Below are 56748 nucleotides of genomic sequence, written 5' to 3'. Positions count from 1 at the left end.
GTGCCGGACATGACCGCTTGGGCGGCGAAGTGGACGGCCTGCTGCGACGAGCCGCACTGCCGGTCGATGGTCGTGCCGGGCACGTGCTGGGGAAGCCCCGCGGCCAGCCATGACGTACGGGCGATGTTCCCCGTCTGCGCCCCGATCTGGCTGACGCAGCCGAAGTAGACGTCATCGACGGCCCCGGGGTCGATCCCGGTGCGGGTGACGAGCGAACGCAGGACATGGGCGCCCAGGTCGGCGGGGTGGACCTGGCTGAGTGCTCCCTTGCGGCGGCCGACTGGGGTACGGACGGCATCGACGATGAAGGCTTCGGCCACAGTTTTCTCCGGTCATTCGGTGGGATGGGGGAAAGAGAACCGAGGAGGACGCTTGCCCAGGAAGGCGGCGACGCCTTCGACGCCCTCGGGGGACGCCGCCGTCTCGGCGAGAGAGCGGGCCTCACGATCCAGGTGCGGGTCGAGGTCGCCGGACAGGGCGGCGGAAACGAGCCGCCTGGTCGCGCCGAGGGCCCTCGTCGCACCCAGGGTGAGCGCGGTGGCCACGCGTCGCGCTTCCTCCGGCAACCGTTCGGCGGCCACCACGGACGTCACGAGCCCCATGTCGGCCGCTTCCCGTGCGGAGATCCGGCGATTGGTGAGCAGCAGTTCCAGGGCCCGCTTGGGGCCGACCAACCGGGGCAGCGACCAGGTCACCCCGGCATCGGGTGAGTATCCGATGCCCGTGTAGGCGAGCACGAACGTCGCGTCGTCCGCCGCGACGGTGAGGTCGGCCGCGGCGGCCAGGCCCACGCCGGCGCCGGCCACCGCTCCCTGGACCTGCGCGACGAGCGGTGCGTCCATCCGGGCGAAGATCCGCAGGGCTCCGTGCAGCGCGTCGGTCACCTCCATGAGATGGTCCTTGAGCACCGCACCCCGCAACGCGGAGAACTCGCGCAGGTCGCCGCCGGCGCAGAAGGATCGTCCCTCACCACGCAGCAGGACGGCCCGGACGTTCTCCTCCAGGCAGGCCCGGGCGGCGTCGCGCAGCCCGCGCGCCAGGTCCAGATCGATGGCGTTGCCGCGGGCGCCGCGGCACATGACGATGTCCGCCACTCCGTCCAGCACTTCTACCGTGACGGCGGGAAGCGCGCTCATCTCGCCGTCCAGCCGCCGTCGACGACCAGAACCTGTCCGGTGCAGTACGACGAGGCGTCCGAGGCGAGGAAGAGCAGAGCGCCGTCGAGCTCGGCGGGGTCCCCGCCACGGCGCAGCATCGTGTTCTTCTCGATCCACCGGCCGGCCTGGGCGTCGGCGAACAGCTCCTCGGTCATCTCGGATCGGAACCAGCCAGGTGCCAGCGCGTTGACCCGCACGCCGGCCGGACCCCACTGGCCGGCCAGCTCACGGGTCAGTCCCATCAGCCCCGCCTTGGAGGCCGCGTAGCTCGCACCGCCTATCGGGGCCGCCGACACCAGGCCCAGGATGGAGGCGACGTTCACGATGCTGCGGCCGGTGCCGGACACCGTGGCCATGAGGCGGGCCAGATGGAACGGAGCGACCAGGTTCACCGCGAGAACGTCCGCGAAGTCCTGTGAGCTCTCGTCCTCGGCGCGGGGTCCGCCCGCGACGCCGGCGTTGTTGATCAGGACGTCGAAACGGCCGGTCTCCGCCAAGGCGGTCGCGACCAACCGTTCGCGATCGTCCTCGCGGCTGACGTCACAGGCCACCGGATGGATACGGGAATCACCGGCCGCCAGCTCCGCCAGCCGGTCGGCCCGCCTGGCCGCCGCGAACACGGTCGCCCCGGAGGAGGCCAGGACCGCCGCGAAGCGGGCCCCGAGTCCGGAGGAGGCACCGGTGACCACGGCGGTCCGCCCGCTCAGGGAGAACAGGTGGTCGATCACTCGTCGACCCCGATCGGCAGGGCCAGCGCGCCGCCGTCGATGACGAGGACCTGGCCGGTGATCCAGGACGAGGCTTCCGAGGCCAGGAAGAGCGCCGCGCTTGCCACATCCTCGGGCGTGCCCAGCCGCCGCAGCGGCAGCTTCGCGGTGAGGATGGGCTCGCGCGCCTCCCAGACGGCCCGCGCCAGCTCGGTCTTGATCAGTCCCGGGGCGATGGCGTTGACGCGCGCCTTGGGGCCGAGCTCGTAGGCGAGCTGCCGGGTCATATGGATCATGGCGGCCTTGGTGGCGTTGTAGTAGCCGATGTGCGGGTCGACGATCAGCCCGCCCACCGACGCGATGTTGACGACGGCGCCTCCGTGCTCGGCCATCGAGGCATTCCAGGCGCAACGGGTCCAGGCGATCATCCCGTACTGGTTGACCCGCACCGTCTTCTCCGCGCGGGGCAGGTCGAGGTCGAGCAGGTCGCCGTGGTACGGGTTGGTGGCGGCGTTGTTGACCAGGACGTCCACCCGGCCGAAGCGCTCCATCGTCTCGTCGATACAGCGCTGCGCCTGCTCCGGCTCGCCGGCGTTGGCCACGACGGTGTGCACACCCCCGCTCGCCTCGGTGCGCAGCAACTCGGCACGTGCGCCGGCCAGTCCCTCCGCCTTGCGCGCGGCGATGACCACGTGCGCTCCCGCGGCCCGATAGGCGTGCGCGATCGCCAGCCCGATGCCGCGGGACCCACCGGTGATCACCGCTGTCCGGCCGTCGAGCACGTTCATGCTGCCCCCTTCTTCGTGTACTTGGCCAGCTCCTGGCGGGCGACGGTGCGCAGGTGGACCTCGTCGGGCCCGTCGGCGATGCGCAACGCCCTGGTGATCGCGAACAACCGGGCCAGGACGGTGTCGTCGCTGACCCCGGCCGCGCCGAATGCCTGGACGGCCCGATCGACCACCTTGTGGGCCACCTCGAGCGCCGCCACTTTGATCGCCGCCACCTCCATGCGGGCCGCGGAATTGCCGCTGGTGTCCATCAACCACGCCGACTTGAGCACCAGCAGCCGCAACTGCTCGATCTCGATCCGGCTGCGCGCGATCCATTCCCGCACCACGCCCTGGTCGGCCAGTGGCCCGCCGAACGCCTCGCGGTCGAGCACCCGCCGGCACATGAGCCCCAGAGCTCGTTCGGCGAACCCGACCGCGCGCATGGCGTAGTGCATCCGGCCGGGTCCGAGCCGTCCCTGGGCGAGCGCGAAGCCGTCGCCTTCGCCGCCGAGCAGGTTGGCGGCCGGCACGCGTACGTCCTCGAAGAGCACGTCACCGTGTCCGAGCCGGTCGGTGTAGCCGAACATGGGCAGGTCGCGCAGGACCGTGATGCCGGGGGTGTCCCGGGGGATGAGCAGCATGCTCTGCTGACGGTAGGTCGGCGCCTCCGGGTCGCTCACTCCCATGAGGATGATCAGCCGGCAATCCGGATCAAGGATGCCCGAGGTGTACCACTTATGGCCGTTGACGAGGTAGCTGTCGCCGTCGCGGGTGATCCTGGTGCGGAGGTTGCGCGGGTCGGAACTGGCCACGTCGGGCTCGGTCATGGCGAAGCACGACCGAATCTCGGCCTCCAGCAGCGGGCGCAACCACCGCTCCTGCTGCTCGGGGGTGCCGAACAGCGCGAGCAACTCCATGTTCCCGGTGTCCGGGGCGGAGCAGTTGAACACCTCGGGTCCGATGATGGAGCGGCCGGCGAGTTCGGCGAGCGGCGCGTACTCGAGGTTGGTCAGCCCCGCGCCCCAGTCGCCGTGGGACATGAACAGGTTCCACAGACCCTCGGCGCGGGCCTTCTCCTTGAGTTCGAGCATCACGGGAGGAAGGGCGTGCGGGTCGTCGGCGTGGGCGAGCTGCCGGTCGTACACGATTTCGCTGGGGTAGACGTACTGCTCCATGAACGACCGCATCCGGACCTGAAGCTCGGAAGCGTGGGGGGAGAATTCAAAGTCCACGATGTCCTCGATTTCATGAAAGAGGTGGTCAGCCGAGAAGGTCGCGGGCCATGCGGATCATGGCGGCGATCGTCGGCGGCAACCGTTCCTGATCCGGGTCGTGGATCCGGCCCTCGCGGTGACGGCGCAGGTTGTGGCCCATGATGGCGGCCATCTTCATCCGGCCGAGCGCGCGGAACCAGTCGAAGTCGGGCAGCGGCGGAGCGCCCGCGAGGTAGGCGTCCAGCAACTCCGCCTCGGTCGGCAGCCCGGCGAGCTCCTTGCCCAGCGCGGGGAAGTTGCGGTGGTCGGCGAACAGCAGGAACCAGCCGAGGTCCGTCCGCGGGTCACCGACGCTCCAGATCTCCCAGTCGACGACGGCAGCCGCCTCCTCCGCCCGGCACAGGACGTTGCCCAGCCGGAAGTCCCCGTGCACCAGGACCGGCGGCAGGTCGTCGGGCACCGCCTGGGCGAGCCGATGGAGCAGTTCCTCGCTCCCGGGGCGGAGCTCGGCGGGGACCGCGCGCATCGTGCGGCTCCACTGTTCGAGCTCGGCGGTCGCGTCGCGGGGCGGCGGCGCGTCCAGCGTGAGGGAGGCGACGTCGAGGTCGTGCAGGCGGCGCAGCACACCGGCGATCTCCACCATGCGGGCGCGGGCGAGCGCCGGGTCGAGATCGTGCTCGTCGAGCACCGGTTCCACGGCCTCGCCGGAGACGAACTCCATGGCGAACCAGGCCGGTTGCCGCTCGTCGACGGCCACGATCTCGGGGACGGGCACCGCCGTGCCGGCCAGCGCCTGGAGCACCCGCGCCTGGCGGAGCATGTCGTTACGGCCCACCGGACGTTCCGCATGCGGGACCGCCTTGACGACGTACCTGCGCTCTCCCACCGTGACCACGTAGGTGAGCCCGGAGTGGCCGCCGGCGAGTGTCTCCAGCGGGCCCACCCGCCGGCCTGGGAACGCGCTGACAACCCGGTCGGCCAGGTCCGGCGAAGCGACGTCGGCGGTCATCGTGACGGCTCCTTGGGCAGGCCGAGCACCCGCTCGGACAGGATGGTGCGCTGGATCTCGTCGGTGCCGCCGGCGATGCTGTAGCCGGGAGCGCCCAGCAGCTGCTCGGTCCAGGCGAAAGTGCCCCACTCTCCCGTGTCGGCGACCAGGCGCGGCCCGAGAAGCTGCAGGACCAGGTCACTGGTGCGGCGCATGGTCTCGGTGGCGTAGAGCTTGCCCACCGACGCCTCGGCGCCCGGTTCGCGGCCGGAGACCAGCGCCGCGGTCACGCGGAGCCCGATGACGCGCTGGACGAGAGTGCGTACGTACAGGTCCGCCGCGAGGTTCTGCTCATGGCCGGTGAGCGGTCGTGGCAGGTGCCGGGCCAGTTCGATGGCGCGGTCGGCGTTGTCCAGGCCGAGGGAGCCGGAGTCCAGCCGTTCGGCGGCCAGCACCGTCAGGGTGACCCGCCAGCCCTCGCCGACGGGGCCGAGCCGATCGGTGTCGGGTACCACGACACCGTCGAGGTAGACCTCGTTGAAGCTGGTCCCGCCGGTCATCTGCCGGATGGGGCGGATGGTGACGCCCGGGGCGTCCATCGGCACCATGAACACGGTGATGCCCGCGTGCTTGCGCACGTCCGGGTCGGTGCGGCACACGGCGACGCCCCAGGACGCGACCGTCGCCCCCGAGGTCCACACTTTGTGTCCGTCGAGCACCCAGTTGTCGCCGTCGCGAACCGCCCGGGTACGGACCGCGGCCAGGTCGGAACCGGCCTCGGTCTCGGAGAACAGCTGACAGGCCAGCTGGTCCGTGCGCAGCATGGGCCGGATCCAGCGCCCCTGCTGCTCGGGCGTGCCCCAGATCCGGATGGCCGGGGCCACCAGCTGCTGGGTGACCGGAAAGATCTCGGTGCGGCGCGGGACGTCGAAGGCCGCTTCCTCTTGCCGGTAGAGCTGCTCGTAGAACACGGGCAGACCACGTCCGCCGAACTCCTCCGGCCAGCTCAGCGCGCCCCAGCCCGCGTCGTACCGGGTCATCTCCCAAGCCCGGATCCGTTCGGTGTGCTCGCGCTCCTCCTCTTCCGACCAGTTCTCGAAGACCGCTACCGAGTCGTCTCCGGTGCCCCAGGCGCCGCTCGCCTGCCGCGGCCGGGCGGCCGACGCGAGCCAGTCGGCGGCCTCTGCCCTGAACTTCTCAGGTGCTGGAATGTCGCTCATCAGTTCCTCTATCGGGACAGCACCGTGCAGGCGCTCACGCCCGGGGCGCCGTACACGTGGGTGAATCCGACTCTGGGCCCGCCGGGCACCTGCCGGTCTCCGGCCTGTCCGCGCAGTTGCCGCACCACTTCGCAGACCTGGCGCAGACCCGACGCCCCGATGGGCTCACCGTTGGCGATGCAACCGCCGTCGGTGTTGACCGGCAACGAGCCGCCGATCTCGGTGGCGCGCGACGCGATCAGCTTCTCCTGCTCGCCGTCCTCGCAGAACCCGCACTCGGCCATGTGCATCACCTCCGCACCGCTCTCGGTGTCCTGCAGTTGGCACACGTCGACATCGCCGGGGGCGACACCGGCCGCCTCGAACGCCGCCGCCGCGGCGTCCCGGGTCACGCTGTTCAGCTCTCCGCCGGCGATCCACGGGCTGAAGACCTCGAACGAGCCGAAGCGGCGCGACCGCACGACCGCCGATCGCAGGGTCACCGGGACGCTCGTCGGATTCCTGACCGCCGAGGCGGCGCACAGCACCAGCGCGGCCGCTCCTTCTCCCGGGGAGCAGAACATGTAGCGGGTCAGCGGGTCGCTGACCATGCCCGACGCGAGGATCTCGTCGGCATCCATCGGGGTACGCCGCCACGCGTTCGGATTGAGGGCACCGTTGCGGTAGGCCTTCTCCGCCACCAGTCCGAGCGTCCGGGAGCTGATCCCGTGGTCGTGCATGTAACGCCGGATCTTCATGCCGAAGAACTGGGTGGTGACCATCAGCCCGTCACGCCCGTAGGCCTCGTCGAGCCCCCAGCCCGCGGGCAACGGGTCGAAGGCGCCCCGCGGATGTTTGTCGAACCCGACGGCCACCACCACTTCGGCCATGCCACCGCGAATGGCGTTCACCGCCGACACCAGAGCGCTGCCACCCGTCGCGCAACCGTTCTTGACGTTGACGAACGGCAGGCCGGTGAGGCCGAGCTGAGCCACCAAGGTGTCGGCCAGCCCCGCGGCATCGCTGCCACCGAACGCCGCGTCCACCCGTGGCCACGCGATCCCGGCGTCGGCCAGCGCGGCCCGCACCGCGTACACGGCGTGCTGGCGTCCGGTCGTGTGCTCGGTGCGGCCGAACGGCGACATGCCGGCGCCGGCGATCAGTACGTCGGTCATGAGGCCCCTTCGATCGCCATCGCGCGTGGTACTCCGGTGGTCGGCTCTATCCGCAGCGGCATGCCGATCCGGATCGAGCCGAGGTCGTCGATGTCGAGCACCGCCGCGACGCGGACGCCCTCCGGCAGCTCCACGTAACCCATTGCGAACGGCCGGAAGCCGTCCTTCGGCGGCACGAACGGGGGTGATTTCGGAGCGAACCGCTGGACCGTCCAGGTCCACAGCTCCCCGGCCGAGGACAGCGTCACCGGAGAGGCCGCCCGCCCGCAGCGCGGACAGGCGTCGTCAGCCGGGTAGACCGTCACCGCGCACGCCTCGCACCGGGAACCTCGCAGACCGGCGGCCTGATGCGCCGACACCGGTCAGCGACCCTTCCACTTCGGCTCGCGCTTCTCCAGGAACGCGGCCACGCCCTCGGCGGCGTCCTGGGAGTTGAGCGTCACCCCGACGGCCAGGTGCTCCATCACCATCAGCGACTGGATGTCGGCCTCCAGGCTGCGGTCGATGGTCATCTTCGTGATCCGCATCTGGAAGGGGCTCTTGTCGGTCAGGTGGCTGATGAACTCCTCGACCGTGGCATCGAGCTCCTCCGCGGGCGCCGACTTGTTGATCAGGTCGAAGTCGACCGCCTCGACACCGGACAGCAGCTTGCCGGTGAGCATCAGCTCCTTGGTCTTGCGGATGCCGATCATGCGAGGCACCCGGTAGATCGGCCCCGCCCCGCCGAACAGAGCCCGCCGGATGTGAAAGTCGCCGATCTTGGCGTCGTCCGCGGCGATCGCGAAGTCACAGGAGATCATCAGCTCGAAGCCGCCGGCCGTGACATGACCCTCCAGCACCGCCACGGAGGGGGTGCTCATCGAGTACAGCCGGTCGCAGACCTTCGCCGAGATGACCGCCACGTCCATGGCCGTGCTGCTGCCGATGTAGTCGGCCTGCAGCTCATCGAGATCGAAGCCCGAGCAGAACGTGCCACCCCGGCCGCGCAGCACCAGGACGCGCAGTTCGGGGTCGGCGTCGACCTCGGTGATGATCTCGTCGAGCCGCTTGAGAATCGGCAGGGTTACACAGTTCTTCTTCCACGGGCGGTTGAGCCACACTCGCGCGACGTTGCCATCGCGCTCGAACTGGATCTCGTCCTCTACCGTCACTGTTCCTCCTAAACTAAACTGAATTCAGTACAGTTTCCGGGGCCGGTGCGGCCCTGTCAAGGGTTGGTATCGGGCATGTCAGGCCACGTTCAAACCGAGCAGGCCGCCCAGGCGTGCCCGGTGGTCGTCGGCCGTGCCGAACAGAACCTCCGCCGCACGGGCGCGGCGCAGATAGAGGTGGGCGGGGTGCTCCCAGGTGAAGCCGATGCCTCCGTGCAGCTGCACGTATTCGGCGGTCGCCTGGCGGTACGCGCCGGAACAGACCACTTTCGCGGTACTTGCCGCCACCGGCAGGTGCTCGGCCGAGGCTGTGACACATGCCACCGCGTAGACGGCGGCCGAACGCGCCGCCTCGATCTCGACCAGCAGGTCGGCCAGCCGATGCTTGATCGCCTGGAACGAACCGATCTGCCGGTCGAACTGACGGCGTTGCAGCACGTACGACATGGTCGCGTCGAGCGCGTGCGCGCTCCCGCCGACCTGCTCGGCGGCCAGCGCGGCCCGCCCGATGTCGAGCACCCGCCCGGTGATCGCGGCGGCGTTCCCCGGCTGCCCGATCTGTACGAACGGGGTGTCCGCGAAGGTGACCAGGGCCTGGGGACGGGTACCGTCCAGAACGGTCCGGGCCGTCCGGGTGAGGCCTTCCGCGTCACGCTCGCACGCGAAGAGACCGGCTCCGTCGGCGGTCCGCGCCGCGACGAGGATCAGGTCGGCTCCACACCCGTCGAGCACGAAGTCGGCCGCCCCGCTGCCGACCCACCCGCCCTTCCCCGGCGTGGCTCGTAGCCCGCCGCCGCCGTCGTCGAAGCCCGCGACCGTCGCGGTGAGGGTGCCCTCGGCGATGCCGGGAAGGTAACGGGCGCAGGCTTCGCGATCTCCGCTGAGCAACAGGGTGTAGGTCGCGAGCACGGTGGTGGAGAGCAGGGGGGCGCACAGCAGCGCCCGCCCGGCCTCCTCGAAGACCACCGCGAGCTCCGCGAACGAGAAGCCCGACCCGCCGTACTCCTCCGGTATCACCAGCCCCTGGACGCCTAGTTCCGTGGCCATCCGCGCCCACAGCGCCGGGTCGTGTCCGCGGCCGGTCGTCAGGTGTTCGCTCACGTCCCGCGACGCGGCGGCCTCGGTGAAGAAGTCGCGCAGGACCTCCCGTAGCTGCTTGCGTTCATCGGTGTCGCCGAGCAGCGCCGGATCGACGTCGAGCATCAGGCCTCCAGTTCGTTCACGTCGCGTAGTTTGAGCATGGTCGCGGCCTCCCCACCGAAGTAGGCCAGCTCCGCGGTCTCGGCGAACAAGGGGTCCGACGTGTCCCCGCGGGCGGCCACCCGGCCCTCGTGCAGCACCACCACCTCATGGCAGGAGGTGAGCGCCCGGCTGAGCAACTGCTCCAGGAGCACGATCGTCATCCCGTCGCGGGCGAGCTGGTTGATCCGGGCGTAGACCTCGTCGACCAAGGCCGGCGCCAGCCCCAGCGCGGGTTCGTCGAGGATCAGCACATCCGGCCGGGCCATCAGGGCCCGTGCGACGGCCAGGATCTGCTGCTCGCCTCCGCTCAGCCCGGCCGCGGCCACCGAGAGGCGGGCGCGCAACCGCTCCGGCAGCCATTCGGCGGTCTCGTCGAGGCGGGTGCGCAGGGCCGATCCCTGGACGCCTACGGCGTAACCGGCCACTTCGAGGTTCTCCCGCAACGACAGGGTCTTGAAGAGGGCACGACCTTCGGGGACCAGGCTGCTGCGGATCGGGCGCGCACCGGGCTCGCCGATCCGCACCTGTCCCGACGACGGGCGCAGCGAGCCGTGAATGATCTTGCCGAGTGTGCTCTTGCCCGCGCCGTTCGCTCCGACGACACCGATGACCGCGCCCTTGCCGATGTCCAGGTGGACGTCGTGCAGGGCGGCGACACCACCGTAGTGGTGGCTGACGTCGCGCAGGGCGATGACGGCGGTCTCGTCCGCGCGAGCCGGCAACTCGGCGCGCGTGGCGATCAGGCCGAGGTATGACGACCGCACGTGCGGGTCCTTCAGAATGGTGCCCGGCTCGCCGGAGCCGATCGGCTTGCCGAAGTCGAAGGCGACCACCCGGTCGGCGACGGCGAAGAGGTCGTCCAGAACGTGATCGATGATCACGACGGCGGCGCCCTGCGCACGCAGGCGGACGATCTGCTGGGCGGCCAGTTGACGCTCTGTGGCGTCCAGGCCGCCGAACGGTTCGTCCAGGATCAGCAGCTTCGGCTCCTCGGCGATCGCCCGAGCGAGGTCCAGGCGCTTCTGCAGCCCGAACGGCAGTTCGGCCGGGTAGCGGTCGGCCACGTCGGCCAGTCCGGTGAGAGCGAGCAGCTCATCGGCCCGGGTGCGGTCCGCCGTGCCGACCCAGCGCTTCGTGCACAGCACGTTCTCCGCGACCGTGAGCTCCGAGAAGGTCTCCGCGTGCTGGAAGGTGCGGGCGATTCCCAGCCTGCGCCGTGCGGTGGCCCTCGTCCTCATCAGCTTCACACCCGCGTAGTCGACCGCGCCGCTGATCCGCGCGCCGCCGATGAGCCCGGAGACGGCGTTGAGCAGTGTGGTCTTGCCGGCGCCGTTCGGGCCGATGATGGCGAGCACTTCGCCTGGCCGTACGTCGAGCGATGCGCTCTCAAGGGCGTTCAGACCGCCGAATCGTACGGACAGGCCATCGACGACCAGCAACGGTGCCGCGTCATCCGCGACCGGCCGGCCCCTCGCCGGGGTGGCGGGAGCGCCGTTCCCGCTGTCGGCGGCCACCGCGCTGACGTGATGCTCGCCGTCGAGCAGGCCGGGACCTCGCCTGCCCAGCGCCCTGCGTACCAGCGAGCCCAGGAACGGGACCACTCCACCGGGGAGGAAGATCAGCGCGGCGATCAGCAGGACGCCCTGTACCACCGGCTGCGGGACCGACACGGCGTCGGCCACCGTCGGAGCCCACGCCAGGTAGACGCCGCCCACCACGGCGCCGAACACCGAGCCGACGCCACCGAGCACGCAGGCCGCGATGATGGTGACACCGAAGTTCAGCGAGAACGTATCGGGGCTGACGAAGCCGGTGATCAGGCCAAGCAGCACGCCGGCCAGGCCGGTGAACGCCGCGCTGACCGCGAACGACAAAGCGGTCTGCGCCTCGGGCACGATGCCCACGGAACGGGCGACCAGCGGGTGTGCCTTCGCGGCGACCAGCCGCATGCGCAGCGCGGTCGACTTGGCGAAGACCGCGATCGCGAACACCACGCCCGCCACGAGGACCGCGAGATACTGGGCCTCGCTACCGCCGCTCGGGACCGCGCCCAAGCCGAGCGCACTGTCCAAGGGGGACACCGCCACGCCCTGGTCGCCGCCGGTCACACCGGTCCACCGGTTGATCACCTCAAGGGACACCAGGCTGAACGCCAACGTCAGCAGGGCGATGTAGAGCACCGAGAACCTGGCGCCGGCGTATCCGAGGAACGCGCCCATCAGCGCGCACGACGTGATCGCCCCCACGATCACCCACTCCAGCGGCCACTGATGCGCACCGCCGTACGCCGCGAAGTAGGCACCCACGGCGACGAACGCGGGGTGGCCCACGGACCAGACCCCCGACCAGCCGGCCAGGAGGCCGACCGCGAGGACCACGATCGCGTAGACCGCGGCGAGCGCGACCGAATAGGCCTGGTAGGCCGGGATGGCCCCGGAATGCATCAGCGCGATGAGCGCCAGCCCGACGACCGGGCCGAGCGCGGCCCACGCGAGATTCGAGCGGGTGAATACCATGTGCTGCTCCTCAGACCCGCTGGAAGGTGCGTGTGCCGAACAGGCCCTGCGGGCGGATCAACAACACGAGGATGGTGAAAGAGAACACGAAGGTGTCGCGGAAGCTGGCCGAGACGTAGCTGGCCGCGATGTTCTCCAGCACCCCGACGGTCAGCCCGCCGATGACGGCTCCGTACATGCTCGTGAGACCACCGAGGAAGATCCCGGCGAACGCCCGGAAGAGTGGCGCGGCCAGCACGGTGGGCACCAGCCCCGATCTGGGCGCGTAGAGGCAGGCGGCCAAAGCGGCCAGAGCGAGGCCGAGTGCCCACGCGATTCGTGCCACGCGTTGCGCGCTGATGCCGATGAGCTGTGCGGTGTCCGCGGACTCGGCGACGGCCCGCATCGCCGACCCCAGTGTGGTACGCCCGAACAGGAAGGCGACGGCGGCCATCGCCGCCGCCGCGATGCCGATGGTCACCAGGCTCTGCGCCGGCAGCGCCGCGTCACCCCATCGGACGGTGCCGTCCACCAGGCTGGGAAAGGTCTTCGGCTGGGTGCCCCAGGTCGAGTCCACCACGCTCTCGACGATGAGCGAGACACCCATCGTCACCACGAGCGCGGAGAACAACTGCCCCTGACCGAGCGGCCGGATCACCACCTCCCGCACGATCACCCCGACCACCGCGGTCACCGCTATCGCGGCGAACACCCCCAGCAGCATCGCCACACCGCCGTCACGGAACGTGATCGCCACATACAGTCCCAGGGTGGCCAGGCTGGCGAGGGCGAAATTCACCACGTCCGTCGCGCGGTAAATGATCACTAGGCCCAGGCCCATCAAGCCGTAGATCGCGCCACTGGCGATACCGCTCACCAGGACAAGCAGGAACTGATCCACTCCGACCGCCACCTTCTCGGCGGGGTGGCTCACTTGGCAGACGTCCCCCCGCACCAAAATTGAACTCAGTTCGAGAACTGTAGATGAGGAATGGTCGCCCAGCAATAGGTGACCGGTCGGGCTCCTGCCGACGGCGGCATGCTGTTCCCGGTCTATTGGATGATCGATGAGGCCCGCCTTCGACGGCGCGCGGCCCATCCGGGGCACTGCGACCTCGTGGGCGCCTTCGCGCTCAACACCGATCTCGAGGTGACCGGCGACGTCGTTCTCTTCGGCAGCGACGACGGCGCCGTGTACGCCTTGGACGCCTCCTCGGGCGAACAGCGCTGGCGTTTCCCGGCCGGCGGCTGGCGTCCGCGGGCCACTGAAGACCCTGTGGCCAGCGAGCGGCCGTCGATCAAGGCAGAATGCTACGCATGACCAAGACAGTGGACTTGCCTGGTGGTACTGCGTTGCCGTTGATCGGTTTTGGGACCTGGCAGCTCTCGCCCAAGACCGCGTACGAGTCGGTGCGTGCGGCGCTTGAGATCGGTTATCGACATGTCGACACCGCGACCTTGTACCAGAACGAGTCGGACGTCGGCAGGGCCGTGAAAGACAGTGGCCTGGACCGGGAGCAGGTCTTCGTCACCACCAAGCTCCGCCCGCAGGACGCGCGGCATGCCCGTCGTACTCTGGAGTCGAGTCTTCGGCTGCTCGACACCGGCTACGTGGATCTCTGGCTGATCCACTGGCCGACGAGCCAGGGCGAGCTCGTCTCGACGTGGCAGGAACTGTTGTCCGCCAAGGACGCCGGATTGGTCCGTAACGTCGGGGTCAGCAACTACAGCCCGGCACAGATCGACCTGCTGACCAAGGCGACCGGACAGCAGCCGGCGGTCAACCAGATTCCGTGGAGCCCGGCGCAGCACGACCCGGCCCTGCTGGAGGAGCACCGCCGGCGAGGTGTGGTCGTCGAGGGCTACAGCGGTCTTAAGAACACCGACCTGCACAACCCAGTTCTCACCGAGATCGCCCGAAGGCACGAAGTCACTCCCGCCCAGGTCGTCCTCCGCTGGCATCTGGAACACGACATCGTGATCCTGCCCAGGTCCTCCCGCCGGGAACGCATCGCCACCAACTTCGATCTGCAAGGCTTCGGCCTCACAGCCAAAGACGTCACCGCGATCGACACTCTCACTCGATAGCTGACCGAAGACGGAGGGTTAATGATCGTCGTTTCCCAGTGGGCCGAAGCGCCATTCGCCTTCGCCGAGCAGTTCGAGTTCGTGGGTGTGGTGCTGTTCGACCGTCGAGCGGTGGCTGACGCTGACGACGATGGTGTCGGGCAGCTCTGACCGCACCAGTTGGTAGAGAAGGAATTCCAGGTTCTCGTCCAACGCCGAGGTCGACTCGTCCATGAACACCACCTTCGGCTTCGTCAGCAGAATCCGCGCGAACGCGATCCGCTGCTGTTCCCCGGGGGAAAGCACCTTGGCCCAGTCCTGCACCTCGTCGAGCCGGTCCACGAGATGCGGCAGCGCGACCTTTCGCAGTGTGCCGCGCAGGGTCTCGTCATCGACGGTGCCTTCTCTGCCGGGATAGGTCACGACAGCGCGCAGGTCGCCCAGCGGTACGTAGGGCAGCTGCGACAGGAACATCGTCTCGTTGGGTCCGCACGGCCGGGTCAGCGTGCCGGTGGTGAACGGCCACAACTCGGCGAGGCTGCGCAACAGCGTGGTCTTGCCGCTGCCGGACGGCCCGGTGACGACCAATGTGTCACCCACTTCGAGCCGCATGTCCAGCGGATTGATCAACTGCCGTCCATCGGGGGTGCGGACCTCGACGGCCTCGAGCTGGACCATCCCGTCGTCGCTGGGCAGCGTCGTCACCTCCGGCAGCGCCCTGGCCTCTTCGTTGGCGACGACCAGACCGTGAAGCCGGATGATCGCCGCACGGTATCCGGCGAAGGCGTCGTAGGCGTTCCGGAAGAACGACAGGCCGTTCTGGATCTCGTTGAAGGCCGATGCCGACTGGGTGAGATCGCCGAGGCGGAGCTCGGCGGCGAACAGGCGCGGCGCCTGCAGGACATAGGGGAGGGGCACGATGCTCTGGCTGATCGAGTAGTTCCAGGCGTTGAAGCCGATGGTCCTGTTCAGATACCGCTTGTAGTTGGCGACAACGGGGACGAACAGGCGCCGCAGCCCTGAGCGTTCGGCGAGCTCGCCGCGGTAGAACGCGACCGCCTCCGACGCATCGCGCAGGCGCACCAGGGCGTAGCGGAACGCCGCGTTGAACTTCTCGTTTCGGAAGGCCAGCCAGATGATCGGCTTGCCGATCCAGAAGGCGATCACGGAGGCGATGAGAACGTAGACCAGCCCGATCCAGAACATCGCCCTGGGAATCTCGGTCTTGAAGAGGGAAAGCGTGCCCGAGAGACTCCACAGGATCGCCGTGAACGACACGATCGAGGTGACCGCGGAGATCGCGCCGAACAACAGCGTGCTCGCCGTCCCCCCGTTGCTCGGAAGGTTCGGCAGAGGTCCGAATCCGGCGGTGACCAGGTCGATGTCCGACTGAATACGCTGATCCGGGTTGTCGATGGTGTCGTCGATGAATCGCGACCGGTAGTAGGCCCTGCCGTCGAGCCAGTCTCCGATCAGCCTGTCGGTGAGCCAGGCGCGCCAGGCCAGCACGAACCGCTGGAGCAGGAACAGATCCAGCAGCAACCGGGCGATGTGTACCGCCGCCAGGACGCAGAAGACCCACAGGGACAGCCAGAAGCCGTGTTCGCCGGATTCTTTCACCGGAGTCTTGTTGACGGCGATGCCCTGAACCGCGACTTGGAGGCTGGACAGCATGTCGTTGCCCTGGTAGCTGAACAGCACGTTCAACCGGACGCCGGCCACCACCGACACCAGTATGGCGCTGAGCCAGAGCCAGACCTTGACGCTCCCTCGTCCGGTGAAGTACGCGCCGGTGATGCGCCAGAACTGCCTGCCCCACGTCGTGACGAGGCCGATCAGCACGAGGACCGCCAACGTGCAGACCGCGGCGATCGCCCAGGCTTCGGCGATCCACACCAGCGATGCCCAGACCTCAGAGCTCCAGTCGAGCGTCGGGGTGAACAACTCCATTCCGGCAACGTATAGGCACAGAGCGTGACCAGCGCTCTGGAGAACTCGACTCGCGGGAGTGAGTCGTTCGAGTCGCCACTCTTCGACGGAGACCACGCACCTGAGCGCGGAACCGGTTGGAACGCCTATCGTGGCCGGCTCGCAGGCTTGGGGTGCGGAGGTCGTAGCGTTCTGCTCGGCCTGAACGCGCGCCGCGGCTGGTGGCGGTCGCCGGAAAATCAGTCGCTTCCGGGTACGCCCTGCGGCACCATGGTCACCGCCGGTTGCCGGGGTTCGGGAGGGGCGGGATGGCTGTGCTCGGATCACCTGCGGACACCGGAGGCGCTCCATCCGTACGAAAGTCCGCGGTCCTGCTCGCGCTGCGGCACTACTCCGGTGAGCTGGTGCGCCAGTGGCGTGTCGCGGCGCTCGCGCTGACGATGCCCGCGTTCGGGAACATCTGCCTGTTCTACCTGGCGCCACTGGCGGTGGCCGGCATTGTGGGGCAGCTGTCCGCCGGCGGTGACGGCTCTGTCGGCGCGCTCCTGCCGTACGTGCTCGGCTTCGCCGGGTTGCTGCTGGCCGGTGAGGCGCTGTGGCGCGTCGGGCTGCATTTCCTGAACCGTACGGACGCCCGCGGCATCGAGCACCTCGGCGTGGTGGGCATGGACGAGTTGCTGACCAAGGACACCGCGTTCTTCCACAACAACTTCGCCGGGTCGCTGACCAAACGGGTGCTGGGGTTCTCCTCGCGATTCGAGGACTTCGTCGACACGCTGACCTTCTCCATCATGGCCAAGGTGGTGCCGATCGTCTTCGCCTCGGTGGTGCTGTGGACTTATCACCCGCTGCTGGTCTTCGTTCTGGTGGGCCTCATCATCGTCACGGGCTGCCTCGTCGCGCCGCTCATCCGCCGCCGCCAGGCGCTGGTCGACCAGCGCGAGGCCGCCAAGGTGCGGGTCTCCGGCCACGTCGCCGACGTCCTGGCGAACATGGACACCGTACGCGCGTTCGCCGCCGAGGACCGCGAGGCCGCAGAGCATCGCGTCAGGGTCGCCGAGCAGCGGAAACTGTCGCTGCGCTCCTGGGACTACGGCAACCTGCGCGTGGACACCGTGGTCGCCCCCATATCGATCCTCACCAGCGCCCTCGGCCTGCTGCTCGCCGTCGCGCTCCGGGGCGGTCTGGGTGTGGAGGCCATCGTGGTGACGTTCACCTATTACTCCAACACGATCAACGTCATGTTCGAGTTCAACCAGATATACCGGCGCATCGAGAGCGTGCTCACCGAAGCCGCCCAGTTCACCGAGCTGCTGCTCGTACCGCCGAGTGTGGTCGATCCGGCCGACCCGCAGCCGCTGCGCCCGGCGGACGCGAGCATCCGTTTCGACCGGGTGAAGTTCGCGCACGCCGGCGGTCCGCCCCTGTTCGAGCGCCTGGACCTGGACGTCCCCAGCGGTACCAAGATCGGACTGGTCGGCCAGTCCGGCGGCGGCAAGACCACGCTCACCCGGCTGTTGCTGCGCCTCATGGACGTCGACGATGGCCGGATCCTGATCGGCGGCCAGGACATCGCCCGCCTGCGGCAGGCCGAGCTGCGCGGCCTCATCGCGTACGTGCCCCAGGAGCCGGCCATGTTCCACCGGTCGGTGCGGGACAACATCGCCTTCGCCCGGCCGAGCGCCACCGATGCGGAGATCATGCGGGCCGCGCGGGCGGCGCACGTCACGGAGTTCGTCGAGTCGCTGCCGAAGGGATTCGACACCCTGGTCGGTGAGCGTGGTGTCAAGCTGTCCGGCGGCCAGCGGCAACGGGTCGCACTCGCCCGCGCCATCCTGCGCGACGCCCCGATCCTGCTGCTGGACGAGGCGACCAGCGCCCTGGACTCGGAGAGCGAGATCCTCGTCCAGGAAGCGTTGTGGGAGCTGATGCAGGACCGCACCGCGCTCGTGGTCGCGCACCGGCTGAGCACCGTCGTCCGGATGGACCGGCTTGTCGTGCTGAACCGGGGCGAGATCGTGGAGCAGGGCACCCACGGTGAGCTGCTTGAGTCCGAAGGATCCTATGCCCGGCTCTGGCGGCACCAGTCCGGCGGCTTCCTGGTGGCGGACGACACTCCGGACGCGCTCCACCGATGAAAGGATCTCCAGCGGTTGGCGCCGCTCTTCTCGCGTGGACCGGAAGACGCTAGGCTGATCATGATGAATACCTCCTGCATCAGATTGGGGGACCCGTTCGCGCAAGGTGAGTGCTGATGCCGCACTCGACCTCGAACGAGGATTCCCGCCTGACCCTCTGGCTGCGCGTGCGTGAGTTCGCCGTGCCGCCCTCCATGATCGAGTCAGCGACCGCCCGCCGTACCACCGGAGACTGGGCAGCAGCGTGCGCGGCAGCACACGTGGACGTCGATCTCAATCTGCGCCACATAGCGCGCGTCCACGGCCAGGAACTGGCCACCCACCTCCGAACTGACCTTCGCCACCTGGCGCCTGATCTGCTGCGCTGGCACATGCCAAGGATCGCCCCCAACGGCCTGATACGTCCGGGCCTGACCCTCTCGCTGGCCCGGTACCACGAGGTTCACCTTGTGGCGAGGACCCCGCCGGCCTGGGCGGATGCCGGTCAGCGGATCAGTCTGGCGCTGTGGGACGGCTCCCGGTCGGGACCGCATCCGCACCCCCATCCGCATCGACGCTTCCGGCTCGACCTGCATCGCCACTTGTGGGATGCGCGCAGGGTCGGTGAGTTGCGTGCGCGTTCCGAAACGGCGCCGCACGCACGGGGCTGGGCCGTCGATCGGTGGCCGGCCGAGGCCCGGTTGCTGCTCTGCGCCGAGGGGCAGGACGGGGGTACGGTCGCCGTCCGGGTCGGCGGGCGGCGTCAGGTGTTCCTCGATGTGGACGCCTCCCAGGTCAGCGACGAAGGACCTGCATCGGCGCCGATCTTGCCTGATGCGGCGACCTGGGTGCTGCCCGACCTGGCGTTGCTGCGTGCCGGGCTGATCGCGGCCGACAGGCTGCACCCGCTCGTCGCGGCGGCGCTCGTACCCGGTCATTCGCCGGACGCCAAGCCACCCGGCCACCAGAGCGAGAACGGGCCGCGCATGATCGAGTGCCGCGGCGCCCAGCACAGGATCGCGCTCGTGAACGGCGTGCTGGTCGCCCTGGATCACGACGCGACCGAGATCCGGCGCGAGAAACTGCTGGCCGGGTTGACCGGCACCCCGTTGCCCTGTTTGCGGCTGATCGAGCAGGCCCACCGCTCCCCGGAGTGCCTCCTCGACGTTCGCGCGCGGCTGGAGCACGGCGACGCCGCCGGTGCTCAGGCCACTGTCGACGGTCTCCTCGGACCTGGTGCGCGGCTGCCCGAGGGCGCGCTGTGCGACGTGCTGGAGGAGGCGGCGCGGCGGCGGATCGACCACGGGCTGTTCCGTGCCGGGCTCGGGTCGAGGCCGGGACCGGTCGAGCGACCGGACCGCCGCTCCCGTAAGGGCCGGGCACGCCCGCGCCACGCCACATTCCTCTGACGCTTTCCTAGCCATCAAAGGTGATTAATCATGCTTTCGTCTGTTCATGCCTCGCGCCTTGAAGTCGCCGGCGATCTACTGTCCCTGCTCCGCGACACCACCACGGAGCCACGTACCGACACGCAACTGGAGGCCCTGACCCTGGCCGTGGCGGCCGACCTGCCCGTCCTGCTGTGGGGGGAGCCGGGGATCGGCAAGACCGCGGCGCTGCGGCAACTCGCCGAGGCGCTCGACCTGCCGCTCACGACGGTGATCGCCAGTGTGCACGAGCCGTCCGACTTCTCCGGCCTGCCGGTGGTCGGTGACGACCCCGCCGTGCAGGGCGTTCCGATGGCGCCGCCGGATTGGGCCGTACATTTGGCTCGCGCGGGCCGGGGGCTGCTCTTCCTGGACGAGCTGTCCACGGCACCGCCCGCCGTACAGGCAGCTCTGCTCCGCCTGGTTCTGGAACGGCGGGTCGGAGCTCTGCGGCTCCCGGCAGGTGTCCGGATCGTGGCGGCCGCCAACCCGCGTTCCTCCGCCGCTGACGGCTGGGAGCTGAGCCCGCCGCTCGCGAACCGGTTCGTCCATCTGCAATGGCGTCACGATCATGATGTCGTCGTACGCGGCCTCGGCGGGACCTGGCCGCGCGCGAGCCTGCCGTGGCTCCACCCAGAGCGGCTGACCGAGGCGGTGACGTTCGCCCGGCGTGCGGTGTGCGGGCTCCTCACCGCCCGGCCCGATCTCGTGCACCGGCTGCCGAACAACGAGGCGCACCGGGGTGGCCCGTGGCCCTCACCTCGTAGCTGGGAGATGGCGTTGTGCCTGACCGCCTTCGCCACCGCGGCCGACGCGTCCAAGGACGCGCTGTCCATGCTGGTCAGGGGCGCGGTGGGAGACGGGCCCGGGCTGGAGCTGCTTGCCGCCTTGGATCGGATGGACCTCCCCGACCCCGAGGCGCTGCTGGCCGACCCGGCGACGGCCGAGCTGCCCCAGCGGGGTGACCTGCGCCAGGCCGTACTTGACGGTGTGGTCGCGGCCGTGCGGAGGCGGCCGGAGAAGGACCGGTGGGAAGCGGCATGGGCGCTGCTGGTACGAGCCCTGGAGACCGGCGCCCCGGACCTGGTGGTCGTGCCCGCCTCCACGCTCGCCGCGCTGCGCCGCGCGGACTGGCAGGTCCCGGCCTCGATAGACAGGCTCGCCGGGGTGGTCTCCTTGAGCAGGAAGGCGGATGAGGTCGCGGCGCGGGTGACGGGCTGATGGACCTGGAGAAGCTCTTCACCGCCCGGTTGTACGCCGCGCGGGCCCGGCCCTATCTGGCGACGGCGCTGTTCGCGCTGCATCCGGTGGAGTCGCGGTTCGTGCCCACGATGGCCGTGGATCGGCACTGGCGGTGTTACGTCTCACCGGCGTTCGTCGCGCGGACACCCGTCGAGGAGCTGGCGAGCGTGTGGGTGCACGAGGTCTCCCACCTGCTGCGCGACCATCACGGCCGCAGCGACCGGGTGGCCCGGCAGCGGGAGCTGACGGGACGGGGAGAGCGGCTGCGGATGAACATCGCCGCCGACTTCGAGATCAACGACGACGTGTACGGTGACGCGCTGACCCGGCCTGAGGGCGCCGTCCAACCGAAGATGCTGGGGCTGCACGAAGGCGAGCTCATGGAGGACTATCTGCGCCAGTTCCGGCTCGGGCCGTACACGCAGGGTCTGGTCTGGCTGGACTGCGGCAGCGGCGCCGACGGACTCGAGCGGGAGTGGGATCTCGGGCCCGAGGGCGCGAACGGGCTCAGCGACCACGAGCGGGAGGCGGTCCGGTTCCGGGTGGCGCAGGGCATCAACGCCCATCCGGGGAACGTGCCGAAGGGGTGGCGGCGGTGGGCGGAGGAGGCGTTCCACCCGCCGCAGCCATGGCGGGAACTGCTCGGCACGGCCATCCGCTCGGCCGTGTCAGGACCCGGCGTGGGCGAGGACTACACCTACGGCAGGCCGCCGCGGCGCTCGGCCGGCCTGCCCGGCGTCATCCTGCCGAGCCTGCGGCGCAGGCCGCCACGGATCAGCGTGGTCATCGACACCTCCGCGTCGGTCAGCGACGCCGAACTGGGGAGCGCGTTGCTGGAGGTCGCCGCGATCGTCCGCGCCGTGGGCGGCCGGCGCGACCTGGTCAGCGTCCTGTCCTGCGACGCGGCGGCCCGGGTCGCGCAACCGCTGTGCCGGGCCGAGGGGATGACGCTGGTGGGTGGCGGCGGTACGGACCTGCGTGCGGGCATCGCCAAGGCGCTGCGGGCGAGTGCGCGGCCGGATGTCATCGTGGTCCTGACCGACGGGCAGACTCCGTGGCCGCGGGAACGGCCGGCGTCCCGGATGGTGGTGGGGCTGTTCTCCCGGAACAAGCGGTCGTACGAGAGCGATCCCGACTATGTGCCGGACACGCCGCCCTCATGGGCACGGGTGGTGGACATCGGCTAGGGCCGCCGGAAAACCGTTTGAGCCTTCCTTCCGCGTTCCGGTACCTTGCCTGCGGCCCGTCGTAGTGAGGACAGAGGACAAAACCGCGTGACCCCGCCTGCTCTTTAGACCTGACACCTTCCGCTCACTTTCAAGCCGACGCTGACGTCGGTTCTGCCGGGCTGCCCGTGTGCGCCTGGTCATTCAGCGTTTGAGGCCGCGCGTAATCGGCCTCGTGTCAGGTCTAGAGAGATCATGTCTTCACAACCTCATACTGTGCTGCCCTGGGTCGTCCGTCGGACCAGGCTGCCTCTGCTGTCGTTGCGGTGCGTGGACTGCCGGTCGGAGTCGGCCACCACCGGCGAGGGCAGGTTCCGCGTCAACGCCAACGGCAAGCTGCTGGACGTGTGGCTGCTGGTCCGCTGCGTGTCCTGCGATCGGACCAGCAAGCTCACCGTGCACGAGCGAGCGCCGGTCAGGCGCATCGATCCGGCCGAGCTCGACGGCTACTACGCCAACGATCCGGAGCTGGTGGCGTCCAGGCTGTTGGATCCACTGCTCGCCCGGCGCAACCGCTTCACCCTGGACTGGAAAGGGGCCTGGCGGCTGGACACCCCGTCGGTATGTCTCGACGAGGCATGGCCGGTCCAGGTGGAGGTCGTCTTCGAGGATCCGGTGCCGGTGCGCGCGGAATGGCTCATCGCGCAGGGACTCGGCCTCAGCAGGAACGAGGTGCTGCGCCGGATCAAGTGCGACATTCCGCTGCGCCGTACGACGAGCGCCGGGTTCACCTTTACCGTGATGGCCGGCGAAGGCAGATAGCGGGCTCGGGAAAGATCATGTAGGCAAGGGTGGGGCACGTTCAGGGCTCTTCCAGGAACGTCCCCGCCCACGTGATCACCGACCCCAGAGTTCCGTCACAGGAGCACCATGCAGACGTACCCGCACGAGATGGCACTCGCCCCGCAGTGCGCCTCAGCGGGGATGTCGAGTTGCTTGTAGAAGTTGTACGCCCACGTGACGATCTTTCCGTCGGCGGTCAGCGCCATGCTGGCCAAGTTTCCAGCGGAGATAGCGACAACATCGGTCTGTGCCTCGTACGGGACTTCCAGTTGTCCGTACTCGTTGTTGCCCCATGCGAGCACGGCACCATTTTTGAGGGCGAGGCTGAAACCGTTGCCCGCGGAGATGGCGGTGACACCGGACTGTGCTTCGGCGGGCACCATCAGGTTCGCGGGAAGGTTGGGCCCCCACGTGATGACGCGGCCGTCCTCCCGCAGCGCGAGAGCATGTTGCCTGGCGGAAATCGCGACGATGCCTTCCTTCGCTTCATCAGGAACGGCGACATATCCATTCCATTGGATGACGCCGCCGTCCTTGAGAAAGAGGCCGTACGAGCTTCCACCATTCGCGCCGGCGATCGCGGTGACACCGGATTTTGCCGCTTCAGGGAGGGTTAACTGGGTGTCGCGGGTGCCGCCCCAGACGATTACGCCACCGTCTCTGAGCGCGAAGGCATACGCGCCGGCCGTCGCGATCGCCGTGACGTCTCTGGTCGCCGCAACAGGTACTCGAGACAGCCTTTGCTGGTTGGGGTCATTGAGGTTGAAGTTTCCCCAGGTAGCCACCTGCCCGTTCTTGAGCATCAGGTTGTACAGGTTCGCGCAGGCCCCGGTAGAGATGGCGGTCACTCCCGACAACCCGGCCGCCGGCACTGCCGGGGCACTCGCCGGACCCCATTGGAGGATCTTGCCACTGCCCGGAGCGCACGCCTGCTGCTCGTAGCCTTCGGCTGTGATCGATCTCGTCCTTGAGTGCGCTTGCGCGGCGGGCACCTGCGAAAGCGTCCCGCCCAGCACGGCGGCCGGCAGGCCGACCGCAACCGTGCGCATGAGCTGACGTCTGCTGATCACAAAGCCTCCATGAGGTGGTCTGACCCTTACCGGGTTGCTTGATCCGCACGGCCTGTTCAGGCATGAACCCGGTGGACAGGCGGCGTGAACTGGTGCCGTCACCAGGCACCAGCGCTTGGGCAACGCCTGTGGATGCTATGAGATCGATCTTCCGTTCTTCTTCCGTTCCAGTTCCGTCTACTGAGTCGGCTGCCCGCCGCCGAACACTTCCTTGACGAGCTTCTGTGTCGCCTTCTGGAATGCCTCTGCCAGGGACAATGCGGCGTCGTCCACATAGTTGAGCGCGGCGGTGAGGGTTTTGCCGCCGTCGGGAGTGCTGTACATCAGTGCGCCGTGGCCCGCGATGCCGCCGTTGTGGGTGATGAGGGTGCCGCCGTCGTCTGTGGTCAGGACGAACACTCCCAGGCCGTAGTCCATGTTCGGGATGCCCGTGGGGTGCGGGGTGCGCATCTCGGCCAGGAGCGGGGCGGGTAGGAGCTTGCCGCTCAGCAGGGCGGAGATGAAGGTGTGGAGGTCCTGGGTGGTGGAGATCATGTCGCCGCCGGTGGAGATCCAGGACGGGTTCTGGCGGGTGACGTCGACCGTCTTGTCCTGGTAGCGGTAGTAGGCGTGGGCGTACGGCTCGGGGATCTCCGGTGAGGTGTCGGGCACCACGGTGTCCGACAGGCCGAGCGGTCCCAGGATCAGTCGTTGCATCTCCTCGGCGAGCGGGCGGCCGGTGACCTTCTCGATCAGCAGCCTGGCCAGCACGTAGTTGGTGTTGGAGTAGCTCCAGCCCGTCCCCGGCTCGAACCGCGCCGGCTTGGACAACGCCAGCTCCACCAGTTCCTGCGGCCGGTAGGTCGTGAACCGGTTGTCCACCCACTCCTGGCCGGACCAGACGATCCCCGGTACGTACTCGGGGTAGTAGTCGCCGGTGAAGTTGAACACCCCGCTGGTGTGCTGCAACAGCATCCGCACGGTGATCCGCTCGTCCAGTCCGAGCTCGGGCAGGTAGTCCGCCGCCGGGGTGTCCAGCCCGATCTTGCCCTCGGCCACCAGCTGCAGCACCAGGGTCGCGGTGAAGGTCTTGGTGTTGCTGCCGATCCGGACGTGCCCGTTCGTCGGGGGCTTGGCGGTCTGGCCCAGCTCGGCTACTCCGGTGCTGCCGGCCCACTGGCCCCGCTCGTCGTGCACACGCAGCGACACGCCGGTGAAACCGGAGTCAACGATCTCCTGGATGGCCTTCTGCAGCTCCGGGGTGAGCTCGTCCTGGTCGGTAAGGGCGGACATGGTGTGTGCTCCTTTGAGTCTGTTATGAGATCGCCTGGCCTGGCGTGCCGTCAGGCGGCGTCGAGGGCTTCGGTGATCTTGCGGGCCATCTCGGCCATGGTGGGGCTGGGCTCGCCCTGGTGGGTGCGGGCTGCTTCGATGGCGACGGTGACGGTGCCGCGGAAGTTGTCGGCTTCTGCCGGATCCTGCTGGTTCAGCAGGCGCATGGCGGCGGTCAGGGCCGGCAGCACCTGGTCGGCGAGTTCGGCCACGGACTTGCCGTACTTGACGCCCTTGGGCGCCTTGGCGAGCACGTGCCCGACCAGGCCGGTCGCGGAGGTCAGGGCGATGGAGCCGTGGGTGGCGACCTTGTGGGCCGAGCCGGCGGCACCGGCGGCCGACATCAGCGAGACGGCGCCCCACGCGGCGACTCGCAGGGTGAGCTTGTCCTGGTCGGAAAGGGTGACGGACATGATGGTGTGCTCCTTCAGATTGGATGGACGGCTGGTGGACCGCGTCCTGTTGGCCGCGATCGCTGAACCGTTCATGGGTCAACCATCGCCGACCGCTCTGATACCGGACCGTCGCCGCCCTGACGCGGCCGCTGACACCACACCGCATGGTCAGCTGGGTCGATCACCAGCACTGTCGTGCGCAGGCACGCTGACGGGCGGCAAGTAGTAAGACCCTGTTCTCGGAAGTCCTCGCGTGGAGGGCTTCCGAGAACAGGGTGGTCAGGCTCGTCCAGCGTGGCGGCGAAGCCTCGATCAGGAAGCGAATCCGAAGGCCGCAGGAGCGTCAGGCAGACCCCATTGCTGGTCGGCGTGGAGGTGGCAGTCCCAGATCACGAGCGGGGTGCCGTTGGCGGTGCTGCCGTTGTTGGCCAGACCGATGCACTTGGAGATGCCGGAGTTGCTGCGCAGAGCGGTCGACGAAAGAGATTTCGCCTGGGCGGCGGCCGGGAAACCGAGGGCCATGGCGAACATGACCAGGACCGTTAACACGCGGCGCTGGAAGCCGATCTGGTGGCGCATGCGTTCCCCTTTTCGAACGGTGACGGTTCTCATCTAAAGGAGTTCCATCGCCGTTCCACGACGAATTCGCATGGCCCGCGGGTCAGGGTGATGTGAATGTCAGGAGGATGATCGCCGCGGCTACGGCCGTGTCGAGTATCAAGCAGAACTCGGCGAGCGAACGGGACACGACCATGTTCGTTCTGTAGTGGTAAACGTCCCATGCGGCGTGGCCGAGCAGGCCCAGCGCCACCAGGAAGCTGCCGACCGTCGCATTGACGAACAGCGCGATCGTGGCAGCGGCGCCGAAGACGAGCATGGCGAGCGACTGTAACGGCAGCCCCGCCGGGTCAGATCGCGTGCCCTCACGTACTCGTCGCACGAGGCCGTAGCCGCCCAGCAGTACACCCAGGCCCAACACCGCCCAGGTCGCCTCGAAGTCCTCGTCGATGATGTCCGCGGCCAGGATGACAGCGAGGGTCACGAAGAACACGGGCCAGGTCGCGGACCGCTTTCTCAGGGCGGCCGCCCCCAGGTAGACCACCGCCGAGGCGGCCAGCAGCTTCGCCAGCTCGACTCCCGCGGCCATGTCGAGGATCACGAGTACGGCCACTCCGACCCCGACCAGAACCGGCCAGTGCCGCAACACCGGGCCGAGCCGTGACGTCGTCGGTGTCGTCATCATCAACCTCCTGGTCGCAGACGCCCTTGGCGGCTGCGGGATCTGGTCGCGGTGATCACCGCAGCGCGGGCTAGGCGTCGTCGGCCATCGGGCTGAACTGGATGCCGGCCAGTCTCCACGCCCCCTCCTGCTTCACCCAGACCTGCGACACCCGCACCCGCAGCGCCACCGCCCGGCCGTGCGAGGTCGCCTTGTTGCTCTGCACGTTGCGGACGATCGCCGTGTCGCCGTACAGCCGGACGTCGATCTGGCTGGTGTCCAGGACGTGGTACTGGAACTGGGCGTGGCGGCCGATCCACTGGTCCTTGTCGAGTACGTATCCCTTGGGGCCGATCGACTGGAAGTCGTCGGTCAGCAGGTCGCGCAGGCGTTCGGCGTCCGCGGCCAGCTCAGCCGCGTCGAATTGCCGCTGAAGGCCCAGGACCGTCTCTTTCTCCGTGTCCTCCATAAGAGCCGAGCATAGGCGCGGGGTTATGGAATAGGAAAGGGGGAATCTGCGCCGCCTGACGATTAAAAAATTCCCTGCCGGCACACGGAGAAATGTCCGGTGAATGTCCGGTCAATTGCCTGTTCAGTAACTGTCCGATCTGGTTCTATGAGGGGATTACTTTCCGCCTGGTGGGTTCCGGGGCAGGGTGAGGGTCAGGACGGCACCGCCGTGGGGGGCGTTGGCCGCGGTGAGGGTGCCGCCGTGCAGGTGCGCGTTCTCGGTGGCGATGGCCAGGCCCAGTCCGCTGCCGTCGGTTCGGGGGCGGGCGGCGTCGGCTTTGGTGAAGCGGTCGAAGACGTGGGGCAGAAGGTCCGCGGGGATGCCGGGCCCGTCGTCGGAGACGGTGATGGCGATCTCGTCGGTACCGGCCCGGACCTGGATGAGCACCGACGCCGTCGTGCCGCCGTGCCGCAGCGCGTTGCCGACGAGGTTGGCGAGGATGACATCGACGCGGCGCGGGTCGAGGCGGGCCCGCAGTCCCGGCGGAATGTCGGTGCGGACCTGGTCGCGCCAGTGCCGCAGCGCGAGCGTCTTGGCGATGAACTCGCCCAGGTCGACCTCGTCGAGGTTCAGTACGGCGGCGCCGGCGTCGAAGCGGGATACCTCGATCAGGTCCTCCACCAGGCGGGTGAGCTTGCGGGTCTCGTCGGAGACCAGGTGCAGCGCCTCGGCGGTGAGTGGGGCGAGGCGGCCGGAGGCGGCGTCGGCGTCGAGGACTTCGGTCACAGCGGTCATGGCCGCCAGCGGCGTGCGCAACTCGTGGGAGACGTCGGCGGCGAACCGGCGCGCCCGCGCTTCCATGTCGCGCAGCGCGGCCGCGTCGGCCTGGAGTGTGGCCGCCATGGTGTTGAAGGTACGGCCGAGGTCGGCGAGTTCGTCATCGCCGGTGACGCGCACACGGGTGTCCAGACTGCCTCCCGACATCTGCTCGGCGGCCGTCCGCAGCCGCCGGACCGGTCGCAGCAGTCTGCGCGCGGCCAGCAGCGCGGGGACGATGGAGGCCAGGGCGACGGGCAGGGCACCGGCGCGGGCGGCGGCCGCCAGGGTGTCCACATCCTGCTCCTGGGAGGCCAGGGAGAAGGAGGCGTAGACGATGAGCGGTGGGGGGCTCTGCGGGCGGGCGGTGGCGATGACGGGAAGGGCCACGGCCAGCCAGGGCGTCCGCGCGTGGTGGAAGCGCTGGGCCAGCGCGGTGGTCGCCGAGGTCGCCTGGGCGCGCAGTTGCGCGGGCAGAGGTGGCGTCCGCGCGTCGGCGGTGATGAGCGGGCCGCCGCGGTAGGACAGGGCGGTGCGCCAGGCGCGCGTGCCCGCCGCGCGGTCCAGTTGCAGCGCCAGCGTACGCAGGTCCGCCTCGGCGGGGTCGGCGGGCAGGTCGAGCGCCCGGGAGGTGATGTGGGAGCGCAGTTCCTGCAGGGCGTCGGCCTGGGCGCGGTCCACGATCGCGGTACGGCCCTGGCGGAAGGTGAACGCGGTGGCGGTCAGCGCGCTGAGCGCCGAGACCAGGAGGAACACCAGGACGAGCTGGGCTCGCAGGCCGCGGATCACAGGGGCCCGAAGCGGTAGCCGAAGCCGCGCACGGTCTGGATGTAACGAGGGTCGCGGGGGGTGTCCTCGATCTTGGCCCGCAGCCGCATCACGCACGCGTCGACCAGCCGGTAGTCGCCATGGTAGGTGTGTTCCCACACCTGTTCCAGGAGCTGCTGGCGGCTGAAGGTCTGCTCGGGCGCGGCTGACAGGAACAGCAGCAGCTTCAGCTCCGTCGGCGCCATCGCCACTTGCGCGCCGTGTTTGAGCACGCGCAGGGCGACCCGGTCGATGAGCAGGTCGCCGTGGGTGGTGCGGGCCTGTTCGGCGGAGGTGGGCTGGGTGGTACGGCGCAGCACCGCGCGCATGCGGGCTTCGATGACCTCGCTGCTGGCCGGCTTGATCACGTAGTCGTCGGCGCCTGCCTCCAGTCCCACGACGACGTCCACGTCATCGTCGCGCGCGGAAAGGATCACGATGGGCACCTGGCTGAAGGCGCGGATGCGGCGGCAGGTCTCCAGGCCGCTCATGCCGGGCAGCATCAGGTCGAGCAGTACGAGGTCGGGCGCGCTCGCGGTGAGTTCGGCCAGCCCGTCCTCGCCGGTCGCGACGAGCAGGGTTTCGTGGCCTCTGTGGCGCAGGCCGATGCTCACGCCCCTGCGCACAGCCGGGTCGTCTTCTATCAGGAGTACGCGGGTCACGAGGAGGCTCCTTGTTCGGCTGGGACGGCCGACCCGCTTCCATCGCATCTGACCGGCCAGGGATCGCCCGCCATGCCGGGCTCGAACACGTCGATGACAGGGTTGGCGCCGAGAGCTTGGGCCGTGGCGGCCGTACACACGAGCTGGCTCACCGCCACGTGCGGCAGGTCGCGCACCAGCCACGGCAGACGCAGCTCCACCCGGCCCTTGGTCACCTTGGCCCGGACCGGTCGGGTCGCCGAGGGCAACCGCGTGATGAGCCCCCGGTCCCGCTCGGCCGCTGTGGGGCCGTCCAGCAGCGCGTTCATCGCCTGTTGCAACCGGTCTCCGGCGGGTGCCGGCCGGGACACCGGCCAGGTGCCTTCGGGCGTGACGAAGTACAGCCGCAGCAGACGGCTGCTGTTCTCGGTCAGACCGCCTTGGGCGGGCTGCCCGGCGGGGCGCGCGTCGGTGTCGGTGATCCCGCAGCCCGTCAGCGTCGCCGCCGCGAACAGGACGGCCGCCGCGCGGCACAGCACCCCAGGCATGTTCGCTCCCTCGTACTCCGGCGTGACCTTTCCGGCTAAAGCTGGTCGAGCCTGCTCACGTCGACCGTCCCGGCGCCGGGCTCCGGCCGCGGTATCGCCGCCCACAGCCCCGCGGTCATCACCCCCGCGACGGTCAGCGCCGCCCAGCCGCGCCGCCCGGTGGTCCAGCGGGCGCGCAGCCGTACGGGATCCTCGACGGCGGCCTTCGAGATTATCGCAGCCAGCAGCGACAGCCCGGCGGCGATGACCGTCCAGCCCCAGCCGTCGAGCCCGGCCACCGGCCGGGGCAGCAGCAGATAGACCGGCCAGTGCCACAGGTACAGGCTGTAGGACAGCTCACCCAGCCGCCGCGGTACGGCGCTGCCGATCAACCGGCCCGCCAGGCCGTCCGGCGCGTTGGCCAGGAGCGCGATCAGCGCGGCGCTGCCCAGGGAGTGCGCGAACATCCCGCCCTGGAACAGGCCGGGGGCCTTCTCCCCGCTGGTCAGCAGCCATGAGGCGGACAGCCCGCACAGCAGCGGGACGCAGATCACATCCACTGCCGTACGCGACAGGCCGGCCACGGCGTCTCGGACGGGCGCCGTGGCGGCGGCCGCGCCGAGGAGCAGGGAGAAGGCCCGGGTGTCGGTGCCCTCGTAGGCGCGGGTGGTGTCCACGGCCGTCCCGAGCTTGATCATGAGCAGGAGTGAGACGAGCGCGCCGGCGACCGCGGCAAGCGCGACCCGCCGCTGCCCGCCGGGCCCCCTCCCGGCCAGCGCCACCAGCGGGGGCCAGGCCAGGTAGAACTGCCATTCGACGCCGATGCTCCACAGATGGGCGAACAGGCGGGTGCCGGAGGCGTTCCAGTATCCGATCCGCTCGCCGATGAAGTGCCAGTTCACGCCCTGGGCAGCCACCCATGGCGCGTCCTGGAGGGCGGACCTCAGCATGTCCGGCGTGGCGTACGCCCAGGCCAGCAGCAGCGTTGACGTGACCATGACGGTCAGCGCGGGCAGGAGACGGCGGGCCCTGCGCTCCCAGAAGGCCACCAGGCCGCGCCTGCCGAGATCTTCCAGCAGCAGGCCGGTGATCAGAAAACCGGACAGGACAAAGAACAGGTCGACGCCCAGGAACCCGCCGCTCATGTGCCCGGCGTGAAACAGCAGGACCGCGGTGACGGCGAGCCCGCGCAGCCCGTCAAGCGCGCCGATATGCGCGCGGCGAGGGGCTGGGGTCATCAGCCGCAGCCGAGTTTGACGAAGCGCTCATCGCCGGTCCACGGCCCGGTGGCCCAGACGCTGGGGGCGGCCGGAGTGAAGCCGGCCAGCTCGCCGAGCTGCTTGGTGAACCAGGTGCCGAAGGCGGCCGACCCTTGTTGACAGGAGTGGATGCCGTCCTTGGCGCGCTGGGCCTTGGCGGCGGCGTAGTCGTTCCCCCACAGCTCGGAGGCGTCCAGGTAGCGTACATGAGCGGCCTCGGCGGCCTTGGCCGCCATCGCGGGCGCGCTCTTGATCGCGTTCTCGTGCGGCTTGAAGAATTCGTCGATCTTGAACGGCGGGGCGGACACCAGCACGAGCCGGGCGCCGGCGGCCTTGGCCGTTCGGGAGAGCTTCTGGTAGGCCGACAGCTGTTGGCGGGCGGTGCCCCAGTCGTAGGTGGTGATCTGGTACGCGATCACCGTGGGCCGGTAGGAGGCGAGGTTCTCCTTCAGCGTCTTCCAGGTGTCCGCAGCCCCCAGGGCCGTCACCTTGTTGTCACTGGCGACGACGTTGCCGCCGCCGTCGGAGGTGGCGTTCTTGAACGCCACACCGCCGGCCTTCAGCGCCGCCTCCAGGGCCGGGGCCTGCGCGCCTGCGATGGAGTCACCCATCCACAACACCCTGACGCCGGTCTGCTGGACTGCCCCGTCGCCGGTGGAGGCGGTGGATGCGGTGGATGCGCCGCACCCCGTGAGCGCGACGGCTGCGGCCAGGATCGCTCCGGCAGTGGATACAGGGGAGAGGTTCGTCGGTTGCATGGCCATCAGGAAAACAGGCGAATCCACCGGCCAGCCGCGTTGTCATCGTTTCATCACACGATGGGGGAACGGCTGTCACGAAAACGCTGATGCCCGGTAAATGGCCGGTCGGTGACCTGGTCCTGCCGCGCGCGGCCATAAAGAGTGAGCCCAGGAGACCTGCGATCCGCGGCCGCGGCGCTGACGTATTCGCGCACCATTCGGAATGGAAAGGAAAGCCGTCATGACCCTGCACATCAAGAAAATGGCCGTCGGGCTGGGCACGGCGTTCGCGCTGATCGCGGGCGGGATCGCGAGCACGGCTCCGGCGTCGGCGGAGTCCACGGCCGACGTGGCGCTCGCCGTGAGCTGCACGAACTCACCCGCCCCTGGAGGCTCCTTCCTGGAAGCCACCTACTCCCAGCCCAACGCGTGCCTGAAGTGCCGGGCCGCAGGAGGCGTCTACGAGGCGACCGGAAACTACCGCGCCTACTGCAGGAACATCCGCGACGGAAGCAGCACCATCGTCGCCGTCCAGCTCTGGCTCTTCTGCGTAGTGTGCAGGAACGAGGAGGCGGCAGCGGGCGGGTTCTAGCGCGGTGATCAGGAGGCCGGCCGGTCGCCGTCGAGTGCGGAACGCAGCACGCCGACCACGATGGCGAGCTCGGACAGCAGCCCGGACACAGTGGTACGGTCGCCGCCGTTGATCGACACCATGCGCAGCTCCTCCGGCTTGGGGAGCTTCGCCATGATCTCGGGCAGCAGGCCGATCAGCTTGGCCTGGAGGCTGGCCGGGGTCTGCTGGTTGTCGATGTCGGCCCGCAGGCGCGTGCGCTCCACGTCGAGCAGGGCCCGCTCGTGGTCGGACTGGGTCCGGGAGCGGGCCAGATCCAGCTCGCCGTCGAGCTCAAGGCGCTTCAGCTCCTGCTCCCGCTCGACCCGGAGCCGGCCGGTCTCGGCCTCCTCGGCGTGACGTTCGCGTTCCATCCGCAGCGCGTGCCGGGTGGTCTCGGTCTCCAGTTCGGCGACCGCCCTGGAGTCGTCGTGCTTTCGCTGGGTACGCCGCAGCCGCTCGGCTACTTCGGTGTCGAACTGCCACGCCTCGTTGCGGGCCCGCAGTTCGGCGAGCTCTCGCTCGTACTCCAGGCGCTGGGTCTCCTTGAGCCGCTCGGTCGCCATCTCGCGCTGGGCGACGGCCTCCTCGGACTGCAGTTCGGCGAGCCGGGCGATCTGCCCCTGTTCGGCCCGGTAGGGCTTCTGCAGGTTCTCCCAGAGCCGCGACGAGCTGACGACCGCTTCCTTGATCTGGACGGTGACGATGCGCAGGCCGAGCCCCTGGTCGCTGCCGGCCTCGCCCTCGGCCACCGCGCGTAGCCGGGCGGTCAGCTCCTCGATGATGGGCTGCTTGTCGCTGAGCACGTCGCGGACGCCCATGGTCGCGACCTTGTCCTTGATGGCCGCCTCCGCCTGCTCGCGCAGTTGGAGGTTGACCAGCCTCATCGGGTCCTCCGGGTCGCCGAAGTCCAGTTTGCGGTAGGCGATGGGGAAGGTGTGGATGATCCACTGAACGTACCCCTGCACCAGGACGCCCTGGAGTTCGCGGCAGATGCAGTACGCGTTGATCAGGATGGTTTGGGTGGCACCCGGAACCACCAGGAAAGAATCCGTGGCCGGGTTGAAGCGGAATGAGACGCCTAATCCGACGTGCAGGGGCTCTTCGCGGCCGCGGCGGGTGTGTACGACGAAGGCGTTCGGCGGGACGAGGACGTTCTTCCAGCGCCAGAAGCCGGTGATCCGGACATCCACCGGCCCCGGCGTCAGCCTTTCCGGTGCCGAGCCCAGAGCCCGATCGCGCTTGGCCAGCGGGCCCGCCGCGGGCATCGGCTCACCGGGGGCGGAGCTGCGGCGCGCCCTCAGATCGTCCTCGAGCACCGCCTGCTGTGCGACCACCTGTTCCAGATAGGCGTTGCCTCTGTCAGCGGTGCTCATCGTCCCCTCCGCCTTACCTCACGACTGCCGATGAGTCTCGTCTACGTCGCCGAACCACCGCAACCGAAAAGCGCGGCGAGCCGGCGGGGTGGGCAGGGCCCGGCAGGGTAGGGGAGCCTGGGGAAAGGAGCCGGGATGTGGCGCCGCGGCCACGTGGAGATCATCCATGTGCGTACCAACCTCGGCCTGGTGCCCGGCGTCGAGCAACTGGGTGGCGCGCTGCTTGACGAGGGCCTGGCCGAGGCTCTCGACGCGACCGTCGGGCCGGTGGTGGAGGCTCCCGCGTACTCGCGGGAGCGCACTCATCCGAGTCGGCTGCTCAACGCCGAGGCCATGGCCCAGGTCGCACTGCGCCAGGCGGATGCGGTGGGAAACGTGCTCGACGCGGGCCGCTTTCCCCTCGTGCTCGGTGGGGACGACAGCGTCATCTTCGGCAGCCTGCTGGCGCTGCGCCGCAGAGGCGCCCATGGCCTGGTGTTCCTCGACGCGCACACCGACTTCTACCCGCCCGAGGACTCCCCGACCGGTCAAGCGTCAGACTCCGAGCTGTACCTTGCCTTCGGGCACGGCACCGACCTGATCGCCGACCTGGACGGCTCGAATCCGCTGGTCGCCGCCCGCGCCGCAGCGCTGATCGGCCACCGCGACCCCGACGAGCAGCGGGAGACCGGCGCCGCGCTGAGCGCCACTGACGCCTTGGTCGTCACCCTCGGGGAGATGCGCGAGACGGGGGTGGAAGCCACGGCAAGGCGGGCGCTCGCGCACCTGGACGGCGCGGGCGTGGACAGGTTCCTCCTGCACGTCGACGCCGATGTGCTCGACGACGCCCTCATGCCGGCGGTGGACTACCGCCTGCCGGACGGGTTCGGCAGGCGGGAGTTCGCCGTGCTGGCGGGGACGCTGCTGGCCGATGAGCGGGTCGCGGCGATCGACGTCACGATCTACAATCCCACGCTCGACCCCGGTGGCGAAGCGCGGCGTAACCTCACCGGCTGCCTGCTCGACGCGTTCGCCCACGCGGAAGCCCTCACCTGCTGAACGTCACGCCGGCCCCAGGCGCCGACGGAACTTTGTGATTACCGGCTTCGTTTTCTCGTCAATCAGGGAAAGGCGGATGTGGGCACAAGTAACACGAGTAGGCGACGTCTGAAAAAGCGCGCTCGTCGGCAGGCGGACAGGTTCTCGTCCGTGCCTCCGGAACGGCGTCGGCGGCTGACCGGGCCGGAGCGGCGCCAGATCGCCCGCCGGGACCGGGCGGACGCCGCGCAGCGCAGGTCGGCGTGGTGGGAGTGGGGCCCGGTGACGGCGGGTGTGCTGGTCACCTCCGAGTTGATCTACTTTTTCGTGGTGGCCGGCGCGCTTGGGGGAACGAGCGTCGCCGGGGTCGCCGTGACGGCCGCCCTTGGCTTTGTTGCGGCTTGTTTCGGATGTGTGCGGGAGTATTACTCGTATCCGAAAACTGGTGCCCGCGAGTTTCCGGTCGGGGTGATAGCCACCGTCTCGGTGGTCGTGATGCTGGTGGCCATCGCTGCCGAGATGGTGTGGAGCGCGGTCTGACAAGCCGGGCGGTAGCCGGGGAGCGGCGGGTCCGCTCTTCGTCGCGTCAGTCGGCGATCTCGGCGATGAGTTCGAGCTCGACGGGAGCGTTCCTGGGCAGTGCGACGACGCCGATGGCGCTGCGCGCATGGGTGCCTGCTCTTCCGAAGATCTCGGTGAGCAGGTCACTGGCACCGTTGACGACCGCGGGCTGGTCCGAATAGTCGGGGACACTGGCGACGAAGCCCACGACCTTGACGATCCGCCGTACCCGCGACAATTCGCGGACCTCGGCTCGGACCGCGGCGAGCGCGTTGAGGGCACAGATCGCCGCTAGTTCGGCGGCCTGCTGTGTGGTGACTGTCTGGCCGAGTTTGCCGGTCATCACCAGTTTGCCGTTGACGATCGGCAGTTGCCCGGAGGTGTAGACGTACGGACCGCTCTTGACCGAGGGCTGGAAGGACCCTGCTGGAGGGACGACGTCGGGCAGGACCAGGCCCAACTCGACGATCCGATCTTCTGGTGTTCTGTTCATTCGTTCTCCTGGGGTCTGCTGCACCGTCTCATCAGCGAGACCGACATGCTGCTCACGCCGGCCGAATCCGAACGCCGCCTGCGCGCGATCGTCATCTCCGACGAAGGCCTCATGGCTCGCCATACCGCGGACAGTGCCCGCATCGAGGCCGCTGTCGCGGCCTATCTCCAGCGCACCACCGGCCGCGACCGCCCGTTCAGCGACCTGGAGGCCCGCATCCACGCCGGCGCGGTCGCCGGTGCGTTGCGCGCGGCACAGCGCGCCGCCATGGACGACGGTGATGGTCGCGACGCGTTCGCCCTCGCCCTCGCCACCGCCGCGATCGTCCTCGGTGAACGAGCGACCATCAACGCCTCGGCATTGGACGAAGACGGACTACCGCGCTGAAGTGGCGGCCCCGGACGAGTGGGGCCGGGTGATGGTGGTCGACTGGGCGCCGGTCGTGTCCTGAATCGCCATGCGGACCATGATGGCGCATCGGGTGGCGATCCGGGCGTACGCAATTTTGCTAATGGGCGGAAACTCCGTCGGCATGCATTCTTGGGGCTGTCGTCGAAATCGGCGACAGACACCCCAGGAGGATTCCATGAAGTCGACCAGCCGGATCAAGAAGATCTCCGTCCGCCGTACCGGTGACGTCCGTCTCACGAGCGCCGCCTGCTCCTGCCCTTACCCGGCCAGCAACTGACGCGCGAATAGCGGATAACGGGGGGCCGTGCGCTCCGGTGCACGGCCCCGTCTTTCCCTACGGAGAATGTCCATGGGTGACGTCGCGGTTGCTTTTCACGAGTTGAGTTTCGTCCCCGAGGGGGACGAGGTGGTGGTCGGCAGGGTCGATGCCGATTCGTACGCGGTCCTGCCCGCCGACGGCGCCGCCCTGCTGCGCGAGCTGACCAAGGGAGTGTCTCCCGAACGCGCCGCGCACTGGTACGAGGACACCTACGGCGAGCCCGTCGACATCGAGGAGTTCCTGGAGACCCTGCATGAGCTGGGGTTCGTGCGTACCTCGGTCGCACCGGAGCAGGCCGGGACAGAGCGCCTCCCGCTGCGCCGGCTCGGCCGGGCCGTGTTCTCCCCGCTCGCCTGGATCGGCTACGCCGCGGTGTTCGCCGTCGCGGTGCTGGCCATCGTCGGCGATCCGGCGCTCGCGCCGCGTCCCGGGCACATTTTCTTCACCGACTCACTGCTCATTGTGCAGCTCGGGATAACGTTCGGGCAGCTGCCGTTGATATTTCTACACGAAGCCTTTCACACACTTGCCGGCCGGCGACTTGGGCTGCGTAGTCGGCTCGGCGTCAGCAACAGATATCTGTACATTGTTTTCGAAACGCGCATGAACGGGCTGCTGAGCGTTCCGCGGGCGAAAAGATATTTACCGTTCCTGGCCGGGATGGCGTGCGACGTGGTGGTGTTCGCGATTCTCGAACTGGTCGCGGACGCCACCCGGCAACCGGACGGCGATTTCTCGCTGGTCGGCCGGATCGCGCTGGCATTCGCGTACACCGTGGTGATGCGCTTCGCCTGGCAGTTCCAGCTCTACATGCGCACCGACCTCTACTACGTCTTCGCCACCGCGCTCAACTGCCACGACCTGCACGAGGCCAGCACGGCGTTGCTGCGCAACCGCATCTGGCGGCTGCTCGGCCGGACCCGGCGGCTCGTCGACGAGCAGCAGTGGACCGAGCACGACCGTCGCGTGGGCCGGTGGTACGGGCCCTTCATCGTGCTCGGCGTCACCGTCATGCTGCTGATCGCCGTGCTCGGCTCCGTGCCCGTCGTCGTGCAGTACGTCCAGACCGCGGCGCACGGCATGCGGCAGGGGCCGCTGCATCCGGCGTTCTGGGACGGGGTGCTGGGGCTGGCACTCGTGGCCATCGCGTTCGTCCTTCCGGCCTACCTGGCCCGGCGCAAGCGCAGGCGCCCGGCCTCCGTCACCACCGAGGAAGTGAGCTGACATGCGTCACCTGTGGATCGTCGGCGACCGCCGGGCCGACCGCCTGCGCGCCGCCGCCGAGTACGGACCTGGGATCGTCGCCGGGTGCCATCGGCGGCTGCGCGGCCCCTACACCGGGGTCGACACGGTGCTGTACGCGGTGCTTCCCGAGGCGTTCGCACGGTGGCCGGAGCTGGTCGAGCGGCATCGGATCGCGTTGCTGTACGGCATTCCCGAGCTGGCCGAGGTGATCGGGGCGGGGCCGCGGCAACTGGCGTTCACCGGGCCGTTCGAGCAGCGGACCCGGTTCTACGGGGCGCAGATGATCCGGTGCATGAACCAGGGGATCGTGACGTTCCTGACCGAGTACGCGCGGATGGCGCGATCACCTCTGGTGGTGGTCTTCGACGACCTGCACGCGGCCGAGGAGACCACGCAGGAGCTGGTCGCGTTGCTGCTGCGGCGGGCGGATCCGGAGGCGCTGCGCGTGGTGGCCGGCGGCCGGCGCGACGGTCTCAGCGATCAGCTTTCGGCGGCGCTGACCCGTCACGCCGACCTGATCGCCGCCACGCCCTCGTCCGCTTCAGCGGGGAGACCGGCTGACAGCGGGCGTGCCGATGAGCTGGTCCGGGCGTTCGTGGCGGCCGATGGGGTCGGCGACGATCCGGCGGAGATCGCCGCGTACGAGGCCGCGGACGCGGAGTTGCGACGTGAGCTGCACGACCGGCGGGCCGCCGAGCTGGCCTCGGGCGTCGGCTACGGGCTCAGAATGGGGGCGATCCCCTACCACCTCGAACGCGGAGGCGACCCCGGTGGGCGCGGGCGGGAGGCGCTGTCCGACGCGCTGAAGCTCAGCGCCGAGATCGGGTTCTCGGCCGCGACCGTCGACTTCGGCCTGCGCGGCAGGGAGGCGACCGACCCGGACGCCCACCCGGACGATTTCCGGCTGTTCACCTCGCTGGCGGCGAACGCGCTGGTGCCCCTGGACCGTCCCGACGAGGCGTACACGCTGTACATGGACCTGCGCACCCGCTACACCGACGCGCGCGCCCACATGATCACCAGTTACGGCATCGCCATGCTGTACACGAGGTTCTTCACGCCCCGCGACCACGAGACGGCACTCGCCTGGCAGAACAACGCGGTCGCGATCTCCGCCCTGCTGCCCGACCCCAGGGAGCGCACCACGCGCCAGGTGTTCAACGACAACGCGCTCGCGCTGATCGAGATGCACCGCGGCAACCTCGAACGCGGGCTGGAACTGATCGAGGCGGGCATCGCCCGTCTGGACCAGGAGTTGACGCCCGACGACTGGGTGGTGCACCGCTCCCAGCTCCTCTACAACAAGACCCGGCTGCTGGCCGCGCTCGGGCGGCACGAGGAGGCGTACGAGGGCTTCACGAAGCTGATCGAGATGGACCCGTACTACACCGACTACCTCAGCGAGCGCGCCAGGATCTCCCGCCGTCGCGGCGATCTGGAAGCCGCACTGGACGACTACGACCGCGCGGTCGCCATGGCGCCGCCGTACCCCGAGCTCCATTACAACCGGGGTACGTGCCGGGCGGAGGCGGGCGACGTCTCCGGAGCGCTGGCGGACTTCGGCTACGTGCTGGAGATGGAGCCCGATGACGTGCCCACCCTGTTCAGGCGCGCGGAGCTGCTGTTCGACGCCGGCGATCTGACGGGGGCCGAGGCCGATGTGACCGCGGGGCTGGCGGTAAGGCCCGGCGACGCCGAACTGCTGTGCCTGCAAGGGATGATCGCGCTGGAGCGCGATGACGCGGAGCGGGCGGCGGATCGTCTGGACGCGGCGCTCATGGCCGCGCCCGACTACGCGGCGGCGCTGGTCAACCGGGCGGTGGCCAGGTTCAGGCTCGGCCGTCCCGACGGGGCCGTCGACGACCTGACGCGGGCGCTGGAGCTGCTCGGGGACGATCCGGATCTGCTGCTGAACCGCGGCCTCGCGCATGAGGCGGCGGGCCGGCCCCGGCAGGCGGTGGACGACTTCGACGCGGCCCTGTCCCTGCCCGGCGCCGACACAGCGGAACTGGAGCCCGCCCGCGAACGCTGCGGCAAACTCCTGGCCGGGGTGTGACCGATGCCCCCTCCCTTGGGTCCGCACGGCCGGCGCGCGAACGGCGAGGCTCGTCACCTTCGTGAGGCGCTCGTTCCGCGAGACCGCTTCCGCGACGCGCTGGCCACCGTCGCCACGGCCGTGTCGGTGGTCGCGACGTTCGACGATGGCGGCCGCCCGCGCATGGTGACCATCGGGTCGCTCTGCTCGCTCTCGCTCGACCCCCCGCTCGTACTCTTCTGCCTGGCCAAGGACGCGGGGTCGCACGCGGTGTTCTGCTCGGCGGCGCGTTTCGCGGTCACCGTCCTGGCCGAGGGCCAGGCGGACGTTGCCCGTCGCTGCGCGGGCCCACGCCAGGCGCGTACGGCCGTGCCGTACGCGCTGATGGACGAACTGCCCGTGGTGCCCGGAGCACTGGCCCATCTGTCGTGCTCCGTGCACGCGCTGGTGGCGGGCGGTGACCACACGATCGTCATCGGCCTGGTGCGGCGAGTGGCCGTGTACGGCGGGTCTCCGCTGCTGTACCACCAGCGCGACTTCCACGGACTCGGCGCCCCCTGGGGGCTCGGGGCGGACACCGCGTCAGGATTCAGGAAGGGCGCGCCAGGGGGAAGCGGGGACAGCGACTCAGGGGGGTTCGGGGACGAGGCCGAACCGCTGTGCGAGGAGCACGGCGTTGACCCGGTCGCTGATGCCCAGCTTGCGGTATAAGCGCTCCTGGTGCTTGGTCACCGTGCGTGGCGACAACCCCAGGCGCCTGGCGATCGCGGTCGGGCTGAGCCCCTCGCAGAGCAGCCGCAGAACGTCCTGCTCACGGGGTGTCAGCCTGGCTTGAGCCGCCCGTTCTCGCCGTACCCGCGCGATCGCGGCATGCGGCTCGGTGAGCGGACCCGTCAGTCTCTCCAGCGCGTCCAGCTGCGGGCTTTCGAGACCTTCGGCCCTCGCATCGATCAGCTCCGCCAGCCGGCCGGCGGGAGAGCTGGCCGTCGGCGTCCAGTGCCACACCCCCTCGCGACAGACGAGGACTCCCAGCCTGCGTCCGATTCTCACCAGTTCGCCGGCCAGGGTGCGGTCGCCTTGGGAGGCGTCCCAGAGCAATCGCAGAGTGTCCGTGTCAACGATGCCACCGAGTAGCGCCGCGATGTGCTGGGCGGATTGCTCCGGCGAATCGCCGCCGGCCCGAACGCGCGCTGTGAACGACCCCGAGTCGTGATGCACCTGCATCTCCTCATGCTCGAGTTGCTCCTTTCGTTGCCCGCCTGGAGAGGCGTTCTGTCGAGTTCCATTCGTCATGAATGGCGATCGGGATGCGTATCCGGAATTTCGGTCTGATTCGCTCCCTATTCCGGAAAGGGCGGTTTGTCGTCGATCACGGAGATGGCTCTTGACGGTTACACAGGTACGTGATTGCGGCGCGGCGCGAAGGGCCGGTAAATGTCCGGTTGCTGACCTGTTTCTCGCACTCGCCACATGAGAGCGTGAGGTGCCCGGTAAAAGGGCCACTTCGGGGAGCTGTGTTCTCGCTCGCAGGCACGATTTCAGGTCGGCGAGCAATGCGCCGGAATCTGCGGCGCATTTTACCTATCGGCATGACCTTGCTGGTCCGCGCGATGTCTGATGCACCCCACCTGGAAAATCGCCACGCGTATTGGTCCAGGTAATCGATCATCTCAACCGATCAAGGAGCAAGTGCGCGCATGTCCACTTCACGCCTGCGTAAGTTATCCATTGGATTAGCCATGGCGGCCACGATCCTCCCGATCCTCGCCGCCGTGCCCGCCACCGCCGACGTCGCCGAGCCGGAAAGTGGCGTTCAACAGATCGGCCCGGGCCAGTATTTCCCCGACAGCAAGATCTTCGAAGTGAGCGAGACCGACGTGGCGGCCGGGGCGATCGGCCGCAGGCACCGGGTGGCTGCCGTGGACGGTGGCCTCGCCCGTCCGGAGGCCGTCAACCGCACTGACCTGGCGGTGTTCGGCCCCGGCTGGCAGGCCGAGTTCCTCGGCGGGACCACCAGTCGCTCGCTGAGCGTCCAGGGTGACACGATCACGGTCGCTGAGCAGGATCTGTCACGCTCCATCCGGTACGACCTCAAGAGCAGCGTCTCGTTCCCGGCCGGTGGGGGCGTCCGTAAGTTCGAGGCGGCCGACGGTTCCAAGCTCAGCGAGACGACCCGCTGGGACGCGGCGGCCGGTGCGATGCGCAGCACGGTCGCCGAGACGCCCGCCCTGGACCTCGGCGCGCCCGCCGACGGCACCGCCACCAGCTCGGCCGACTACGCCCTCACCTACACCTGGGCCCAGGTGAACGCCGCCGACCCGGCGTCCTGGCGGGTGACGAGCGTGGGCGACATCGCGTACGGCACCTCATCCGTCAGTTACGATCCGCAGGGCCGCGTGGCCTCTGTGACGGAACCGGCCGCCGGTGAGAGCCCCCAGAGCGTGCTGACCTTCACCTACGCCACGGCGACGACCGCCACCTCCGGAACGTTCGGCGACTTCGCCGGCCGCGTCAAGGAGGTCTCGCTGGCAACCGGCTCGGACACGCCGCAGGTCGTGGCCAGGTACGGCTTCGACGCCGGCGGTTATCTCCGGACGGTGACCGACCCGGGCGTGGGCGAGCGGGCCGGCTACGCCTACGACGCCTCCGGGCGGGTGTCCGTCGTGTCCTCGGAGCGGAAGGGCGCCTGGGAGCTGAGCTACGCCGGTAGCTCGGCAGCGCCCGCCGCCACCTCGACAGGTCCCGGCGGTTTTCCCGACGCTCCCGACTCGGCGAGCAGCACGCAGCCACCCCCCGGAGCGCCGAGCCTCGCCGACCCGTCCGCCACCGGTCCGCCCACCGCCGAGTTCCCGCCCGGCGGCATTGACGGCACCCAGTCCTACCCCAGGCAGTGCTCGTTCGCCGCGGCCTGGCTCTGGTACACCCGCAGCGGCTGCTCGGCGTGGGCCGCGCACTACGGCTGGCACAAGCCCTACTGGCGTCAGCTCCCCACACGCCGGTGGGTCGTCGGCATCCTCCATGACCAGTGCACTGCCCCCACCGGCAGCCGGCCGGGCGGGTTCGACTTCCGTTCGGCCTGCGACATGCACGACTACGGGTACGGGCTGATCGGCAACACCTACCGAAACTACAGCTACTACCTGGACAGGTCGCGCAAGAACGACGTGGATGACGTCTTCTACGTCACCCTGCGGGACTTGACCTGCACCGCGTACGGCTCGGTGAGGGCGTCCATCTGCCGGATCTGGGCCTGGATCTACCGCGTGGGCGTCCGCTTCGGCAACCCGCGTAACGGCGCGATGTTCTGACTCGTCGGGGCAGGCCAGCCGCGGGCCTGCCCCCCTTTTTTTGCGGGAAGCAGCTCGACTGACAGGAAACGCACGTGAAGAAATGGCCTGCTGTACTGGCGGTCTTAGCCTCGATCGCCGCGACGATGGTCTACGGGGTGGCGGCGCGAGCCGTATCGGATGATCCGAAGATTGAGACGGGGTTGGCCAAGCAGCTGTCCGCCGGCGGAACGGCCCGAGTGATCGTGACCGCCAGGACCAGAGCCGACCTGATCGCCGCGACCGGCGCCGATCCGGTGCTGCGGCGCTACACCAAGCTGCCGATGGTGGCGTTGCGGGTGGACAGGGCGGGGCTTGCCCGGCTGACCCAGCAGCCCGAGGTCGTGAGCGTGGTCGAGGATCGGCCCGCGCCACCGGTGCTCGGCACGAGCGTGCCGCTCATCGGTGCTGACAAGACCCGGGCGGCGGGACTGACCGGCACCGGCACCGCGGTAGCCGTACTGGACACCGGGGTAGCGGTGCGGCACCCGTTCCTGGGCGGCCGGGTGATCGCGGAGGCGTGCTTCTCGCCCGCCGATGCCGACTACGGCGCCACCAGCCTCTGCCCGAACGGGGCCGAAACGGCCGAAGGGCCGGGAACCGCCGACTCCGAGCAGGGGCCGTGCGCCACGCTCGACTGCGCGCACGGCACCCATGTGGCCGGCATCGTGGCCGGTGGTGTCGGCGTGAGCGGCTCCGACGGACCGGGAGTGGCGCCCGCGGCCGGCATCGTGGCGATGCAGATCTTCAGCCGGTTCGGCTCGGAGGACTTCTGCGGGCCCGGCGCCGCGCCCTGCGTGCTGAGCTTCACCAGCGCCCAGCTCGCCGCGCTGGAGAAGGTGTACACGCTGCGCGAGTCGGGGGTGCCGATCGTGGCGGCCAACCTCAGCCTCGGCTCCGGGCGGTACACCTCCGCCTGTGACGCCGACCCGCGCAAGGCGGTGATCGACCGGCTGTGGGCGAGTGGGGTGGCCACCGTGGTGGCCGCGGGCAACGACGGGTACGGCGACGCCGTCAGCGCGCCGGCCTGCGTGTCCACGGCGATCACCGTCGGGAGCACGACTGACACGGATGAGTTGTCCACCTTCACCAACCGGGGTCCGTTGCTGGACCTGCTCGCGCCGGGTACCGGCATCGTCTCCTCGGTGCCTGGCGGGCGGTGGGCTCCGCTGAGCGGGACGTCGATGGCGGCGCCGCATGTGGCGGGGGCGTTCGCGGTGCTGCGGCAGGCGTTGCCGGCCGCGAGCATCGGCGACCTGGAGGCGAGACTGAAGTCGTACGGCAAGGCGATCGGCTATTCGGGGGCCACCACGCCGCGGATCAATGTCTACGACGCGGCCACGGGGACGACTCCTTCCCCTTCGCCCACCCCGACGCCGACCCCGACGCCTCCGCCTGACGGGAAGTACTGGGTGGACACCTTCGCCAACGCTCAGGGGTATCCGTGGACGTACTGCGTCGGAAAGTGTCCGTCTCAGGGGCAGCTCTGGGAGGCGACCAACTACGTGTTCTGCAAGAAATGGGGCGACGAGGTCAGGGACTCCGCCGGCAACTACAACCGTTGGTGGCTGTTGACCGATCTGGACGCGATGCGGGCCGGTGGGAGCGAGCGGGCCTATGTGTCCGCGTACTACCTGAGCCGGTGGGGCAACGACGAGGCCCGCGACAACAGCGGCGCGGTCATCCCCGACTGCACGGGGAAGAGCGACGGCAAGTACTGGGTGGACACCTTCGCCAACGCCACGGGGTACTCCGGTCCGTTGAGCGGCTCGACGGCGCAGGGCACGCTCTGGAAGGCGACGAACTACGTCTTCTGCAAGACGTGGGGCAAGGAGGTCAGGGACTCCTCCGGTGATCACAATCACTGGTGGCTGCTGACCGACCTGGACTCGGTGAACTCCGGCGCGAGCGGACGGGCCTACGTGTCCGCGTACTACCTGAGCCGGTGGGGCAACGACGAGGCCCGCGACAACAGCGGCGCGGTCATCCCCGACTGCGGCTGACTCTCTGACGGCCGCCGGGTCCGGCGGCCGTCCATCGTGAATACCGGCTGTGAACATAAGTCAACAGGGAGGCATCAAACAGCAATCTAGGCAAGAATCGGTGGAGACCGTAATCGAGGAGGTTTTCCCGTGCGCGCAGTTCTTGCCGCCGTGCTCGCGACGTTCACCCTGTTGGCCACCGGAGTCAGTCCGGCCAGTGCCGCATCAACCCTGTCGGCCTTGCCGGGAGGAAAGGCCAACTTCGTGGTCACGCAGGGCTTCCTGCGCGCCGCGTCCACCCAGAACTGGGTGCGTCTGGGTACGTACCAGTTCAAGACCAACGGCACTGTCAGTGCGAACTCCTATCTGTGGTGGCAGCGCAACCCCGAGGGCAGGCAGGCCACCGGTGTCGTCCCGGATTCGAGCTGCGCGACCAAGGCAGGCGGCAAGAGCACCCGCGTACGCGCCTGCGACGTCCTGACCGCCCCCGGTTACACCGGCGCCCCGGACGAATCCCGTACCGGGACCTACACCGTGGCCGGCGACGTGGTGAGCATCCGATGGAAGATCAACCAGACCTGGACCGAGCAGTGGCGCGTACGGCTGTCGCCTGACGGCAAGCTCGCCCAGCTGCAGTTCGCGAAGAGCACCCTGGCCACCCACGGGTACGGCTACGGAAGCAACGCCTCGCTCTCCACGCGCCGCGCGATGAGCTCCGTGCGGGCCTTCCCCGGAGCGCTCCGGCAGGACCTGACCTCCTGGTCCGGCAACCACATCGTGAACTCGCCCAACCAGCCCTTCAGCCAGTCCTCCTTCCGTAGCTGCGCCACCACCACCTGGTGCCTGACCTACCTGCAGCCGGCCTCCAAGGGCGCCTGCCAGAAGTCCGGCGGCTGCCCCAACTTCGGCGGCGGCACCAAGGCGAACGTCAGCTCCATCCAGTACTACCTCACCAAGATCTCCAACACCGACCGCCGCGACACCATGTGGCACTGGTGCACCTGCCTGGCCATGGAGCGCAAGACGTTCTGCTACTCCGGCAACTCGCACATGAAGCCGCTGATGCAGATCATCGACGACAGCGGGGCCTTTCGCGGCTGGGTCGGCGCGGAGGCGTCCTTCTACCCCGGCGGGCCCAGGACCAAGGACATGATGTCCGTCTTCCGCCTCACCGACTTCCGCTGACGCGGCGGTCCTAGGACCAATTGCCGGTGCCGGTCCAGGACCCCCGCCGGAGGTGCGGCGCCGCAGGTCATCGTAGGTTCCTCGGTATGACGAGGAACGCGTTGACGGCGGGCCTGGTGGCGATGGTGTCGCTGGTGGCCTTCGAGTACATGGCGGTCGCCATCGCCATGCCGGTCGTGGCCAAGGAGCTCGGCGGGCTGGAGCTGTACGGGCTGGCGTTCAGCGGCGCGATGGCCGCGAGCGTGATCGGCACGGTGCTCGGCGGCCGGTGGGCGGACGTGCGCGGTCCTCAGGCTCCGCTGTGGACCGGGGCGGCGGGGTTCGCCGCGGGGCTGACGGTCGCCGGGCTGGCGCCGACCATGGAAGTGCTGATCGCGGGCCGGTTCCTGCAGGGCTTCAGCGGGGCGCTGGTCAGCGTGGCGTTGTACGTGGTGGTGGCCAGGGCCTACCCCGAGAGCCGGCATCCCAAGATCTTCTCGTTGTTCGCGACCGCGTGGGTGGTGCCCTCGATGGTGGGGCCGGCGATCGTGGGCGTGGTGACCGACACGCTCGGCTGGCGCTGGGTGTTCCTGCTGGTGCCGATCCTGACCGTGGTCGCCGGCCTGGTGCTGCTGCGCGGGCTGGCCGGGCAGCCCGTGAGCGGCGGGCAGAGCGAGCCCGCCCCCGGCCTGCTCGGCAAGGTCGGCTGGGCGGCCGTGACCGCCGTCGGCGCGGGGCTCATGCAGTACGGCAGCGGCGGCGGGCGGCTGCCCCTGCTGGTCGCCGGCATGGTGGTGCTGGCCGTGGCGCTCCCGAGGCTCCTTCCCCGCGGCACGCTCCGCGCCGCCCGCGGGCTGCCTGCCGTGGTGGGGCTGCGCGGTCTGTCGGCCGGGGCGTTCTTCGCGGCCGAGGTGATGGTGTCGCTCATGCTGGTCGACCACCGCCACCTGCCCACGTGGGCGTCCGGGCTCGCGCTCATGGGAGGGTCGCTGACCTGGTCGTTCGCCTCCTGGGTGCAGGGGCGCGAGTTCTTCGGCCAGAAGACGAACCTGCGGCTCGGCTCGGCCTCGATGGCGCTCGGCATCCTGATCACGGGTACGGTGGCGTTCACCTCGGTCCCGGTGGCGCTGGCGTATCCGGCGTGGATCATCACCGGATTCGGGATCGGGCTGGTGTACCCGACGCTGTCGGTGCTCACGCTGGAGCTGTCGGCGCCAGGGGAGCAGGGCAAGAACAGCTCGGCGCTGCAGGTGGGCGAGTCGGTGTTCTCGGTGGTGGCGGTGGCGGTCACCGCCGCGCTGTTCACCGCCTCGGGGTCGGGTTACTGGGTGGTGTTCGCGGCCACGCTGGTCATGGCGCTGGCCGGGCTGGCCATCGCCGGACGGGCGATCAAGGATGGTTCGGCCGCGATGGCGCAAGAGTGCCTCCCTCGTCCCGCGTGACGTCCGCCCGCCTCAGCCCCGCTCGGCCAGGCATCGGTAGAGGGTGTCGATGAGCCTGGCGGAGAACGCCCCTGACATGGCCAGGTGGCTGCGGACGAAGCCGATGGAGACGCGGTTCACCGGGTCGCAGATACCTATCTCCCCGCCACCTCCCTCGGCCCCGTACGCCTCGGGGGTGGGGCCGTAGCGCGGCGATTGACCGGGAGCCGCGAAGTTGCCGATATAGCCGAGAGTCCTCGGGACGAGAAGCGCGCCCGGGCCGTCCTCGCCGATCGCGTCAGGGCTCTTCACCCGGACCGTGCTGAAGGCCGCCACGGTCTCCGGTGACAGCAACCGCACGCCGTCCAGCTCGCCGCCCATCGCCAGCAGCGCGAACAGCCTGGCGATGCCACGGGCCGTGGAGGTGCCGTTGACGGAGGGGATCTCGGCGGCCAGCACACCGGGGTCGGCGAAGAACGTGTCGACCCGGTCGAGGAATGTGGCGCCGTCCCTCGCGGCGAACGCCTGGCCGGCCAGCGTGCCGGGATCGCGGGTACGCGCCTGCCGCGCCTCGTAGAGACGTTCGAACTCCGGCGGGAGACCCGCGAACGAGACCGGCAGAACGGCCGCGACCAGCGGTTGTTCGGCCGGCGGCGTGCCGATCCTGGTGTCCAGCCCGAGGGGGACGGCGATCTCCTCGTGGAAGAAGTCTCCGGCGCGCTGGCCGGTGACGCGGTACACCAGCTCGCTGAGGAGCCAGCCGTAGGTCAGGGCGTGGTAGCCGTGACTCGTCCCCGGCGTCCAGGAGGGCGTGGCCGCGGCGAGGCCGTCGGCGATCGCCTCGTAGTCGTCCCAGCCGGTGCCGTCCAGCTGGAGCAGCTCGCGCTGGCCGGGAAAGCCGAGAACACCGGCGGTGTGTGTGAGAACGTGCCGGACCAGTACCTCCGCTTTGCCCGCCGCCGCGAACGCCGGCCAGTACCTGCTCACGGGCGCGTCCACGTCCACCCAGCCCCGATCGACCAGGACCTGGACGCACAGTGTCGCCAGCCCCTTGGTCAGCGACATCAGCACGGCCCGGTCGCCGGCCCGCCAGGGTCGGCCCGGCCGGCTCTGGCCGCCCCACACGTCCACGACCGGTTCGCCGTCGACGTACGCGCAGAATGCCCCGCCGCCGTCACCCAGTTCGGCCGTGTTGCCGGCGAAAGCCGCACGCACCGGCTCGAAGCCCTTGGCCACGTACATCTCCATGACGGTCACCGGATTGATTCCGCGAGGACGTGCCGGTGCGCCTCGTGCAACTGGGCACCGGGCGCCACGCCCAACTCGTCCCGTAGCCGCCGGGCGTCGTGGCGCCCGGCCAGGTCGGCATGGGCCAGCACGACGGCCAGCCGGCGCTGCCTGGCGGCCTCGGCCAACGGATGCTGGTGCAGCCGGCTGGTCAGATCCCGCAGCATGGGGCCCTGCCAGCACGACAAAGCACGCTCCCACAGGTGGAGCGCCTCGGCCGGCTCCCGCGACCGCGCCTGCCCGGCCTGGTGGGCCAACGCGTCGAAGTCGGCCAGATCGAGCTGGATCTTCTCCACCGCGAGCCGATACCCGCCCCGCTCCGCGACGATGACGTCCGGATGCAGCAAGCCACGCAACCGGGAGACATAGGTGTGCATGACGCCGCGGCACGAGACCGGTGGCCGGTCGTCCCAGAGGACATCGATGATCTCCTCGTGCGTCACCGGATGACCGGCGTGCAGGGCGAGCAGGGCGAGCAGACACCGCTGCTTCAGCGTTCCGGCCTCGACGACCTGCTCGTCAACGCGTACCCGCAGTGGTCCCAGAACGGCGACTTCCACGCCGACCCGGCCCAGGACGGTCTCCGGATCCAGCCCCACGGCGTCCGCCAACCGCCGCAGCGACGCCACGCGTGGCCGGGCGATCCGGTTCCGCTCGATGTCGCGGAGCGTGCGCACGCTCACCCCCGCGCGTTCGCTCACCTCGGCCTGCGTCAATCCCGCCCGGAGCCTGACCACCCGCAATCGCCTGCCGAACGACGCCGTCACCGCGTCCATCTGGCGCCTCCCCTTGCTGCCGCGACACCTGTGCATTCTTGACCGGCCTCAGGGAGTTCACCAGGTCAAAGACCGGACACTTGGGGACTCTCGATGCCGACGCAGCCCACGTGCCGGAGGAAGACCGCCGGCAGCATGCCGTGACGGCGCAATGTCCGCGAAATGTCCGGTCGAATGCCCTGGATCAAGAACTTTCGACGGCTGAAACTGAGCCTGGCCAGGACGTGAGTCCGCTTCCGGGCGGCAGGCATGGTGCAGGCGATCTGACCCAGCGACCGATGAAGGCGCTGCGGGCTGCCCGATTACTTCTAGGAGGCACTGTGTGGCGATTTTTGCGTGCGCCTGTCGTGGGGTTAACCGCGGTATTCGCCGGTTTATTACCGATGGCGACCTCGGCGGACGCGGCTCCGGCGAGTCCGCCCGGGATCGCGTCAGCGGCTGAAAGGCCCGCCGCCGATCCGGCGGGCTCGGCGTCCTGGGCGGCCGGTGAGGCGAAGCGGTCCGGCAAGCGGGTGGCGGTGACGACGGAGCAGGCCGAGGCCCGGGACGTCTACGCCAACCCGAACGGATCGTTCACGGCCGAGCTGCGGACGACCCCGGTCCGCGTCCGGCGCGGCTCGGGGTGGGTGCCGGTCGACACGACGCTGCGGCAGCGCGCCGACGGAGGGGTGGAGCCGGCCGCGACCACGGTTCCCGTCGTCTTCTCCGGGGGCGGCAACGGGAGCCTGGTACGGCTCGGACAGGGCAAGACACAGGTCGAGTTGCGCTGGCCGGCGCCGCTGCCGGAGCCGGTGCTGAACGGTGGCTCCGCGACCTACCCCGAGGTCATCCCAGGGGTGGACCTGCGGATGACCGCGACGGCACAGGGCTTCTCCGAAGTGCTGGTGGTGAAGGACAAGGCGGCGGCGGACAACCCGAAGCTGGCCGAGCTGACGTTCGGCCTGGACGCCAAGGGAGTCTCGGTACGCGACGACGGGCACGGGAACATCGGCGCCTACGACGAGAAGGGGAAGCTGGTCTTCGGGTCCGGCGCGCCGATGATGTGGGACTCGACGCCGTCGGCCGTCAAGCAGGCCGTGGGCGAGCTCGAACTGGGCAAGGACACGCTGGTGCTGCGGCCGGACCGGAAGCTGCTGGCCGATCCCGCTGCGACGTTCCCGCTGTACATCGATCCGGACTTCGCCGCAGGCCAGACGGGGTTCGCCATGGTGCTGTCCGGCCATCCGGACCAGGCCTATTGGGGCGGTGACGGGGAGAACCTGGCCAAGGTCGGATACTGCAACTGGGCAGGCTGCAACGGCATCGGTGTGGCCCGTTCGTACTTCCAGTACGACGCGTCGTTCATGGTCGGCAAGCACGTCCAGGTGGCGGAGTTCAACGCGTTCGAGAACTACGCCCCCTCGTGCTCGGCCCGGCCGGTCGAGGCGTGGGGGACGAACCCCGTCGGCGGGGGAACGACCTGGAACAACCAGCCTTTCCCCGGCGGCGGCCCGGCCCTCCTGGGGACGGCCAATGTCGCCTACGGCTACAGCGCCGCCTGCCCGGGTGCCTGGGTCGGGTTCAACGCGACCACCGCGGTCACCAACGCGGTGACGTACAACAACGGCCTTACGGCGATCATGCTGAAGGCGGCGAACGAGGGTGACGCCTACGCCTGGAAGAAGTTCAACACGAACCCGAGCCTGGTCGTCACGTACAACAGCTACCCGAACGAGCCGACCGGCCAGACGGTGGAGAACGACAAGGCGTGCGCCGTGCAGCCGAACGAGCCGTACATCAATCCGTACATCGACAACGATCCCAACAAGGGGCCGCGCGGGCCGAAGCTGTCGGCGGTCGTCTCCGACCCTGACGGTGGCCTGGTGCAGGCCCAGTTCGAGTGGTACACGAGGTTCGGCGCGCGGCTCGGTGTGACGGCCACGGAGTTCAAGGTCTCCGGCTCGACCTTCAGTGTCGACGTGCCGTCGGCGAACGCCGGCGACGGGGCCAATCTGGCCTATCGCGTCCGGGGCGCCGACGGTGTCGACTTCGGGCCGTGGGGTCAGTGGTGCGACGTGACCATCGACAGGAAGGCCCCGGAGAAGGCGCCGAAGGTCGGTTCGGTGACCTATCCCGAGTGCCCGCCGCCGGATTACGACCCCTGTCCCAGAGGCGGCGGCGTCGGACGGACGGGAGGCTTCACCCTGGGCGCCGACGGTGTCGAGGGCGTGGCCGGGTTCGAGTACAACCTGTACGGCGAGGGGACCCTCAAGACCAATGCCACGTCCGGCAGCGCGAACGTGCTCGTCACGCCGCCCGAGGACGGTCCGATGGACCTGTACGCCCGCAGCGTCGACCGCGCGGGGAATGTCGGGCCGGAATACCGCTACCACTTCATCGTCGGGCCCGGCACGCCCCCGAAGGGACAGTGGAAGCTCGACGGCTACGTCGAGACCAAGGCCGTCGACGACTCGCCCAACGGACACGACGCGACCATCGTCTCCAGCACGGCGCGCTGGCGAGTCGGCCGGCAGGGTGACGCGCTCTGGCTGGACGGCGCCACGGCGTACGCCAACACCGCGGGCGGAGCCACCGTGGACACCAAGAAGACGTTCTCCGTCTCGGCCTGGGTGAAGCTGGACCGCCTCGACACCACGTTCCGGACGGCGGTCAGCCAGGACGGCACCCGGATCAGCGGGTTCTTCCTGCAGTACAACCCGAACACCAAGAAGTGGAACTTCATGATGCCGGCGTCCGACGCCGACAACGCCGAGCGGCACATCGCGGAGTCGTCGACACAGGCGGTCGCGGGCCGCTGGACCCATCTCGTCGGCACCTACGACGCCGCCGCGCAGCAGATCAAGATCTACGTGGACGGCGTCGCCGGCACGTCCGCCGGCCACACCACGCCATGGGGCGCGACCGGAACGGTGCAGCTGGGCCGGGCCCGATACGCCGCCGGACCGGTCGACTACTGGCCGGGCTCGCTGGACGAGGTGCGGATCTACGACCGGACCCTGGCCGCCGAGGAGATCCACGACCTGGCCGCCGCTCCGGCTGCCGAGGAGCTGTTCCTGCCGTTGGACGAGGGGACGGGCACGACGGCGCAGGAGGTGTCCGGCAACTACCGGGTCGGTGCGCTCGGCAGCGGTGGATCCTGGACCACCGGCAAGGTGGGAAGCGGAGCGGTGCGCTTCGACGGGACCTCGACGACGCTTTCGACCAGCGGTCCGGCACTCCGTACCGATGCCGGTTTCACCGTCACCGCCTGGGTCAGGCTCAACGCGGCCGACGACCAGACGCGCACGGTCCTCAGCCAGGACGCCGGCCAGGGGAGCGGCTTCCAGCTGCGCTATCGCGGTGACACCCACAAGTGGTCGTTCGCGCTGCCGCAGTCCGAGACTGACGCCCAACTGGCCCTCAGCGCCGACTCGGGGGAGAGCGCGCAGGCCGGGGAGTGGACCCACCTGGCCGGGGTCTACGACCCGGCGGCCCAGGAGATCCAGCTCTTCGTCAACAGCGCGAAGGTGGCCTGGAAGAAGGCCACGGCCACGGTGAACGCCACCGGCGCGTTCCAGGTCGGCCGGGGCAGGCAGGCCGGCGCGCCGGCGACGCCGTTCGCCGGAGAGATCGACGACGTGCACGCGTGGACCGGCGTACGCACCCCCGACCAGCTCAAGGCGGAGTACCAGAAGCCGGTCACCGGCCGACGCAGCCTTTACGGCGGCCAGCTCGCCCGGTACTACAACCTCACCGGCCATCACATCGTGACGAACGGGCCGGTGCCACCGGGTTCGCACTTCGAGTTCACCCTCGGCATGATGGCCCCGGCGGACGCGCCGAACACGCAGGCCCTGTACTCCTGCCGCAGCGGCACGGGCGACTACTTCCTCGCTTATGACTGTGGCACCTACACGAACCTCGGCAGTGTCGGACGCCTCTACGCCACACCGCCCGCCGGTGTGCCCACGCTGCTGATCTACCGCTGCCAGGTTCCCGGCGTGGGGCACTTCGCCTCCACGGACCCGGGGTGTGAGGGCCAGACGACGGAGCTGCCGGCGCTCGGCTACACCCTCGCCTACACCCGCCTGATCAGGCATACGACGACCGGCTATCCGTACGACCACGCCAGCGCCACCGCCCGGATCGGGGCGAACTACCGTCCGGAGGGCAGCACCGGAGCCCTGTCGATGACCCAGCTGCCCGGCACCACGGCGTTGCTGAGCTGCCAGGACGGCATCGACACCTTCACCTCCACCGACTCCGCCTGTGAGGGCAAGACAGTCGTGCGCCGGCTCGGCTTCATCTGGACCAGCGCGCCGCAGGACGTACCCGGAGCGCCGGGCGCGATCGGCTTCGAGCTGTTCCGCTGCCGGGCGAGCTGGGGCGACCTGTTCGACTCGGGCGATCCCGGCTGCGAGGGCCAGACGCTCGACCGCTCACTCGGCTTCGTCGCCACCGGACTATGAGCCAGGAAGGGAACTTGGCTCATGAGTCGTAACCGATGGCTGATCGCGGCCTTGGGCTGCTTGTTCACCGTGTTGATGGCCGGCACCCCGGCTCAGGCGTCTCCGGCGATGATCGTCGATGCCATGGCCGGGCAGGGGCCGGTGAAGCCGAGCAAGCCGGACAAGGTCGAGCCGGTGCCGGGCAAGGACTTCGTGCCGCCGGCCGCCCGGCCCGACCCTGAGGCCGCCTCTGCCCGGAAGAGCGCGCCGAAGGCGGACTGGCCCGCGGCCGGCGCCGCCGAGGTCACCGTTCCCTCGGCGGCGAAGATGGCACGGACCCGGGCCGGTGACCTCCCCGTCTGGGTCGCGCCGGCCAAGCAACCGGGGCCGGAACGTGTGGAGGTCGAGGTGCTCGACAGGGCCGCCACCGAGCGGGCCGGCGTGTCCGGGTTGCTCTTCTCCGTCAAACGAGCCGATGGCAAGGCCGGGCGCGGGCCGGTGACCGTGACGGTCGACTATTCGGCCTTCAAGGACGCGTACGGCGGCGACTGGGCATCCCGCCTGCGACTTTCGGGAAACCAGACCTCGGTCACCGCCGTACGCAACGACCTCGAAGCCGCGACGGTGTCCGCCGAGGTGTCGGTCGGCGAGGCGGGGAGCACGTTCGCGCTGACCGCTGCGCCTGCGGGATCGAAGGGCGACTACAAGGCCACCTCGCTGGCCCCGTCGAGCACCTGGCAGGTCTCCGCGCAGTCGGGCGACTTCGCCTGGTCGTACCCGATGCGCACGCCGCCGGTGCCCGGAGAGCTGGCCCCGACCCTGGCGGCGTCCTACTCCTCCAGCGCGGTGGACGGGCACACCGTGGCGACGAACAACCAGCCGTCCTGGGTGGGTGAGGGCTGGAACCTGTCGCCCGGGTTCATCGAGCGGTCGTACAAGGGCTGCGCGGACGATCTCGGCGGGAACAACGGCCAGACCAAGACCGGCGACCTGTGCTGGGAGACCGAGAACGCCACCCTCTCCTTCGGCGAGCAGTCCGGGCCCCTGGTCTACCAGAGCGGCGTGTGGCGGCCGGAGGACGACGACGGCACCCAGGTAGAGCACCTGTTCCGTGCCGACCCCCAGGCCAACGGCGACGACAACGGCGAGTACTGGAAGGTCACCACCAGCGACGGCACACAGTACTTCTTCGGCCTGAACCGGCTGCCCGGCTGGGCGTCGGGGCGGGCCACCACGCAGTCGGCCTGGACGGCGCCGGTGTACGGCAACGACACCGACGAGCCGTGCAAACAGACCACGTTCGCCACCTCGGCGTGCCAGCAGGCCTACCGCTGGAACCTCGACTATGTCGTGGACGCGCACGGCAACTCGATGAGCTACTTCTACGAACAGGAGACCAACAAGTACGCCCAGAACATGGGCGCGACCACGGGCACCTACGTGCGCGGCGGCACGCTGGCGCGCATCGAGTACGGCACCCGGGCGGGCGCCGAGTACACCACTCAGGCGCCCGCCCGGGTGGTGTTCGACCGGGCCGACCGCTGCCTGCCCGACCAGACCTGCGCCACCACCCACACCACCACCGCCTGGCCGGACGTGCCGTGGGACACCGACTGCGCGACCACCGCGTGCGGGGACCGGACGTCGCCCACGTTCTGGTCCACCAAGCGCCTGGCGAAGGTGACCACCCAGGTGTCGACGGGTGGCGGGAACTACCGCGGCGTCGATGAGTGGGAGTTCGCCCACACCTACCCGCCGGCCAACGACGGCACCGGTGACAGAGCGTTGTGGCTGAACGGCATCACCCACACCGGCCTGGCCGGCACCCCCACGATCAAGCTGGACGCGGTGACGTTCGACGGCACGATGCTGGCCAACCGCGTCAACTACGTCACGGACGGCCTGCCCGCCCTGAACAAACCCCGGATCACCACCATCACCTCCGAGTCCGGCGGAGCGATCAACGTCAGCTACGCGTCGCCCGACTGCAAGCCGGGCGCCCTGCCGGCCGCGGCCGAGACCAACACCAAGCGCTGCTTCCCGCAGCGGTGGGCGATGCCGCCCGCGACCACACCGGTCAACGACTGGTTCCACAAGTACGTGGTGACCAAGGTCGTCGAGGACGACCTGGTGACCGATACCAAGGACATGGTGACCAGCTATGACTACGTCG

The 56748-nt window shown here is 69.4% G+C and carries 50 protein-coding genes (2 of these 50 running past the window's edge); 20 read left to right on the top strand and 30 right to left on the bottom strand.

Going from position 1 to position 56748, the window contains the following annotated elements; all coding sequences use genetic code 11:
• The 13 genes from ACGFNP_RS21280 to ACGFNP_RS21220 form a co-directional block, all read right to left on the bottom strand.
• Positions 1-320 carry the start of an acetyl-CoA C-acetyltransferase gene (locus ACGFNP_RS21280; RefSeq protein WP_393321000.1) on the bottom strand. Its footprint begins 829 nt before the window's first position, so the window shows 320 of its 1149 coding nt (coding positions 1-320); it begins with the start codon at positions 318-320; its stop codon lies beyond the left edge, outside the window.
• Positions 321-332: 12 nt separating this feature from the next.
• On the bottom strand, positions 333-1136 hold the full coding sequence (locus ACGFNP_RS21275) for an enoyl-CoA hydratase/isomerase family protein (RefSeq protein ID WP_393320997.1): 804 nt from the start codon (positions 1134-1136) through the stop codon (positions 333-335).
• Positions 1133-1885: an SDR family NAD(P)-dependent oxidoreductase gene (locus ACGFNP_RS21270; protein WP_393320994.1), complete on the bottom strand. Its 753-nt coding sequence runs from the start codon at positions 1883-1885 to the stop codon at positions 1133-1135. Before ACGFNP_RS21270 ends, ACGFNP_RS21275 begins: the two co-directional genes overlap by 4 nt.
• Entirely contained in the window at positions 1882-2652 is a 771-nt protein-coding gene (locus ACGFNP_RS21265; protein WP_358315842.1) for an SDR family oxidoreductase, read from the bottom strand. Before ACGFNP_RS21265 ends, ACGFNP_RS21270 begins: the two co-directional genes overlap by 4 nt.
• Positions 2649-3866, bottom strand: a complete 1218-nt coding sequence (locus ACGFNP_RS21260; RefSeq protein WP_358315845.1) for an acyl-CoA dehydrogenase family protein — start codon at positions 3864-3866, stop codon at positions 2649-2651. Before ACGFNP_RS21260 ends, ACGFNP_RS21265 begins: the two co-directional genes overlap by 4 nt.
• A gap of 28 nt (positions 3867-3894) precedes the next feature.
• Complete coding sequence (locus tag ACGFNP_RS21255; protein ID WP_393320989.1) at positions 3895-4857, bottom strand: phosphotransferase family protein; 963 nt, start codon at positions 4855-4857, stop codon at positions 3895-3897.
• Positions 4854-6056: an acyl-CoA dehydrogenase family protein gene (locus ACGFNP_RS21250; protein ID WP_393320986.1), complete on the bottom strand. Its 1203-nt coding sequence runs from the start codon at positions 6054-6056 to the stop codon at positions 4854-4856. The genes ACGFNP_RS21255 and ACGFNP_RS21250 overlap by 4 nt, the downstream gene beginning before the upstream one ends.
• Before the next feature lie 8 nt (positions 6057-6064).
• The gene (locus ACGFNP_RS21245) at positions 6065-7210 is read right to left on the bottom strand and encodes a thiolase family protein (RefSeq protein ID WP_393320983.1); all 1146 of its coding nucleotides are present in this window, start codon (positions 7208-7210) and stop codon (positions 6065-6067) included.
• Positions 7207-7569 (bottom strand): OB-fold domain-containing protein, encoded by a 363-nt coding sequence (locus ACGFNP_RS21240; protein ID WP_358315857.1) that lies wholly within the window; start codon positions 7567-7569, stop codon positions 7207-7209. Before ACGFNP_RS21240 ends, ACGFNP_RS21245 begins: the two co-directional genes overlap by 4 nt.
• 3 nt (positions 7570-7572) lie before the next feature.
• Positions 7573-8361 carry an enoyl-CoA hydratase/isomerase family protein gene (locus tag ACGFNP_RS21235; protein ID WP_358039992.1) on the bottom strand — a complete coding sequence of 263 codons (789 nt, stop codon included), beginning with the start codon at positions 8359-8361 and terminating at the stop codon, positions 7573-7575.
• A gap of 78 nt (positions 8362-8439) precedes the next feature.
• Positions 8440-9564: an acyl-CoA dehydrogenase family protein gene (locus ACGFNP_RS21230; protein ID WP_393320978.1), complete on the bottom strand. Its 1125-nt coding sequence runs from the start codon at positions 9562-9564 to the stop codon at positions 8440-8442.
• Positions 9564-12119, bottom strand: a complete 2556-nt coding sequence (locus ACGFNP_RS21225) for an ATP-binding cassette domain-containing protein (RefSeq protein WP_393320975.1) — start codon at positions 12117-12119, stop codon at positions 9564-9566. Before ACGFNP_RS21225 ends, ACGFNP_RS21230 begins: the two co-directional genes overlap by 1 nt.
• A 10-nt stretch (positions 12120-12129) precedes the next feature.
• Positions 12130-13032 (bottom strand): branched-chain amino acid ABC transporter permease, encoded by a 903-nt coding sequence (locus ACGFNP_RS21220; protein WP_393320972.1) that lies wholly within the window; start codon positions 13030-13032, stop codon positions 12130-12132.
• A 105-nt stretch (positions 13033-13137) separates the two neighbouring features.
• Between ACGFNP_RS21220 and ACGFNP_RS21215 the strand changes: the two genes are divergently transcribed.
• Both ACGFNP_RS21215 and ACGFNP_RS21210 read left to right on the top strand, forming a co-directional pair.
• Entirely contained in the window at positions 13138-13419 is a 282-nt protein-coding gene (locus ACGFNP_RS21215; RefSeq protein ID WP_393320969.1) for a PQQ-binding-like beta-propeller repeat protein, read from the top strand.
• Entirely contained in the window at positions 13416-14186 is a 771-nt protein-coding gene (locus ACGFNP_RS21210; RefSeq protein ID WP_393320966.1) for an aldo/keto reductase, read from the top strand. The genes ACGFNP_RS21215 and ACGFNP_RS21210 overlap by 4 nt, the downstream gene beginning before the upstream one ends.
• A gap of 18 nt (positions 14187-14204) precedes the next feature.
• Here the strand turns inward: ACGFNP_RS21210 and ACGFNP_RS21205 are convergent, their stop codons facing one another.
• A complete protein-coding gene (locus ACGFNP_RS21205) occupies positions 14205-16115 on the bottom strand; it encodes an ABC transporter ATP-binding protein/permease (RefSeq protein ID WP_393320964.1) in 1911 nt (636 codons plus the stop codon).
• Positions 16116-16402: 287 nt separating this feature from the next.
• Between ACGFNP_RS21205 and ACGFNP_RS21200 the strand changes: the two genes are divergently transcribed.
• The 5 genes from ACGFNP_RS21200 (at position 16403) to ACGFNP_RS21180 (ending at position 22868) form a co-directional block, all read left to right on the top strand.
• Positions 16403-18232, top strand: coding sequence for an ABC transporter ATP-binding protein (locus ACGFNP_RS21200; RefSeq protein WP_393320961.1), 1830 nt, complete (start codon positions 16403-16405; stop codon positions 18230-18232).
• A gap of 116 nt (positions 18233-18348) precedes the next feature.
• Positions 18349-19620: a hypothetical protein gene (locus ACGFNP_RS21195; protein ID WP_393320958.1), complete on the top strand. Its 1272-nt coding sequence runs from the start codon at positions 18349-18351 to the stop codon at positions 19618-19620.
• 30 nt (positions 19621-19650) lie between these two features.
• A complete protein-coding gene (locus ACGFNP_RS21190) occupies positions 19651-20859 on the top strand; it encodes an AAA family ATPase (RefSeq protein ID WP_393320955.1) in 1209 nt (402 codons plus the stop codon).
• Positions 20859-22067: a VWA-like domain-containing protein gene (locus ACGFNP_RS21185; protein WP_393320952.1), complete on the top strand. Its 1209-nt coding sequence runs from the start codon at positions 20859-20861 to the stop codon at positions 22065-22067. The genes ACGFNP_RS21190 and ACGFNP_RS21185 overlap by 1 nt, the downstream gene beginning before the upstream one ends.
• Before the next feature lie 255 nt (positions 22068-22322).
• Positions 22323-22868 carry a DUF1062 domain-containing protein gene (locus ACGFNP_RS21180; RefSeq protein ID WP_358315890.1) on the top strand — a complete coding sequence of 182 codons (546 nt, stop codon included), beginning with the start codon at positions 22323-22325 and terminating at the stop codon, positions 22866-22868.
• A gap of 95 nt (positions 22869-22963) precedes the next feature.
• Here ACGFNP_RS21180 and ACGFNP_RS21175 read toward each other — a convergent pair whose 3' ends face one another.
• From ACGFNP_RS21175 to ACGFNP_RS21125, 11 genes are all read right to left on the bottom strand, one after another.
• Positions 22964-23959 (bottom strand): RCC1 domain-containing protein, encoded by a 996-nt coding sequence (locus ACGFNP_RS21175; RefSeq protein ID WP_393320948.1) that lies wholly within the window; start codon positions 23957-23959, stop codon positions 22964-22966.
• Between the two features lie 177 nt (positions 23960-24136).
• Positions 24137-25231, bottom strand: a complete 1095-nt coding sequence (locus ACGFNP_RS21170; RefSeq protein ID WP_393320945.1) for a serine hydrolase domain-containing protein — start codon at positions 25229-25231, stop codon at positions 24137-24139.
• 50 nt (positions 25232-25281) lie between these two features.
• Positions 25282-25683, bottom strand: a complete 402-nt coding sequence (locus ACGFNP_RS21165) for a hypothetical protein (RefSeq protein ID WP_393320942.1) — start codon at positions 25681-25683, stop codon at positions 25282-25284.
• Positions 25684-25977: 294 nt separating this feature from the next.
• A complete protein-coding gene (locus tag ACGFNP_RS21160) occupies positions 25978-26244 on the bottom strand; it encodes a hypothetical protein (protein WP_393320939.1) in 267 nt (88 codons plus the stop codon).
• An 82-nt stretch (positions 26245-26326) separates the two neighbouring features.
• Entirely contained in the window at positions 26327-26905 is a 579-nt protein-coding gene (locus tag ACGFNP_RS21155; RefSeq protein ID WP_393320936.1) for a hypothetical protein, read from the bottom strand.
• A gap of 70 nt (positions 26906-26975) precedes the next feature.
• Positions 26976-27353, bottom strand: a complete 378-nt coding sequence (locus ACGFNP_RS21150; protein WP_393320933.1) for a DUF4440 domain-containing protein — start codon at positions 27351-27353, stop codon at positions 26976-26978.
• A 156-nt stretch (positions 27354-27509) separates the two neighbouring features.
• Complete coding sequence (locus ACGFNP_RS21145) at positions 27510-28940, bottom strand: sensor histidine kinase (protein ID WP_393320930.1); 1431 nt, start codon at positions 28938-28940, stop codon at positions 27510-27512.
• Positions 28937-29620: a response regulator transcription factor gene (locus ACGFNP_RS21140; protein ID WP_393320927.1), complete on the bottom strand. Its 684-nt coding sequence runs from the start codon at positions 29618-29620 to the stop codon at positions 28937-28939. Before ACGFNP_RS21140 ends, ACGFNP_RS21145 begins: the two co-directional genes overlap by 4 nt.
• Positions 29617-30147, bottom strand: a complete 531-nt coding sequence (locus tag ACGFNP_RS21135; RefSeq protein WP_393320924.1) for a GerMN domain-containing protein — start codon at positions 30145-30147, stop codon at positions 29617-29619. The genes ACGFNP_RS21140 and ACGFNP_RS21135 overlap by 4 nt, the downstream gene beginning before the upstream one ends.
• Positions 30148-30182: 35 nt before the next feature.
• Positions 30183-31364 carry an acyltransferase family protein gene (locus tag ACGFNP_RS21130; RefSeq protein WP_393320921.1) on the bottom strand — a complete coding sequence of 394 codons (1182 nt, stop codon included), beginning with the start codon at positions 31362-31364 and terminating at the stop codon, positions 30183-30185.
• Entirely contained in the window at positions 31364-32143 is a 780-nt protein-coding gene (locus ACGFNP_RS21125) for an SGNH hydrolase domain-containing protein (protein WP_393320918.1), read from the bottom strand. The genes ACGFNP_RS21130 and ACGFNP_RS21125 overlap by 1 nt, the downstream gene beginning before the upstream one ends.
• Positions 32144-32366: 223 nt before the next feature.
• Here ACGFNP_RS21125 and ACGFNP_RS21120 point away from each other — a divergent pair, with 223 nt between their 5' ends.
• A complete protein-coding gene (locus ACGFNP_RS21120; protein WP_393320915.1) occupies positions 32367-32717 on the top strand; it encodes a hypothetical protein in 351 nt (116 codons plus the stop codon).
• Positions 32718-32725: 8 nt separating this feature from the next.
• On the opposite strand, the gene ACGFNP_RS21115 is transcribed toward ACGFNP_RS21120, so the two are convergent.
• The gene (locus tag ACGFNP_RS21115; RefSeq protein ID WP_358315924.1) at positions 32726-34111 is read right to left on the bottom strand and encodes an SPFH domain-containing protein; all 1386 of its coding nucleotides are present in this window, start codon (positions 34109-34111) and stop codon (positions 32726-32728) included.
• Positions 34112-34246: 135 nt separating this feature from the next.
• On the opposite strand from ACGFNP_RS21115, the gene ACGFNP_RS21110 reads away from it, so the two are divergent.
• Both ACGFNP_RS21110 and ACGFNP_RS21105 read left to right on the top strand, forming a co-directional pair.
• On the top strand, positions 34247-35149 hold the full coding sequence (locus tag ACGFNP_RS21110) for an arginase family protein (RefSeq protein WP_393320910.1): 903 nt from the start codon (positions 34247-34249) through the stop codon (positions 35147-35149).
• Between the two features lie 150 nt (positions 35150-35299).
• Positions 35300-35668 carry a hypothetical protein gene (locus ACGFNP_RS21105; RefSeq protein WP_393320907.1) on the top strand — a complete coding sequence of 123 codons (369 nt, stop codon included), beginning with the start codon at positions 35300-35302 and terminating at the stop codon, positions 35666-35668.
• A 46-nt stretch (positions 35669-35714) separates the two neighbouring features.
• Here ACGFNP_RS21105 and ACGFNP_RS21100 read toward each other — a convergent pair whose 3' ends face one another.
• On the bottom strand, positions 35715-36182 hold the full coding sequence (locus tag ACGFNP_RS21100) for a RidA family protein (protein WP_393320904.1): 468 nt from the start codon (positions 36180-36182) through the stop codon (positions 35715-35717).
• A gap of 45 nt (positions 36183-36227) precedes the next feature.
• Here ACGFNP_RS21100 and ACGFNP_RS21095 point away from each other — a divergent pair, with 45 nt between their 5' ends.
• The 4 genes from ACGFNP_RS21095 to ACGFNP_RS21080 all read left to right on the top strand — a co-directional run bounded on the left by ACGFNP_RS21095 (position 36228) and on the right by ACGFNP_RS21080 (position 40903).
• Complete coding sequence (locus ACGFNP_RS21095; protein ID WP_393320901.1) at positions 36228-36569, top strand: hypothetical protein; 342 nt, start codon at positions 36228-36230, stop codon at positions 36567-36569.
• Between the two features lie 373 nt (positions 36570-36942).
• On the top strand, positions 36943-38136 hold the full coding sequence (locus ACGFNP_RS21090) for a hypothetical protein (RefSeq protein ID WP_393320898.1): 1194 nt from the start codon (positions 36943-36945) through the stop codon (positions 38134-38136).
• 1 nt (position 38137) lies between these two features.
• Entirely contained in the window at positions 38138-40213 is a 2076-nt protein-coding gene (locus ACGFNP_RS21085; protein WP_393320895.1) for a tetratricopeptide repeat protein, read from the top strand.
• 3 nt (positions 40214-40216) lie between these two features.
• The gene (locus ACGFNP_RS21080; protein ID WP_358315944.1) at positions 40217-40903 is read left to right on the top strand and encodes a flavin reductase family protein; all 687 of its coding nucleotides are present in this window, start codon (positions 40217-40219) and stop codon (positions 40901-40903) included.
• On the opposite strand, the gene ACGFNP_RS21075 is transcribed toward ACGFNP_RS21080, so the two are convergent.
• Positions 40820-41410 (bottom strand): response regulator transcription factor, encoded by a 591-nt coding sequence (locus ACGFNP_RS21075; RefSeq protein ID WP_393320891.1) that lies wholly within the window; start codon positions 41408-41410, stop codon positions 40820-40822. The genes ACGFNP_RS21080 and ACGFNP_RS21075 overlap by 84 nt on opposite strands.
• 521 nt (positions 41411-41931) lie before the next feature.
• Here ACGFNP_RS21075 and ACGFNP_RS21070 point away from each other — a divergent pair.
• The 4 genes from ACGFNP_RS21070 (at position 41932) to ACGFNP_RS21055 (ending at position 48106) form a co-directional block, all read left to right on the top strand.
• Positions 41932-43500 carry a phospholipase A2 gene (locus ACGFNP_RS21070; protein WP_393320889.1) on the top strand — a complete coding sequence of 523 codons (1569 nt, stop codon included), beginning with the start codon at positions 41932-41934 and terminating at the stop codon, positions 43498-43500.
• A gap of 74 nt (positions 43501-43574) precedes the next feature.
• Positions 43575-45521: a S8 family serine peptidase gene (locus ACGFNP_RS21065; RefSeq protein WP_393320886.1), complete on the top strand. Its 1947-nt coding sequence runs from the start codon at positions 43575-43577 to the stop codon at positions 45519-45521.
• Positions 45522-45650: 129 nt separating this feature from the next.
• The gene (locus ACGFNP_RS21060; protein WP_393320883.1) at positions 45651-46685 is read left to right on the top strand and encodes a hypothetical protein; all 1035 of its coding nucleotides are present in this window, start codon (positions 45651-45653) and stop codon (positions 46683-46685) included.
• 86 nt (positions 46686-46771) lie between these two features.
• Positions 46772-48106 (top strand): MFS transporter, encoded by a 1335-nt coding sequence (locus ACGFNP_RS21055; protein ID WP_393320880.1) that lies wholly within the window; start codon positions 46772-46774, stop codon positions 48104-48106.
• Positions 48107-48118: 12 nt separating this feature from the next.
• On the opposite strand, the gene ACGFNP_RS21050 is transcribed toward ACGFNP_RS21055, so the two are convergent.
• Positions 48119-49333 carry a serine hydrolase domain-containing protein gene (locus tag ACGFNP_RS21050; protein WP_393321575.1) on the bottom strand — a complete coding sequence of 405 codons (1215 nt, stop codon included), beginning with the start codon at positions 49331-49333 and terminating at the stop codon, positions 48119-48121.
• Positions 49334-49338: 5 nt separating this feature from the next.
• Positions 49339-50148 carry a helix-turn-helix domain-containing protein gene (locus ACGFNP_RS21045; RefSeq protein ID WP_358315961.1) on the bottom strand — a complete coding sequence of 270 codons (810 nt, stop codon included), beginning with the start codon at positions 50146-50148 and terminating at the stop codon, positions 49339-49341.
• 383 nt (positions 50149-50531) lie between these two features.
• Between ACGFNP_RS21045 and ACGFNP_RS21040 the strand changes: the two genes are divergently transcribed.
• On the top strand, positions 50532-54596 hold the full coding sequence (locus tag ACGFNP_RS21040; protein WP_393320876.1) for a LamG-like jellyroll fold domain-containing protein: 4065 nt from the start codon (positions 50532-50534) through the stop codon (positions 54594-54596).
• A gap of 21 nt (positions 54597-54617) precedes the next feature.
• Positions 54618-56748: the beginning of an RHS repeat-associated core domain-containing protein gene (locus ACGFNP_RS21035; protein ID WP_393320873.1), read on the top strand. It continues 3980 nt past the right edge of the window; only the first 2131 of its 6111 coding nucleotides appear in the window; the start codon lies at positions 54618-54620; its stop codon lies off the right edge, out of view.

Source organism: Nonomuraea sp. NPDC049269 (genome assembly GCF_043197155.1).
GTDB lineage: Bacteria > Actinomycetota > Actinomycetes > Streptosporangiales > Streptosporangiaceae > Nonomuraea.
Note: the sequence above shows the minus strand (reverse complement) of the source record. Positions and strands in the feature narration are given on the sequence as shown.

Excerpts from the sequence above, each read along its gene's own strand:
- ACGFNP_RS21275 (WP_393320997.1), bottom strand. The coding sequence starts at position 1,136 with ATGAGCGCGCTTCCCGCCGTCACGGTAGAAGTGCTGGACGGAGTGGCG.
- ACGFNP_RS21265 (WP_358315842.1), bottom strand. The coding sequence starts at position 2,652 with ATGAACGTGCTCGACGGCCGGACAGCGGTGATCACCGGTGGGTCCCGC.
- ACGFNP_RS21255 (WP_393320989.1), bottom strand. The coding sequence starts at position 4,857 with ATGACCGCCGACGTCGCTTCGCCGGACCTGGCCGACCGGGTTGTCAGC.
- ACGFNP_RS21250 (WP_393320986.1), bottom strand. The coding sequence starts at position 6,056 with ATGAGCGACATTCCAGCACCTGAGAAGTTCAGGGCAGAGGCCGCCGAC.
- ACGFNP_RS21245 (WP_393320983.1), bottom strand. The coding sequence starts at position 7,210 with ATGACCGACGTACTGATCGCCGGCGCCGGCATGTCGCCGTTCGGCCGC.
- ACGFNP_RS21230 (WP_393320978.1), bottom strand. The coding sequence starts at position 9,564 with ATGCTCGACGTCGATCCGGCGCTGCTCGGCGACACCGATGAACGCAAG.
- ACGFNP_RS21225 (WP_393320975.1), bottom strand. The coding sequence starts at position 12,119 with ATGGTATTCACCCGCTCGAATCTCGCGTGGGCCGCGCTCGGCCCGGTC.
- ACGFNP_RS21215 (WP_393320969.1), top strand. The coding sequence starts at position 13,138 with ATGCTGTTCCCGGTCTATTGGATGATCGATGAGGCCCGCCTTCGACGG.
- ACGFNP_RS21210 (WP_393320966.1), top strand. The coding sequence starts at position 13,416 with ATGACCAAGACAGTGGACTTGCCTGGTGGTACTGCGTTGCCGTTGATC.
- ACGFNP_RS21205 (WP_393320964.1), bottom strand. The coding sequence starts at position 16,115 with ATGGAGTTGTTCACCCCGACGCTCGACTGGAGCTCTGAGGTCTGGGCA.
- ACGFNP_RS21200 (WP_393320961.1), top strand. The coding sequence starts at position 16,403 with ATGGCTGTGCTCGGATCACCTGCGGACACCGGAGGCGCTCCATCCGTA.
- ACGFNP_RS21195 (WP_393320958.1), top strand. The coding sequence starts at position 18,349 with ATGCCGCACTCGACCTCGAACGAGGATTCCCGCCTGACCCTCTGGCTG.
- ACGFNP_RS21190 (WP_393320955.1), top strand. The coding sequence starts at position 19,651 with ATGCTTTCGTCTGTTCATGCCTCGCGCCTTGAAGTCGCCGGCGATCTA.
- ACGFNP_RS21185 (WP_393320952.1), top strand. The coding sequence starts at position 20,859 with ATGGACCTGGAGAAGCTCTTCACCGCCCGGTTGTACGCCGCGCGGGCC.
- ACGFNP_RS21170 (WP_393320945.1), bottom strand. The coding sequence starts at position 25,231 with ATGTCCGCCCTTACCGACCAGGACGAGCTCACCCCGGAGCTGCAGAAG.
- ACGFNP_RS21165 (WP_393320942.1), bottom strand. The coding sequence starts at position 25,683 with ATGTCCGTCACCCTTTCCGACCAGGACAAGCTCACCCTGCGAGTCGCC.
- ACGFNP_RS21160 (WP_393320939.1), bottom strand. The coding sequence starts at position 26,244 with ATGCGCCACCAGATCGGCTTCCAGCGCCGCGTGTTAACGGTCCTGGTC.
- ACGFNP_RS21155 (WP_393320936.1), bottom strand. The coding sequence starts at position 26,905 with ATGACGACACCGACGACGTCACGGCTCGGCCCGGTGTTGCGGCACTGG.
- ACGFNP_RS21150 (WP_393320933.1), bottom strand. The coding sequence starts at position 27,353 with ATGGAGGACACGGAGAAAGAGACGGTCCTGGGCCTTCAGCGGCAATTC.
- ACGFNP_RS21135 (WP_393320924.1), bottom strand. The coding sequence starts at position 30,147 with ATGCCTGGGGTGCTGTGCCGCGCGGCGGCCGTCCTGTTCGCGGCGGCG.
- ACGFNP_RS21130 (WP_393320921.1), bottom strand. The coding sequence starts at position 31,364 with ATGACCCCAGCCCCTCGCCGCGCGCATATCGGCGCGCTTGACGGGCTG.
- ACGFNP_RS21125 (WP_393320918.1), bottom strand. The coding sequence starts at position 32,143 with ATGCAACCGACGAACCTCTCCCCTGTATCCACTGCCGGAGCGATCCTG.
- ACGFNP_RS21120 (WP_393320915.1), top strand. The coding sequence starts at position 32,367 with ATGACCCTGCACATCAAGAAAATGGCCGTCGGGCTGGGCACGGCGTTC.
- ACGFNP_RS21115 (WP_358315924.1), bottom strand. The coding sequence starts at position 34,111 with ATGAGCACCGCTGACAGAGGCAACGCCTATCTGGAACAGGTGGTCGCA.
- ACGFNP_RS21110 (WP_393320910.1), top strand. The coding sequence starts at position 34,247 with ATGTGGCGCCGCGGCCACGTGGAGATCATCCATGTGCGTACCAACCTC.
- ACGFNP_RS21100 (WP_393320904.1), bottom strand. The coding sequence starts at position 36,182 with ATGAACAGAACACCAGAAGATCGGATCGTCGAGTTGGGCCTGGTCCTG.
- ACGFNP_RS21095 (WP_393320901.1), top strand. The coding sequence starts at position 36,228 with ATGCTGCTCACGCCGGCCGAATCCGAACGCCGCCTGCGCGCGATCGTC.
- ACGFNP_RS21090 (WP_393320898.1), top strand. The coding sequence starts at position 36,943 with ATGGGTGACGTCGCGGTTGCTTTTCACGAGTTGAGTTTCGTCCCCGAG.
- ACGFNP_RS21085 (WP_393320895.1), top strand. The coding sequence starts at position 38,138 with ATGCGTCACCTGTGGATCGTCGGCGACCGCCGGGCCGACCGCCTGCGC.
- ACGFNP_RS21080 (WP_358315944.1), top strand. The coding sequence starts at position 40,217 with ATGCCCCCTCCCTTGGGTCCGCACGGCCGGCGCGCGAACGGCGAGGCT.
- ACGFNP_RS21070 (WP_393320889.1), top strand. The coding sequence starts at position 41,932 with ATGGCGGCCACGATCCTCCCGATCCTCGCCGCCGTGCCCGCCACCGCC.
- ACGFNP_RS21055 (WP_393320880.1), top strand. The coding sequence starts at position 46,772 with ATGACGAGGAACGCGTTGACGGCGGGCCTGGTGGCGATGGTGTCGCTG.
- ACGFNP_RS21050 (WP_393321575.1), bottom strand. The coding sequence starts at position 49,333 with ATGGAGATGTACGTGGCCAAGGGCTTCGAGCCGGTGCGTGCGGCTTTC.
- ACGFNP_RS21045 (WP_358315961.1), bottom strand. The coding sequence starts at position 50,148 with ATGGACGCGGTGACGGCGTCGTTCGGCAGGCGATTGCGGGTGGTCAGG.
- ACGFNP_RS21040 (WP_393320876.1), top strand. The coding sequence starts at position 50,532 with ATGGCGACCTCGGCGGACGCGGCTCCGGCGAGTCCGCCCGGGATCGCG.